Origin of the sequence: Brumimicrobium glaciale, from assembly GCF_004152935.1 — a bacterium.
Classification (GTDB): Bacteria; Bacteroidota; Bacteroidia; order Flavobacteriales_D; family Crocinitomicaceae; genus Brumimicrobium; species Brumimicrobium glaciale.
In genome coordinates, this window is the sequence record NZ_SETE01000001.1 from 57,672 (window position 1) to 115,342 (window position 57,671).

45 protein-coding genes (2 of these 45 cut by a window edge) are annotated in these 57,671 nt (G+C 34.6%); 33 read left to right on the top strand and 12 right to left on the bottom strand.

Going from position 1 to position 57,671, the window contains the following annotated elements:
- The 5 genes from ileS to ERX46_RS00235 form a co-directional block, all read left to right on the top strand.
- A protein-coding gene (gene ileS, locus ERX46_RS00215) for an isoleucine--tRNA ligase (protein WP_130091816.1) crosses the window boundary here: on the top strand, positions 1-2,152 show its 3' portion. 1,259 nt of this gene lie to the left of the window's left edge; the window shows 2,152 of its 3,411 coding nt (coding positions 1,260-3,411); the start codon falls outside the window, past its left edge; it ends in the stop codon at positions 2,150-2,152.
- Positions 2,153-2,207: 55 nt separating this feature from the next.
- Complete coding sequence (locus ERX46_RS00220; protein ID WP_130091817.1) at positions 2,208-2,603, top strand: hypothetical protein; 396 nt, start codon at positions 2,208-2,210, stop codon at positions 2,601-2,603.
- Between the two features lie 184 nt (positions 2,604-2,787).
- Positions 2,788-3,327 (top strand): hypothetical protein, encoded by a 540-nt coding sequence (locus ERX46_RS00225; protein WP_130091818.1) that lies wholly within the window; start codon positions 2,788-2,790, stop codon positions 3,325-3,327.
- A gap of 267 nt (positions 3,328-3,594) precedes the next feature.
- A complete protein-coding gene (locus tag ERX46_RS00230) occupies positions 3,595-5,997 on the top strand; it encodes a TonB-dependent receptor (protein WP_130091819.1) in 2,403 nt (800 codons plus the stop codon).
- 372 nt (positions 5,998-6,369) lie between these two features.
- Positions 6,370-7,557 carry a 1-deoxy-D-xylulose-5-phosphate reductoisomerase gene (locus tag ERX46_RS00235; protein ID WP_130091820.1) on the top strand — a complete coding sequence of 396 codons (1,188 nt, stop codon included), beginning with the start codon at positions 6,370-6,372 and terminating at the stop codon, positions 7,555-7,557.
- Between the two features lie 195 nt (positions 7,558-7,752).
- Here ERX46_RS00235 and ERX46_RS00240 read toward each other — a convergent pair whose 3' ends face one another.
- Positions 7,753-8,067: a DUF3817 domain-containing protein gene (locus ERX46_RS00240; RefSeq protein WP_130091821.1), complete on the bottom strand. Its 315-nt coding sequence runs from the start codon at positions 8,065-8,067 to the stop codon at positions 7,753-7,755.
- Positions 8,068-8,236: 169 nt separating this feature from the next.
- Between ERX46_RS00240 and ERX46_RS00245 the strand changes: the two genes are divergently transcribed.
- Positions 8,237-8,536 (top strand): cupin domain-containing protein, encoded by a 300-nt coding sequence (locus tag ERX46_RS00245; protein ID WP_130091822.1) that lies wholly within the window; start codon positions 8,237-8,239, stop codon positions 8,534-8,536.
- A 428-nt stretch (positions 8,537-8,964) separates the two neighbouring features.
- Positions 8,965-10,764 carry a T9SS type B sorting domain-containing protein gene (locus tag ERX46_RS00250; protein ID WP_130091823.1) on the top strand — a complete coding sequence of 600 codons (1,800 nt, stop codon included), beginning with the start codon at positions 8,965-8,967 and terminating at the stop codon, positions 10,762-10,764.
- 209 nt (positions 10,765-10,973) lie between these two features.
- Here the strand turns inward: ERX46_RS00250 and ERX46_RS00255 are convergent, their stop codons facing one another.
- Entirely contained in the window at positions 10,974-11,279 is a 306-nt protein-coding gene (locus ERX46_RS00255; RefSeq protein WP_130091824.1) for a hypothetical protein, read from the bottom strand.
- 224 nt (positions 11,280-11,503) lie between these two features.
- On the opposite strand from ERX46_RS00255, the gene ERX46_RS00260 reads away from it, so the two are divergent.
- Positions 11,504-14,482, top strand: coding sequence for a leucine--tRNA ligase (locus ERX46_RS00260; RefSeq protein WP_130091825.1), 2,979 nt, complete (start codon positions 11,504-11,506; stop codon positions 14,480-14,482).
- A gap of 228 nt (positions 14,483-14,710) precedes the next feature.
- Here the strand turns inward: ERX46_RS00260 and ERX46_RS00265 are convergent, their stop codons facing one another.
- Positions 14,711-15,229 carry a biotin transporter BioY gene (locus ERX46_RS00265; protein WP_165366100.1) on the bottom strand — a complete coding sequence of 173 codons (519 nt, stop codon included), beginning with the start codon at positions 15,227-15,229 and terminating at the stop codon, positions 14,711-14,713.
- A gap of 160 nt (positions 15,230-15,389) precedes the next feature.
- Between ERX46_RS00265 and ERX46_RS00270 the strand changes: the two genes are divergently transcribed.
- On the top strand, positions 15,390-17,381 hold the full coding sequence (locus ERX46_RS00270; protein WP_130091827.1) for a glycosyltransferase family 39 protein: 1,992 nt from the start codon (positions 15,390-15,392) through the stop codon (positions 17,379-17,381).
- Between the two features lie 314 nt (positions 17,382-17,695).
- Here ERX46_RS00270 and ERX46_RS00275 read toward each other — a convergent pair whose 3' ends face one another.
- The 3 genes from ERX46_RS00275 to ERX46_RS00285 form a co-directional block, all read right to left on the bottom strand.
- A complete protein-coding gene (locus ERX46_RS00275) occupies positions 17,696-18,325 on the bottom strand; it encodes a DsbA family oxidoreductase (protein WP_130091828.1) in 630 nt (209 codons plus the stop codon).
- A gap of 279 nt (positions 18,326-18,604) precedes the next feature.
- Positions 18,605-19,351, bottom strand: a complete 747-nt coding sequence (locus tag ERX46_RS00280; protein WP_130091829.1) for a LytR/AlgR family response regulator transcription factor — start codon at positions 19,349-19,351, stop codon at positions 18,605-18,607.
- Between the two features lie 14 nt (positions 19,352-19,365).
- Positions 19,366-21,516, bottom strand: coding sequence for a tetratricopeptide repeat-containing sensor histidine kinase (locus ERX46_RS00285; protein ID WP_130091830.1), 2,151 nt, complete (start codon positions 21,514-21,516; stop codon positions 19,366-19,368).
- Between the two features lie 192 nt (positions 21,517-21,708).
- On the opposite strand from ERX46_RS00285, the gene ERX46_RS00290 reads away from it, so the two are divergent.
- Positions 21,709-22,710 carry an aspartate-semialdehyde dehydrogenase gene (locus tag ERX46_RS00290; protein WP_130091831.1) on the top strand — a complete coding sequence of 334 codons (1,002 nt, stop codon included), beginning with the start codon at positions 21,709-21,711 and terminating at the stop codon, positions 22,708-22,710.
- A gap of 87 nt (positions 22,711-22,797) precedes the next feature.
- The gene (locus tag ERX46_RS00295; protein ID WP_130091832.1) at positions 22,798-25,653 is read left to right on the top strand and encodes a PD-(D/E)XK nuclease family protein; all 2,856 of its coding nucleotides are present in this window, start codon (positions 22,798-22,800) and stop codon (positions 25,651-25,653) included.
- 118 nt (positions 25,654-25,771) lie between these two features.
- Here ERX46_RS00295 and ERX46_RS00300 read toward each other — a convergent pair whose 3' ends face one another.
- Both ERX46_RS00300 and ERX46_RS00305 read right to left on the bottom strand, forming a co-directional pair.
- Entirely contained in the window at positions 25,772-26,569 is a 798-nt protein-coding gene (locus ERX46_RS00300; RefSeq protein WP_130091833.1) for an arylamine N-acetyltransferase family protein, read from the bottom strand.
- A 435-nt stretch (positions 26,570-27,004) separates the two neighbouring features.
- Positions 27,005-27,496 (bottom strand): GNAT family N-acetyltransferase, encoded by a 492-nt coding sequence (locus tag ERX46_RS00305; RefSeq protein WP_242494512.1) that lies wholly within the window; start codon positions 27,494-27,496, stop codon positions 27,005-27,007.
- A gap of 238 nt (positions 27,497-27,734) precedes the next feature.
- On the opposite strand from ERX46_RS00305, the gene ERX46_RS00310 reads away from it, so the two are divergent.
- The 9 genes from ERX46_RS00310 to ERX46_RS00350 all read left to right on the top strand — a co-directional run bounded on the left by ERX46_RS00310 (position 27,735) and on the right by ERX46_RS00350 (position 38,293).
- The gene (locus ERX46_RS00310; protein WP_130091834.1) at positions 27,735-28,511 is read left to right on the top strand and encodes an enoyl-CoA hydratase/isomerase family protein; all 777 of its coding nucleotides are present in this window, start codon (positions 27,735-27,737) and stop codon (positions 28,509-28,511) included.
- Positions 28,512-28,793: 282 nt separating this feature from the next.
- On the top strand, positions 28,794-30,278 hold the full coding sequence (locus tag ERX46_RS00315) for an oligosaccharide flippase family protein (RefSeq protein ID WP_130091835.1): 1,485 nt from the start codon (positions 28,794-28,796) through the stop codon (positions 30,276-30,278).
- A gap of 54 nt (positions 30,279-30,332) precedes the next feature.
- Positions 30,333-31,682 carry a heparan-alpha-glucosaminide N-acetyltransferase domain-containing protein gene (locus ERX46_RS00320; protein WP_130091836.1) on the top strand — a complete coding sequence of 450 codons (1,350 nt, stop codon included), beginning with the start codon at positions 30,333-30,335 and terminating at the stop codon, positions 31,680-31,682.
- A 250-nt stretch (positions 31,683-31,932) separates the two neighbouring features.
- On the top strand, positions 31,933-32,787 hold the full coding sequence (locus ERX46_RS00325) for a hypothetical protein (RefSeq protein WP_130091837.1): 855 nt from the start codon (positions 31,933-31,935) through the stop codon (positions 32,785-32,787).
- 207 nt (positions 32,788-32,994) lie between these two features.
- A complete protein-coding gene (gene dut, locus ERX46_RS00330) occupies positions 32,995-33,429 on the top strand; it encodes a dUTP diphosphatase (protein WP_130091838.1) in 435 nt (144 codons plus the stop codon).
- A gap of 3 nt (positions 33,430-33,432) precedes the next feature.
- Positions 33,433-34,443 carry a sugar nucleotidyltransferase gene (locus tag ERX46_RS00335; RefSeq protein WP_130091839.1) on the top strand — a complete coding sequence of 337 codons (1,011 nt, stop codon included), beginning with the start codon at positions 33,433-33,435 and terminating at the stop codon, positions 34,441-34,443.
- Positions 34,443-36,182, top strand: coding sequence for a tetratricopeptide repeat protein (locus ERX46_RS00340; RefSeq protein ID WP_130091840.1), 1,740 nt, complete (start codon positions 34,443-34,445; stop codon positions 36,180-36,182). The genes ERX46_RS00335 and ERX46_RS00340 overlap by 1 nt, the downstream gene beginning before the upstream one ends.
- On the top strand, positions 36,163-36,975 hold the full coding sequence (locus ERX46_RS00345) for a DUF4292 domain-containing protein (RefSeq protein ID WP_130091841.1): 813 nt from the start codon (positions 36,163-36,165) through the stop codon (positions 36,973-36,975). Before ERX46_RS00340 ends, ERX46_RS00345 begins: the two co-directional genes overlap by 20 nt.
- Entirely contained in the window at positions 36,968-38,293 is a 1,326-nt protein-coding gene (locus tag ERX46_RS00350; RefSeq protein WP_207214094.1) for a murein hydrolase activator EnvC family protein, read from the top strand. The genes ERX46_RS00345 and ERX46_RS00350 overlap by 8 nt, the downstream gene beginning before the upstream one ends.
- Positions 38,294-38,633: 340 nt before the next feature.
- On the opposite strand, the gene ERX46_RS17410 is transcribed toward ERX46_RS00350, so the two are convergent.
- Complete coding sequence (locus tag ERX46_RS17410; protein ID WP_165366102.1) at positions 38,634-38,795, bottom strand: hypothetical protein; 162 nt, start codon at positions 38,793-38,795, stop codon at positions 38,634-38,636.
- A gap of 81 nt (positions 38,796-38,876) precedes the next feature.
- Between ERX46_RS17410 and fumC the strand changes: the two genes are divergently transcribed.
- The 10 genes from fumC (at position 38,877) to ERX46_RS00400 (ending at position 51,306) form a co-directional block, all read left to right on the top strand.
- Entirely contained in the window at positions 38,877-40,268 is a 1,392-nt protein-coding gene (gene fumC, locus ERX46_RS00355; RefSeq protein WP_130091843.1) for a class II fumarate hydratase, read from the top strand.
- Positions 40,269-40,921: 653 nt separating this feature from the next.
- Positions 40,922-43,033, top strand: a complete 2,112-nt coding sequence (locus ERX46_RS00360) for a M43 family zinc metalloprotease (RefSeq protein WP_165366103.1) — start codon at positions 40,922-40,924, stop codon at positions 43,031-43,033.
- A gap of 240 nt (positions 43,034-43,273) precedes the next feature.
- Positions 43,274-44,989, top strand: a complete 1,716-nt coding sequence (gene lysS, locus ERX46_RS00365) for a lysine--tRNA ligase (protein WP_130091845.1) — start codon at positions 43,274-43,276, stop codon at positions 44,987-44,989.
- A gap of 84 nt (positions 44,990-45,073) precedes the next feature.
- Positions 45,074-45,418, top strand: a complete 345-nt coding sequence (locus tag ERX46_RS00370; RefSeq protein WP_130091846.1) for a hypothetical protein — start codon at positions 45,074-45,076, stop codon at positions 45,416-45,418.
- Between the two features lie 169 nt (positions 45,419-45,587).
- Entirely contained in the window at positions 45,588-45,977 is a 390-nt protein-coding gene (locus tag ERX46_RS00375; RefSeq protein WP_130091847.1) for a hypothetical protein, read from the top strand.
- 55 nt (positions 45,978-46,032) lie between these two features.
- Positions 46,033-47,478 carry a lipase family protein gene (locus tag ERX46_RS00380; protein ID WP_130091848.1) on the top strand — a complete coding sequence of 482 codons (1,446 nt, stop codon included), beginning with the start codon at positions 46,033-46,035 and terminating at the stop codon, positions 47,476-47,478.
- 102 nt (positions 47,479-47,580) lie between these two features.
- The gene (locus ERX46_RS00385) at positions 47,581-47,934 is read left to right on the top strand and encodes a hypothetical protein (RefSeq protein ID WP_130091849.1); all 354 of its coding nucleotides are present in this window, start codon (positions 47,581-47,583) and stop codon (positions 47,932-47,934) included.
- A gap of 205 nt (positions 47,935-48,139) precedes the next feature.
- Positions 48,140-48,715, top strand: a complete 576-nt coding sequence (locus tag ERX46_RS00390; RefSeq protein ID WP_130091850.1) for a thymidine kinase — start codon at positions 48,140-48,142, stop codon at positions 48,713-48,715.
- Positions 48,712-50,994, top strand: a complete 2,283-nt coding sequence (gene alr, locus ERX46_RS00395) for an alanine racemase (protein WP_130091851.1) — start codon at positions 48,712-48,714, stop codon at positions 50,992-50,994. The genes ERX46_RS00390 and alr overlap by 4 nt, the downstream gene beginning before the upstream one ends.
- Before the next feature lie 123 nt (positions 50,995-51,117).
- On the top strand, positions 51,118-51,306 hold the full coding sequence (locus ERX46_RS00400; RefSeq protein WP_130091852.1) for a hypothetical protein: 189 nt from the start codon (positions 51,118-51,120) through the stop codon (positions 51,304-51,306).
- A gap of 234 nt (positions 51,307-51,540) precedes the next feature.
- Here the strand turns inward: ERX46_RS00400 and asnB are convergent, their stop codons facing one another.
- Positions 51,541-53,373 carry an asparagine synthase (glutamine-hydrolyzing) gene (gene asnB, locus ERX46_RS00405; protein WP_130091853.1) on the bottom strand — a complete coding sequence of 611 codons (1,833 nt, stop codon included), beginning with the start codon at positions 53,371-53,373 and terminating at the stop codon, positions 51,541-51,543.
- Between the two features lie 59 nt (positions 53,374-53,432).
- On the bottom strand, positions 53,433-54,062 hold the full coding sequence (locus ERX46_RS00410) for a hypothetical protein (RefSeq protein WP_130091854.1): 630 nt from the start codon (positions 54,060-54,062) through the stop codon (positions 53,433-53,435).
- 148 nt (positions 54,063-54,210) lie between these two features.
- Between ERX46_RS00410 and dusB the strand changes: the two genes are divergently transcribed.
- The 3 genes from dusB (at position 54,211) to ERX46_RS00425 (ending at position 56,941) form a co-directional block, all read left to right on the top strand.
- Positions 54,211-55,206, top strand: coding sequence for a tRNA dihydrouridine synthase DusB (gene dusB / locus ERX46_RS00415; protein WP_130091855.1), 996 nt, complete (start codon positions 54,211-54,213; stop codon positions 55,204-55,206).
- 319 nt (positions 55,207-55,525) lie between these two features.
- Positions 55,526-56,599, top strand: a complete 1,074-nt coding sequence (locus tag ERX46_RS00420) for an AOC03_06830 family ribosome hibernation factor (protein WP_130091856.1) — start codon at positions 55,526-55,528, stop codon at positions 56,597-56,599.
- 150 nt (positions 56,600-56,749) lie between these two features.
- Positions 56,750-56,941, top strand: coding sequence for a YwbE family protein (locus ERX46_RS00425; protein WP_130091857.1), 192 nt, complete (start codon positions 56,750-56,752; stop codon positions 56,939-56,941).
- 69 nt (positions 56,942-57,010) lie between these two features.
- On the opposite strand, the gene ERX46_RS00430 is transcribed toward ERX46_RS00425, so the two are convergent.
- A protein-coding gene (locus ERX46_RS00430; RefSeq protein ID WP_130091858.1) for a hypothetical protein crosses the window boundary here: on the bottom strand, positions 57,011-57,671 show its 3' portion. 56 nt of this gene lie beyond the right edge of the window; 661 of the gene's 717 nt are visible here — the last part of the coding sequence; the start codon falls outside the window, past its right edge — the gene reads right to left on this strand; the stop codon is at positions 57,011-57,013.

Sequence of the window (57,671 nt, forward strand, 5' to 3'; positions counted from 1 at the left end):
TGATGGAAAAGCACCAGAGAAATCTGCTGATGTTTTGATTTCCATTAAATTAAAAGAAGAAAATAAAGCTTTCCGTGTTGAGAAATACGAACACAGTTACCCACACTGTTGGAGAACGGATAAGCCAATTTTATATTATCCATTGGATTCTTGGTTCGTTAAAGTGACGGACAAAAAGGACCGAATGATCGAATTGAACAAAACCATTAACTGGCAACCAGAATCTACTGGAACTGGTCGTTTCGGGAAATGGTTGGAGAATTTGAACGACTGGAATTTATCGCGTTCACGTTATTGGGGTATTCCAATTCCAATTTGGAGAACAGATGAAGGTGAAGAATCAATTTGTATTTCTTCAATCGCACAATTGAAAAGCGAATGTGAGAAAGCAGTAGCTGCTGGAATTATGGAAAGTAATCCACTCGCTGACTTCGATCCGACAGATATGTCGAAAGAAAACTACGATAAAGTAGATTTACATAAGAATTACGTAGACGAAATTACGTTGGTTTCTGATTCAGGAAAACCAATGAAAAGAGAGTCAGACCTGATTGATGTTTGGTTTGATTCTGGCTCTATGCCTTATGCACAATGGCATTATCCTTTTGAAAATAAAGAATTGATAGACGAAGGGAAAGCTTTCCCTGGAGACTTTATCGCAGAAGGAGTAGACCAAACAAGAGGTTGGTTCTATACATTGCATGCAATTGCAACAAGTGTATTTGATTCTGTAGCTTACAAAAACGTTATTTCAAACGGTCTTGTTTTAGATAAAAACGGACAGAAAATGTCAAAACGTTTAGGAAACAGTGTTGATCCATTTGAGACTTTAGAAAAGTATGGTCCAGATGCAACACGTTGGTACATGGTTACAAATGCGTCTCCATGGGATAACTTGAAATTCGATACAGCTGGAATTAAAGAAACGCAACGTAAATTCTTCGGTACACTTTACAACACGTATTCATTCTTTACTTTGTATGCAAACATTGATGGTTTCTCTTATGCTGAAGACAGAATTGCAACCAAGGAAAGACCAGAAATTGACCGTTGGATTATTTCAAAATTGAATTCATTAATTGAAGATGTAGATACTGCATTCGAAACTTATGAACCAACAAAAGCTGGACGATTAATTCAGTCATTTGTAAACGATCAATTATCGAACTGGTATGTACGTTTGTGTAGAAGACGTTTCTGGAAAGGTGATTATTCAACTGATAAAATTTCAGCTTACCAAACTTTATATGAATGTTTGGAAGCAGTAGCAATATTAAGTGCTCCGATTGCTCCGTTCTATTCAGACGAATTGTTCTGTGATTTGAATGGTATTTCAGGAAGACATACTGCAACTTCAGTTCACTTGGCAGATTTCCCAACGGTAGACGCTGGAGATATAGACAAAGAATTGGAAGCACAAATGGAAATCGCACAACAGGTTTCTTCTATGGCATTGAGTTTACGTAAAAAGGAGAAAATCCGTGTACGTCAGCCGTTACAGAAAATAATGGTTCCTATTTTAGATCCAAGTTTTAAATCACGCATCGAGCATGTGAAAGATTTAATTCTTTCTGAAATCAACGTGAAGGAATTGGTCTTGTTAGAAGATACAACAGGCGTTTTAACGAAGAAAATCAAGCCGAACTTTAAAACAATTGGACCGAAATACGGTAAACAAATGAAAGCAATCGCCGGAATGGTCAATGCTTGGGGTGCTTCAGATATTGCTTCAGTAGAATCGAATAATGGTTGGTCAGGTGATTTAAACGGCGAGACAATTGAATTAGATAGCAACGATTTCGAAATTGTAACAGATGATATTCCAGGTTGGTTAGTGACTTCGGAAGGAGGAATTACTGTAGCAATGGACATCACAATTAGTCCGGAGTTGAAACAAGAAGGAATCGCAAGAGAATTGGTGAACCGTATTCAGAATTTCAGAAAAGAAGCTGGATTTGAAGTGACGGATAAGATTATAGTAACGATTGAAACTACTGAGAAAATCAGTGCTGCAATTGAAGAAAATAAAACATATATCGCTGATGAAGTATTGGCTAAGGACATCATAATTGGAGACCCAAAAGGAAATGTCTACCCTGCCGATATTGAAGAGGAAGGCGATGCAAAAATTGGTTTAGAAAAGGTAGGATAATTTATAAAGCTCTCGGAGAGGGATTCAGCCTCACCGAGAGTTATTTAATTGATTTATGACTGGAATTATTTTGGCTTTTGTTTTTCTTATTTGCTGGCTTATCGGAATGGTAACTATGTTGAGAATAGCACTTATTAAGAAAAAAATAAATTCTGAATTAGTATCAATTCCTCCTCGATACACATATACACCGAACACGAATCCTTTGGCTCAGTCTTCCGACAAAGTTGGAAGCAGCGCTACTCATTTTTTGAGGATGATCATTAACTTTGGTTCAATTAAATTCACCCGTTACTATGTCAATAGCTTAATAAATCTTTCAGAAATTGAGCGCTTAAACCATCAAGGTATCTCAATAAAAACAGAAAAGCTTATAAAATTATTTTCACTTTTTTCAAGAGTTTGGGTCATTGGAATAGTAGCTGTTTTTCTTGCATTTATTTTATCGTAACACTTTTTTTAGGCCTTGGCTAGCCGATTATAAAGGTTAGGTAAGCGTGATATCATGTCCTTCCGTCAAAATTTAATTAAGGATTAATCTCTCATCAATGGCGCTAATCATCGAAAAGCCACCAATCAATCATCAATAAGCCGCAAATGTATTTTTTTCGCAAGTAATGTTTACTTTTGTATAGATGAGAAACCGAATTCCAATATTATTTATTCTGGCACTTATACTGCCATTTATTGGAATATATGGTTGGTTGAAGTTTGAGAAAGCTGCGGTTCGTAGAACTGTAAAGCATAAGTTGATGGAAGGAATTCCAAAAGATGAATTGGTGCAATTTACTTTTGCTCATGAAGATACTTTAATCGTATTGGACTGGAAACACAGTATGGAGTTCGAGTTTCAAGACGAAATGTATGACATTGTTACCCGTTATTATACTGCCGATTCTGTGAAGTATGACTTATGGTGGGACCATGAAGAAACCGCTTTAAATCGGAAACTCGCTTCATTAACAAATGCCTTAATAAACCAAAATCCAAACGAACAATCCAGATCAGGATATGTGAATTTTGTTATTCGTTCCATGTATTGTTTTGATGGACAAATCGTATTAGAAATTCCTTTTCAACAAGAAAAATATTCCTCTCCTTATGTTAATGATAAATCTACTTTATTAGATAGAGGAACTCAACCGTTGTCACCACCACCCCGGTTTATCGTTTAAAATAATTCAATTTTAAGTAGTCTTTGCAAGAAAATTCCAAATACTGCGTTATGCTTGTTTTAAATTGCAGTCATTTATAAAAATAAACTCCTGACAATTAAAATTCCGATAGCTATCGGAATCACAAGCCTTGTCTTTGAAATTTTCTTATCAAAGACTTGATAATATCTAGTTTTCTTGCGGAGACTGTGTACAAAATTTCTACATTTTATATGGAGAGAAATAGCTGTGCAATGGAATCATATTTTTTAAATTAAACCAAAATAAATGAGATTTAAAATACTCATGGGAATGCTATTTAGTGTTTCCATATCGATGGCCCAACAGATTACCGTCATTGATAAAACATCAAAAGAACCAATAGAATTTGCTCAAGTAGGAAGCAAAGGTTCTACAACATTGTTAATCACCAATTCACAAGGTCAAGTTGATATAACTCCTTTTATAGGATTAAATGATATCATTTTCAGGCTTTATGGATATGAACCAAGAGAGTTTGATTACACTGAAATTGAAAACAATAATTTCAAAATTGAATTGGCTTCTAGCGTTTTCATGATGAATGAAGTTGTGATATCAGCGAATAAATGGAGTCAAATTTCTTCTGACGTTCCATATAAAGTGAGTCGATTAACAGCGAAAGATATTGCGCTTCAAAATCCACAGACTGCTGCAGATTTATTGAGCGTTTCTGGAGATGTCTTTGTTCAAAAGAGTCAACAAGGCGGCGGAAGTCCAATGATTCGTGGGTTTTCGACTAATCGATTATTGTACACAATTGACGGAGTTAGAATGAACACAGCAATTTTTAGAGGAGGAAATCTTCAAAACGTAATTTCTTTGGATCCATTAGCAATGGAAAGCGCTGAGGTTTTGTTTGGATCGAGTTCTACAATCTACGGAAGTGATGCGATTGGAGGAGTAATGAGTTTTCAAACTTTGAAACCAACTTTTTCATTAAACGATAAACCTTATGTGAAAGGAAAAGCGTTGATGCGTTATTCTTCTGCAAACAATGAAAATACAGGTCACTTTGATATCAACGTAGGTTGGAAAAAATGGGCAATTGTAACGAGTGTTTCGGCTAACAAATTTGACCATTTGCGTCAAGGAAGTAATGGTCCAGACGATTATTTGAAGCCTTTTCATGTTCAGCGAATTGACAGTGTAGATGTTGTCATTGCGCAGGAAGACGAATTGTTGCAAGTGCCAAGTGCATACAGTCAAATGAATTTGATGCAAAAAGTGCGTTATGCTCCAAATGAAAAATGGGATATCGAATATGCTTTTCATTATTCAGAAACAAGTTCTTATGGACGTTATGATAGACATCATGAGATGAAAGGCATTGCTCCAAAATATGCAGAGTGGGGATACGGTCCACAAAAATGGATGATGAATCAACTGTCTATCAATAACTATTCTAAGAATGTGATGTATGACCAAATGAGTATAAAAATTGCTCATCAAAATTTCGTTGAAAGTAGAATTGACAGAAAATTCAACAATAACAACCGCAGAACCAGAGAAGAAAATGTAACTGCGTACTCTGCAAACGTTGATTTCTCAAAGCGGTTCAGTGCTAAGAACAATTTGTTCTATGGAGTTGAGTATGTAATTAATGATGTTACATCAACTGGAATTGTTGAAAATATCAATACAGGTATTTCAGCACCAGCTGCGGCTCGTTATCCTCAGTCTCAATGGCAATCGCTGGGCGTTTATTTGAATGATGAACACAAAATCACAGATAAGCTAACTGTTCAAGCAGGTTTGCGCTACACACATTATTTGTTAGATGCTAAATTCGACAGTACTTTCTATTCTTTCCCATTTCAAGAAGCAAATCTTAACAATGGTGCATTGACGGGAGGACTTGGAGCAGTTTACAGCTTTGATGCGAAAACAGTTTTGAGATTCAATGCTTCAACAGCTTTCCGTTCACCAAACGTGGATGACATCGGAAAAGTTTTTGATTCAGAGCCAGGAGCAGTTGTAATTCCAAATCCAGAGTTAAGTGCAGAATATGCATATAACGTAGATTTGGGAGTGACAAGAGTTTTTGGAAACGTGTTGAAATTAGATTTAACAGGTTACTATACTTTACTTGAAAATGCTTTAGTGCGCCGTGATTTCCAATTAAATGGAATGGACAGTATCATGTATGATGGCTCATTGAGTAAAGTTGAAGCACTTCAAAATGCGGCAAAAGCCAACGTTTATGGAGTCCAAGCGGGTGTTGACATCAACTTAACGAATGGATTTATCTTGAGTTCAAAATTCAACTACCAAATGGGAGAAGAAGAAATGGATGATGGTTCATTAAGTGCGTCTCGTCATGCTGCGCCATGGTTTGGTGTAACGCGTTTGAGCTATACTTACCGTAAATTGCGTTTAGAAGTTAATGCGCAATATCAAGGTGAAAGAGTTCATGAAGACTTAGCAGTGACTGAGCAAGGTAAAAGTGATATTTATGCACTTGATGAAAATGGAAATACATATTCACCAAGTTGGTACACTGTTAATTTAAAAGCAATGTATCAATTCCACGATAATTTTACAATGAGTGGAGGATTAGAAAACATCACAGACCAAAGATATCGTACATACAGTTCTGGACTTTCCGGAGCAGGAAGAAACTTTGTTTTGTCGTTGATTGCTAATTTTTAAAGGGGAAGAAAGGTTTATTTTAGAAGAGGACTGTCGATTGGCAGTCCTTTTTTTTGGTTAAGGATGGAGAGCTCTGGCGTTGTAATGGAACGCGGATGACACGGATCTCCGATCGTGGATTTTCACGGACTTTGTTTGTAGAGATTTTGTTCACCTGTGGTGAGTTTTTTTACGCAGAGCTGCACAGAGGGTTTTCACAGAGTTTCACAGAGAAAATTTACCACAGCAGAATTGAACCTCTGCGTTCTTTGCGCTAAACCTCTTTGTCCTTTGCGGTTAACCCCTCAATCCTCCACAATTCGTAATTCTCCCATTCGTAATTCGTAATTGTTTCCCAATTGTTTCCTATTTTTACATTTAAAATACAACATCGTGGATACAGGAGTTCAAGAAGAAGAAAAAAAGACGAAAGGAATTGCCATTTTAGGTTGTACCGGATCTATTGGTACACAGGCTTTGGAAGTTATTGAAGCTTATCCTGATTTATTTGATTTGGAAGTGATCACAGCAAATAACAATGCTGATTTATTGATTGAACAAGCAATAAAATTTCAACCCAATACGGTTGTTATTGTCAACACTGATTTGCTTGAGAAAGTAAAAACAGCTCTTGAAGACCACGATATTCACGTTTACGGAGGAAAAGATTCGCTTTGTCAAGTAGTAGAATTTAAGGAAGTTGATATTGTATTGACCGCTTTGGTAGGTTATGCAGGATTAAAACCAACTATGCATGCCATTGAAGCGAAAAAAGCCATTGCTTTAGCGAACAAGGAAACTTTGGTTGTTGCAGGTGAAATGATCACCAAAATGGCCAGAGAAAATGCTGTAAATATTTATCCAGTAGACTCAGAACATTCAGCAATTTTCCAATGTTTAGTTGGTGAATTCCATAATAAAATTGAGAAGATTTATTTGACTGCTTCTGGAGGACCATTTAGAGGTTGGACAACAGAACAATTGAAAGATGTAAAACCAGAACAAGCATTAAAACATCCGAATTGGGAAATGGGTGCAAAAATCACAATTGATTCTGCGACTTTGATGAATAAAGGATTAGAAGTAATTGAAGCGAAATGGCTTTTTGCTTTAAAACCAGATCAAATTGATGTAATTGTTCATCCACAATCGATTGTCCATTCCTTGGTGCAATTTGAAGATGGAAGTATGAAGGCACAAATGGGATTGCCAGATATGAAATTACCAATTCAATATGCTTTGACTTATCCTGAAAGATTGAAAACAGATTATCCAAGATTCAATTTCATGGATTACCCAAATCTAACTTTCGAACAACCGAACAGAGAAGTTTTTAGAAATCTAGATCTTGCTTATTTAGCAATGGATATGGAAGGAACAGCGGCTTGTGCTTTAAATGCAGCGAATGAAATTACTGTTCAAGCATTTTTAGATAAGAAAATTGGATTCTTAGATATTGCAATCATCAACGAGAAAACAATGTTGGGAGTGGAGCATATTGCTAAACCAAAATATGAAGATTATGTTTCTGTGGATAGTGCAGCAAGAAAATTTGCTGAGCAGTTGATAAAAGGCAATTGATAATTAACAATTGATAATTGAAAAATCGTGATCGTGTAAACTGGATTTGAAAAACATTAGCCAAAAAAAAACGCTATGTTATTCAACACAGCGCCTTTTTGAGTAGTAAGTCAAATGGTTTAGGGTGTGGTGAATAAATGCTTTTAAAGATAATCCTACTATCTTGATAGAGTAAAGTTAAACTCTTTTATTTAATTATTTGAACTTTAGACTTTTTTCTTGTTCTTTTTTGAAAATTTTAGCATCAGCCACGAAAGTTCCAAAGGGAATTAGGGAAGATAAATATGCCCAGACATTTGTCATAAATGACCATTTTTTGTCAAGGTTTACAACAAAAACCATGATACAATAAGCGATAAATAAAAAACCATGTGCCATTCCTACAATTTTATTTGCTGTTGGCATATCTAAGGCATATTTCATATACATCGTTAAACCTAAAGCAAGGTAAGAAATCCCTTCTACCAAAGCCAAAACTCTGAGTATTCCTAAACTAGTTGAAAAATTCATTTTTTTTTGTGCAAAGATAGCAATTATAGAGGGTGATTTGGGTTAGGGAATTGTTAAATGATGAGGTGATGTTTGGAGCTAATTATTTAATACGAAGAAGATTTACTGTTCAACAATAGTTTTTTGTAATTTCTTGAATTAGTAATAAACATTTTTAAACTTAGAAATTATGAAAGAAGTAAAAATGCCAAAAACGATACTTTTAGAGAAAGGAAAAGTTTTTAAAAATCTTAAAATGATTGCAGAAGGTAATTCAATTGGTCCAAAGCATTTGTCTGTAGAAGAGTCCATTTTAACCATGATTAAAGGGAAAGCTATTTTAAAAATGGAAGGTAAAGAGCATCAATTAAACGTTGGTGATGCGATAATAATTCCTGGAGGAATAGAACATTATTTAGAAATTATTGAAGATACCGAAGCAATTCACACAATGTCTGTAGTTAATAAGATAAAGATGTTGAAGGAATAGAAATCATTCTTACTGCGCTACTTTATCGTTACCGCTTTTAATCTTTACTTGCTCAAATGAACTTAAAAAAAATTATCTTTTTCTTTTCACAGACTTAATAACAACAAGCATAGAATATGATTTTAACGCAATCGAAAAAAGTTATAGCGAGAAAACAGAAGTAAAATCGCTTAATAAATTTATCCTCTTATCATACCCACTAAGTTCCATCTACATTTAAAACAATATTAATAAAGCATCGGGTTTTGAAATTCAACAAGGATTAATTATTAAAAACATTGAAATTTTATTAGCAACTCTTGATATTTAGATGAATAGTTACAAGTATTTCATTAAGAGTATATAATTTACTAACTTAGATGACATAATACTACATAAGTTAGCTAAGTTATATCAAAAACGTTGTGAAACTTGACAAAAAAAAGAATATGAAATCAACATTATCAGCATTTTCCTCATTAATCATTATCATAGGATTACTTTTTGGAACAAATTCCATTGCGAATGCACAACAAGGTGACATTATAGTTACTGCATGTGCTACTGCTACTTACACCTTGAGTTCAGGTACATCCATTCATTTTTATGACGATGGCGGGCCGGGAGGAGACTGTGCAAACGGAGGAAGTGTTGCAAATGGTAACTATGCAAACTCTGGCTGTGAAACAATAACAACTATATGTCCTGCTCCTGGTGAAACCTTAAATGTTGATTTTATAGTTCTTTCCATGTTTGCAACACCAAGCGGTTTTGATTGGATGGTTATATACGAAGGTCCAACTACAACTGGTAATATTTTATTTGATAATCGCAGTGGAGGGCCTGACAACCCGAATGCAACAAGTTGTACTTATGATAACAGCGCTCAATTCTGTATTACTGATAACTGCTTCACTTTCCGATTCTATGCTTCCAGTGTAGTTAATAAGGAAGGTTGGGATGCACTGGTCTCTTCTACTCCGACTTTAGGGCCAGGATCAATAGATATTGATGTTACAGATCCTACTTGTACAACTGACGGTTCTGCTGAGCTTTTGAATTATGATAACACTTTAACTTATGTTTTTACACCAGCTGGACCTACGATAGGGCCTTTAGGAGAAATTATAGGGGCTAATTTTGGACAAAACTATTCTATTGAAATACTTAATGGGGCTTGTGGTGTTGAAGCTTCTTTTCAAATTAAAGCGCAATTCATTACCCCAGATGCACCAGATTTTGTTATTACAGCGCCTACTTGTTTAGCTGATGGTTCTGCTGAGATAAATAATTATCTTGTTGGAGCAACTTACACATTTACACCTGCTGGGCCTTCCGTTGGGGGTGCTGGTGTAGTCACTGGGGCAACCTTCGGACAAAATTATTCTGTTGAAGTTGATAATGGCAATTGTACTGCCACAGCTACTTTCCAAGTTGAAGAGCAATTCGATACACCAATACCTGATTTCTTTGGTGATCTACTTGAAGGATGTAGTCCTCATACCGTTACTTTTATTGATACATCCGGATTTGCGAATGCAACTTGTACATGGGATTTTGGTGATGGTAATACTAGTAATTTATGTGACACTGTCTCGCATATCTTTACAGGAGGAGGAATTTATGATGTAACATTAACTATGGAAAGTGAGTTTGGGTGTATTGGAGATACGACCTTAATAAATTATATTGAGGTAGCAGATGATCCAATTGCTGATTTTACAGCAGATCCGATGATGTCCGATTATACTGATACCGAAGTGAATTTCACGAATGAATCTACTAATGCAACAAGTTATATTTGGGATTTTGGTGATTTATCTCCTCAAGTGAATGATGTTGATCCCGTTCATGAATTTCCAAATGGTGTTGCTAATAACTATACTGTAACGCTCTATGCTATGGGTGACTTAGGATGTGTTGATACAGCAACTTTAGTGATAATCATTAAAAATCCAGATCTTGATTTTTCTATTCCAAATGTATTTACACCAAATGGAGACAATGAAAATGACTTCTTTCAAATGGTTAACGTTGAAAATATTCCTGAATTAGAGATTGTTATTTTAAACCGTTGGGGAAATCTTGTCTTTGAAAGTGGAGAAGTAAACTTTAAATGGAACGGATTAATACAAAATAATGGGGCAGAATGTTCTGATGGAACCTACTTCTATAAAGTTATATTAAAAGACCTTAATGGAAAAGAAATTACTGAACATGGTTTTGTTCAATTGTCGAGAGGCAAATAATAGTACCTTCAAGTTTGTTTGTTTTAGCGTTTAAAAGGGTTGAAAAAGTAAGAAAAAACACCTAATTTATTGATGGCCTTCAATAAGAATTAGCTAAACTTCAACCGATGATACCGCTGTTTGAACGTTTAAGTTTATTGTGAATAATAAGTGAACGTCCAGTTAATACAGTAATCTATTAAGCAGGCTTTTTAATAGCAGTCGTTTTTTTATTCTTCGATATTTTGTTCATCTTCTCTTTTAGAGGTGATTTTAAACTCTTTAATTGTGTAGCCAGTAGCTGCTGCAATTTCTTTAAAATTTTCTTCGGTGTAGACGATTTTAGATTCAAAAAAGAATACCCCATCTTCAATGTGTTTATCGTATTCCTCTAAATGTTGAGAAAAATCATCAAAAACTTCTTTAGGTTGCTTGTCGTTTAACGATTCTACCTCGAAAGCATATTTATGCTGTGAAAATGATAAAAATGAGAACCCTATGAAGAAAGATGTTATAACGTAGTTTTTTAAGTACATAATTGAAATAGTTAATGATTGTTCCTACGAATCTAATAAATAATTGGTTAAGTAACACTATTGTCCGATGAGTATATGTCTGTGAGTTTTACTGATGGGGAATTTTATTCCTTTACTTATAAAAATGTTGCTGCTCCTTATAAATAGTATTCAGAAACTTTACTTGCTCAAATGAACCTAAAAAAAATTATCTTTGCCCTTTCAAAAACGAAACAGCAACAAGCATGGAATACGATTTTAACGCGATAGAGAAAAAGTGGAGAAAGTACTGGCGAGAAAACAATACTTACGAAACGAAAATAGATGCTACTAAACCTAAATATTATGGTTTAACGATGTTCCCTTATCCTTCTGGTGCCGGACTTCATGTCGGACATCCGCTGGGTTATATCGCTTCTGATATTTATGCGCGTTACAAAAGATTGAAAGGATTTAATGTATTGCATCCAATGGGATATGATTCATTTGGTTTGCCAGCTGAGCAATATGCTATTCAAACGGGTCAACATCCTGCTGTTACGACTGAAGAAAATTTGAAACGTTACCGTTCACAATTGGATAAAATTGGTTTTTCATTCGATTGGTCAAGAGAAGTAAGAACGTCAGATCCGCAATATTACAAATGGACGCAATGGATTTTTAAACAATTATTTGCTGCTTATTATTGTAAAGATGCCGATAAAGCTATGCCAATTGAAAACCTAATTTCTGTTTTTGAAAAGGAAGGAAATGCAAAGGTAAATGCTGTTACTGCTTGTGAAACTGAATTCTCTGCTGAAGAATGGAATGGTTTCGATACTGAAAAGCAAGCTGCAGTTTTGATGGAATACCGATTAACGTATTTAGCGGATTCATGGGTAAACTGGTGTCCTGCATTGGGAACTGTTTTGGCCAATGATGAAATCGTAAACGGTGTTTCAGAACGTGGTGGACATCCTGTTGAGCAAAAATTAATGCGTCAATGGTCCATGCGAATTACAGCTTATGCCGAACGTTTGTTGAAAGGATTAGACAAATTAGATTGGTCTGATGCCGTAAAGGATATTCAACGCAATTGGATTGGAAAATCTGTTGGTGCATCTGTTAACTTCGATGTTGCAGATCACGATGAAATAATCTCCGTTTTCACAACACGTCCAGATACAATTTACGGAGTTTCATTCATGGTTTTAGCACCAGAACATGAATTGGTTGCTAAAATTACAACAGTAGAATATAAAGAAGATATAAAAAGCTACAAGCAAAAAGCTGGATTGAAATCAGAGCGTGACCGTATGGCGGACACAAAAACGATTTCTGGACAATTCACAGGAGCTTATGCTGTTCACCCTTTAAGTGGAGAAAAAATTCAAATTTGGATTGGAGATTACGTTTTGGCTTCTTACGGAACAGGTGCTGTAATGGCAGTTCCATGTGGAGATCAGCGTGATTGGGATTTCGCAAAACACTTTGATATTCCAATTAAAAATATTTTTGCTGATGTTTCAATTGAGGAAGAAGCGTACACTGAGAAAAAAGGAACAATCGCTAATTCTGAATTCTTAAACGGATTAGAAGTTGGGGAAGCGATTCAAAAAGCAATTGCTGTTTTAGAAGAGAAGAAAATTGGAAAAGCGAAAACGAATTACCGTTTGCGTGATGCTGTTTTCTCTCGTCAGCGATACTGGGGAGAACCATTTCCAGTCTATTATGACAATGGAATTCCAAAGACAATTGAAGACCAATATTTACCAATCGAATTACCAGAAGTAGATAAGTATTTGCCCACTCCAGATGGAAAACCACCATTAGGAAATGCTGATAATTGGTTTTGGGATGCAAAAAACAATGAATTAGTAGGAAAAGATAAAGCAGAAGAAGAGCATGTTCATCCAATGGAATTGAACACAATGCCAGGTTGGGCGGGAAGTTCTTGGTATTTCTTGCGCTACATGGATCCACATAACGATAAAGCATTTGTTGCCAAAGATAAAGTAGATTACTGGAGCAATGTAGATTTATACATCGGAGGAGCAGAGCACGCTACCGGACATTTATTGTACGCTCGTTTTTGGTCAATGTTCTTGCATGATTTAGACTTTATTCCTTTCGAAGAGCCGTTTAAAAAGATGATTAATCAAGGAATGATCTTGGGGAGAAGTAGTTTTGTTTATAGAGTTAATCCTATGTATACTATTTTAGGAGGAAGTATTCCAACAGATGAAGCTAAAAGTATACTGAATGCTAAAAGCATATTTATAAGTTTAGATCAACTAGATACGGTTCGAAAGTCAGAAAGTCCAGAATGGAAATTAAATGAGTTAGTAGGTAATCACTTAAGTGATGCTCATCCTGGGATTTCATTTGATGGGATTTCGTATGATTTGTCAAAAACCACTCAAATTCACGTTGACATCAACATCGTAGACAATGATAAATTAGATGTTGAAGCTTTCAAAGCATCTCGTGAAGAATATGCAAACGCGGAATTTATTTTAGAAGATGATGGAACTTACATCTGTGGAAATGAAGTTGAAAAGATGTCAAAATCTAAATTCAACGTTCAAAATCCAGATGATTTAGTTGAGAAATATGGTGCGGATACTTTAAGAATGTACGAAATGTTCTTGGGTCCAATCGAGCAAGCAAAACCATGGGATATTAAGGGAATCAACGGAGTAAATAACTTCTTGCGAAAATTATGGAGACTTTTCCATGACCAAGAAGGAAATGTTGTTGTTTCTGATGGAAAAGCAGATGCTCAAGCATTGAAAACGATGCACAAAACCATCAAGAAAGCGCAAGACGATATGGACAGATATGTGTTCAATACGACGGTTTCTGCAATGATGATTTGTGTGAACGAATTAACAGAACAAAAATGCCATAATAAAACTGTTTTACAGGATTTAGCTGTGTTGTTAGCACCTTATGCGCCTCATATTGCTGAAGAATTGTGGGTTGTTTTAGGAAATGAAGCAGGAACAATTTCAGATGCTAAATACCCAATTTGCAACGAAGAATACTTGGTTGAAGATGCATTCGAATATCCAGTTAGTTTCAACGGAAAAATGCGTTTCAAAGTTGAATTGCCAAACAATTTATCGAAAGACGAAATAGAAAAGGAGATTCTAGCAATGGAGAAATCACAACATTATTTGGAAGGGAAAGTTCCGAAAAAAGTGATTGTTGTTCCTGGGAGAATTGTGAATATTGTGGTTTAAATAATTACGAATTTCCCACCCGTAGAGGCGCAATGCATTGCGCCTCCACGGGTGGGAAATCCACGGGTGGGAAATCCACGGTTGGGAAATCCACGGGTGAAAAAATGGTATATAAAAAATCCGTGAAAATCCGCGTTCGAAGATCCGCTATATTTGCGGTGACTGCGATGCACTGAGCCTGCCGAATGTGAGCATTGTCGAAGGCCCGCGTTCCATTACAGCGCCTAATCAACCTTTCGAAGTCAACCCTTTTTTAATCAACCAACCCAATAATCCACCAAGTAATATCTTAATCAGTCCACCCAAAACAAAAGGATTAAAACCATAAAGTAGGGCATCCGAGATTCCTAAATTAAAAGCCAATCTGGTTACACCAAATAGTAAAATAACCAGCGTTCCAAATAGAGCAGCCAACAAAGAATTCATAAATGTGTTTTTTAATCTCTCCGAAAGAAACCCACTCAAAATTCCACCAAATAGAAAGCCAATAAGGTATCCACCACTATTTCCTGTAAAAGCAGAAACTCCATTCCCGCCATCGGCAAAAATTGGAACACCCAGTAATCCAATGATGAGGTAAAGCAAAATCGAAATGGTTCCTTCCTTCAAACCTAAAACATAAGCCACCAACAAAACCGCCAAACTTTGTCCAGTGACGGGAATGTTTACCTCCAAAAGATTTAATTCAATTTGAAACTGGGTGAAAAGGATCACTACAAACAATCCTATAAAAATACGTAAGCTCATTGTCATAGTGTAAAATTATAAAATAAACGTTTTAAAATCTGTTTTAACCTCTATTCATCGCAAGTGAAAAAACTTAGCGAATTTAGCGTAAACCTCTGCGACACTTTGCAATTAATTTTTACTAATATTGTACTTTACTCAAAACTGTAACTTGCTTCTCATGAAACAACTTTCAAATCAATGGATTCTGTTCATCATAATAGTGATTTCTGTAATTTTAAGAATATTTAATTTTGCAGAAATTCCATTTGTTCATGACGAATTTAGTGTACTAAGACGATTAGATTATAATAGTTTTTCTGATATAATTACGCACGGAGTAATGGTCGACGGTCATCCCGCTGGAATACAAGTTTTTTTAGTTTATTGGTCTAGGATTTTTGGAGTTTCAGAAGTCGCAATTAAATTTCCATTCATCGTTTTCGGAGTTCTTGCCGTCTATTTTACTTATTTGATAGGAAAAAGTTGGTTCAATGAAACAGTTGGTTTATTGACTGCCGCCCTGGTTTCTAGTTTACAATATACAGTAATGTTTAGTCAGATTGCCCGACCTTACATTAGCGGATTACTCTTTTCATTAATGCTGGTTTATTATCTCTCCAAATTAATTCAAAAGCCTGAGAAAAACTTTTTATTAAATGGAATATTATTTATCATTTCAGCATCATTATGTGCCTATAATCATCATTTTAGTCTGTTATTTGCCGCAATTGTTGGAATAAGTGGTGCTTTCTTCATAAAAAAGCAATTTCTCCTAAAGTATATTTTATTAGGTGTTGGGATTTTTGTTTTATACATTCCTCATTTAGGAATATTCTTTCATCAATTAGGATTGGGTGGAGTAGAACAGTGGTTAGCCAAACCAAAACCAGATTTTATTCTAGATTTTCTCAAATTTGTTTTCAATCATTCATACATCTTAATGCTTGCCGTTTTTGTAATCGCTTTATGGTTTTTAATCGTGAAGAGATCATCCGATGATTTCCGTGCGAAAGTGAACTATAAATACTATATTTTATTTTTCATTTGGTTCTTTCTCCCTTTGGCAATCGGATATTTTTATTCAGTGAAATTTAGTTCTGTTTTACAATTTTCAGTGTTAATTTTTAGTTTCACATTTATTCTGTATTTGTTTTTTGCTCACCTTCCCAATTGCAAACCAAAAACGAATCTAATTCTAGTCATAATTATACTTGGTGCAGGAACTTATTCTTTGGTTTTTGAAAGACAACATTACAAATATTTTTATCAATCCTCCTACATTAAAGTGTTGAGAGATTACGAGGAAATCACAGGGGAAGAAGAAAGTATTTTCGCCATTATTCAATCTGTAAAAACAACGAATGATTACTATACTAAAACGCTCGGAGTTGACACAAATTATAAATGGTTTGATGATTTCGAATCGATGAAGGAGTTTAAGCTATTTATTATAGAAAACGCACCTCAATTTGACAAGCTTTATTTGGGAAGTTTATATGATCTCCATCCTACTGCGATTCCAATAATTCTTGAATTCTATCCTTACATAGAAATAGAAAACAATTACTTTGGAGGAGCAACTTATCTTTTTTCTAAAAAGAAATCTATAGAGAATTCTACAACAAGTTCTCAAAATAATAAGCAAATATCGTTGATTACTGATCTGAATTTTGAAGAGTCGAATCTTTCAAAACAGATGACTTCCGGATGGAATTTTAATCCTGAATCAATAATAGATTCAATTGCTTTTTCAGGAGCAAATTCTTACTTGATGGATAAAAATCAAGAATGGGGACCACTGTTTGAAATGCCATTGGATGAAATAACTAAAAATAAAACAGATTTCATTGATTTTTCAGTTAGGGCAAAACCGATCAACTCTTTCAATGGAGCAACATTGGTTGTTTCTTTGGAAGTGGATGGAGAATCTATTTATTGGATCGGAACAACACTCGAAGAATTAGAAATTTCAGACAGTTTAAATCCTGATTGGAGTAGCTTCTATGCGTCATTAAAATTACCAGATATCTATTTGAACTACAATGATATTCAAGTAAAAACCTTGATTTGGAATAAAGGAAAAAGTGAATTTCTAATTGATGATTTTAAGGTAGAATTGAGAGTAGGGAATGGCGTTGTTTATGGAGTTTATAACGATTTGGTTGATTGAGACAGAGGTTTTTTGATAATGAATTAAAAAATCTTGAAATTGGCAATTTTCGTAAGTTCTCTAACGTGAAATAATACGCCAATTCAGGAAATTACTTTTCTTATGTAAAATGTTTAGCAGAAATCATGATCGCTCCAGAGATTCTAGAGCTGATCAATGAAGATAACGCAAGAAGAGTTTTCAATCCAGTTTTGGAGAAGTATATGGGGAGAGATTGAATAAGCTATAATCATTTATACAAATCCCCATCCTCAAACGAAATCCCCAAACTCGAAGCCTGCCAAAAGCATACAGCCAAAAGCCTACAACCCTAATTACTCAGCCCCAGCCTTTTCTAAAGCTCCTTTAAAAACTTCAACACCTTGTGCTCCAGAAATAGCATATTTCCCATTCAACACAAAAAATGGCACTCCTTGAACTCCAATATCTTTTGCTCTTTGAATATCTGCTTTAATATCCTCAGAAAAAGCGTCACTATTTAAAACCGCGTTACACTTGTCTTTTGAAATTCCAGCCATTTCTGCTAAAGCTTGCAATGTTGGTGAATCGTCAATGTTTTTTCCTTCTTCGAAGTGTGCTTTCAGTAATAACTCTTTTACTTCAGCTTGTTTTCCTTCTTGCTTTGCTAAATGTAAAATTCGGTGAGCATTTATTGAATTCGCAACAATTGATTTGTCAAAATCGAAGTTTAAACCCTCTCCTTTTGCCATGTCTGTAACTTGTTCATACATTTTCTCAACCTCTTCCAAAGACATTCCCTTGGCATTTGCTAAATGTTGTTTTGAACTTATATTCGGATCCGTTTTTAATGACGCATCCAATAAAAAACTTTTGTATTCTATTTCTATATTATCAAGATTCAATGCTTTTACTGCCTTTTCAAATCGGCGTTTTCCGATATAACAAAACGGACACATTACATCACTCCAAATTTCTACTTTCATAACTTTTATCTATCTTTTTATTCTAACAATAATGATATGGGTTTGTTTTTGAATAAGATGTTCATATTAGAAGTTTCCAATAATCTTATCACCTCCTTGCTCCCTACTCAATACTCCCTACTCAAAACAGTAAAACTGCTTCACTCCAAATTTGCTACTTTCATAACTATTGTTTTCCTTACAAATCTAACAATTATGAATTGAATTTGTTTCTAATTTATTGCAGTGGATTACTGTAACTGATAAGCAAGGCGGCTGAGCGGAGCCGAAGCCCAATCGTTAAAGCGAATCCAAAATCTCCAAAAACCTTTCTCTACTCAATCTAGATAAAGGAATTTCTGTTCCATCCTTCATCACAATTGTGCCGCCATCACCGCGATCATAACGTTCCAAATAATTGATATTAATGATGTGTGATCGGTGACAACGAATAAAATCGGGTAAACATAAAGTGTCTTCGTAGTCTTTTAATGTACGCGATGTAAATACTTTTCTGCCATCGTTTAAATAAAAATAGGTGTAATTTCTGTCCGATTGGCAGTGAACAATATCTTTGACATCGAAAACATACATTGAACTCTTGGTTCGAATCACAATGCGCTTATTATTGTTCTTCAAATTAGTAACCAACGTGTCATATCTTATAGATAAATCCGACTTAGTTTGTATGGCGTCAATAGCGTTTTCAAGAGCGCTTTCGAGTTCTTCAATTTCAACTGGTTTTAGGATGTAATCCAGGGCAGAAAACTTAATTGCTCGAATAGCGAATTCTTGGTGCGCAGTAATGAAAATGATCTGGAAACTTTTGTCTTTTATTTGGTCCAAAAGATCGAATCCTGAACCATCGGGCATCTGAATATCCAATAAAATGATATCAGGTTTATGTTTTTGAATTGCAATTAAACCAGACTCAACACCGTCAGCTTCATCAACAACTTCTAGTGGGAAATTTGTCTGAGAGACCATTTTATTTAACATTGAGCGTGTGCGTCTTTCGTCATCTATAATGATTACTTTATATTCCATAAGCGAGTAGTCTTTTAGTTCATTTTAAATGGCGTTGAAATGGTAATGCTTGTTCCCGTTTCATTCTCTTTGTCCAAATCTTCAATTTTCAGAGATCCCTTAATTTTGTATTTCTCATTAAGTAAAGAGATTCTTCCTTTCGTTAATTCGATAGCCATACTGCGGTGATTTTCTGAATCAGCAGATTTCTTCTTTTTAATGGCCGCCTTTCTTCCAACACCATTGTCTTCTATGATAAATATAAATAAATTTCCGACAATTTCACATTTTATTCGGATGAGTCCATTTTCCACATTATCTAAATCTCCATGTTCAATTGCATTTTCAATAAATGGTTGAACCATCATTGGTGGAATAGCAATTCTTGAATGATCTTCATTTATATTGTCTTCAATTATGAATTCAAATCGGTCTTCAAAACGCATCTTTTGAATCACTAAATAACGATTGATGATTTCTAATTCTTTGTCTAAGCTAATGAATTCTTTGGCGTTGTTTTCAAGGATTAATCGCATCAATTTTGAGAAATGGATCAAGAATTTTGAAGAGTTAACAATATCTTCGTCATAGATATAGCTTTGAATTACAGACATTGCGTTGAAGATGAAATGTGGATTCATTTGCGAACGTAAAAGTGTCTGTTGAAGCTCAATTTCCTTTTGTTTTTTCTTAAGTTGTTCTTGTCTATTTCTGTTTCTAATATTGATGTAAATTGCTACGAAAAGACCTAATGAAATCAAAAGTATTATAATTATTAAGCGATTTTGCTGCTTTGAATTCTCCAGTTTATTCTGAACTAACAAGCGCTGAGAAAGCTCTTCTTCAAGGGCTTTTTCTTGTTCTATAATTTTACGTTCCTTTTGTTCAGATTTAAAAAGTTCACTTAATTCAGCAACTTTTTGCGCTGTTTCTTGCTTGTGAATACTATCACTAAAATTAATATACCTTTTGAAATATTCATTCGCTTGGCTATAATTACCTTGTTCAACTTTTATATGAGCAAATTGTAAATATGCTTTGTTCAATGGGATTACATGGTTTTTTGCTTCCCAATAAGCTATGGCTTTCTTTATGTTTACTTCGGCTTGATATAATTCATTTTTCTTGAGAAATAGCTGAGATATTAAATAGAAAAGCTCACCTTTTTCAACTCTGCCATCGTTTTCTTTTGAAAATTCAAGGCTTAATTCATAATTTTTCTCCGCTAATTCTGTATCGCCATTATCAAAATAAGCCTTTCCAATATTTTTGTGGACATTCGCAAGACCTTCGCTGTTGTTGATGTTATAGAACTTAATCAATGATTTTTGGTAATATTGAATACTCTTATTTAATTTGTTTTGTGTATTGTATAGTTCCCCTAAATAATTAAAAAGTTGACCTGAAATAAAATCAATATTTAATCCTGTAGCAAGTTCCTGGGCTTCCAAAAATGATTCTTCTGCTTTTTTGAAGTCACTCAATTTATATTGGATATTCCCAATGTTTATCAAGTGACTAATTATGTTGGCTGTAAGATTGTTTTCCTTGGAAAAAGAAATTCCTTTCTGGTGATTAATAATGGCCTCTTCAAAGTCCTCTTTGTCTAAATGAATTAAAGAATTGATATCGTAAATAAAAGAAGCTACTGTTTTTAGCGGACTTAGTTTGGCATATTTAATTGAAGAATTATAGTATTTTGATTGCGAATTTCTATCTATTCCTTCAACACAAGTTGATATGGCGTAGAATAAACTTTTACGCATTGGATCATCATAATCTTTTAAATTCCTTTTGATTTCTTCGTAATCTTCTTTGGAAATACTTTCTTTTTTTGCGCATTTCAACATCCCTTTTACTAAAAGAAGATCTGCTTTATTTAATTGATATTTAGAAAAATCTGGGGATCTCAATGAACCACTCAATCGGGAATTGTTGAAATAGGTAATTAATAAAGCAATTTTCCCGTTGTCAGACAAACTAGAAATGTATTTGTTCCTCTTATTAATAACCGAATCGCAAGCCAGTGTGTTGATTTGACTTAAATGCCTAACCCATTCTAAATAATGTTTTTCTTTTTCTTCATTCGATGCTGAATTTTCGATTTTTTGGACATAATTAATTTCATTCTCTGAATAAACAGAGAATGATACCAAAACCATGAGAAACGAAAGAATAAGCTTCATAAACTTAGTATATTTCCAATAAAACGAAATTTAGGAAAATATTTTCATACACTTTATCATTTTGGATATTATTTAAGTGCTATATCACACTTCTATTAAATTAGGAGCTTGTTTTTGTAATTCTTTCACATCACCAAATGTAAATTCCAATCTTCCAATTGAAAAATAATTACTTTTGTAAAAACAGAAAATATGAAGCTTGCAATTGTTGGGGTAACAGGAATGGTGGGACAAGAAATGCTAAAAGTATTGGCAGAAATGAGTCTTCCGATTACAGAATTAATTCCAGTAGCATCTAAAAATTCGGCTGGAACGAAAATCCTTTTTGGAGGTCAGGAACATACAGTTGTTGATCTGGAAGAAGCCTTAAACATGAAGCCTGATGTTGCATTATTTTCTGCAGGTGGAGATATTTCCTTAGAATGGGCACCAAAATTTGCAGCAAATGGCTGTCGCGTAATCGATAATTCTTCTGCTTTTAGAATGGATGACGACAAGAAGTTAATTATTCCAGAGATCAATGGAGATGATTTAACGGAAAATGATTTCATTATTGCTAATCCAAACTGTTCAACAGTTCAAATGTTGATTGCCTTAGCGCCATTGCATAAATTATATACCATAAAAAGAGTTGTAGTTTCGACTTATCAATCCATTTCTGGAACGGGTGCGAAAGCCGTTAAACAAATGGAAAATGAGCGCCTAGGAATAAAAGGAGAAATGGTTTATCCTTATGCTATTGATCAAAACGTATTGCCGCATTGCGATGATTTCCTAGAAAATGGTTACACCAAAGAAGAAATGAAATTGGTGAACGAAACCCATAAAATATTAGACCCAAATATTGGCGTTACAGCAACTGCAGTAAGAGTTCCAGTTCAAGGTGGACACTCAGAAGCTATCAACGTGAGTTTCGAAAGAGATTTTGATTTGGCTTTTATTCGTAAAGCTTACCACAATAATCCAGCGATTCATTTACAAGACAATCCGGAAACAAATACATATCCAATGCCTCTTTTTGCAAAAGGTAGAAATGAAGTTTTCATTGGTCGATTACGAAGAGATGAAAGTCAAGAAAATACACTGAACATGTGGGTTGTTGCCGATAATTTGAGAAAAGGAGCAGCTACGAATTCAGTTCAGATTGTACAAAAAATGATTGAGAAGAAGATAATTAAGATTGGGACGTTTTAGTAGGGGCGGTTGTAAGGGCGGTTTGCAACCGCCCCCAACCCGCTCCTACAACCGCCTCTACAAAACATACAACAACACCAAAAAACCATGACATATTTCATCGATCGCATTGCACAATATATTTTCGAAGAACAAATTCCATTAGAACACCTAACAATCGTTCTTCCTTCTCAACGAGCGAAAAAATATTTGCAACGGTCTTTGTTTAAAGCTTATGGAAAGCCGATTTTTTCTCCGAAGATCATTACGATGAACCGATGGGTGCAGGAATTATCACCTTTGCCGATTATTGAACCAACTAGAGCGCTTTTTAAGTTGTATGATGTGCATTTGAAAGTCGATAAAGAAGAACCTCAAACTTTGGATGAGTTTTTTAAATGGGGAAAAACTTTATTGAGCGATTTCGATGAAATGGATCGCTATCTCATCGACAGTAAAGATTTATTTAGGAATTTAGCGGACATAAAAGACATAGAAAACTGGAGTTTTGATAGCGAAGAACAGCTGACAGAAGGTCAATTGCGTTTTATGCGTTTCTGGGATTTATTGGCAGATTATCACAAACATTTCAACGAAAGACTGAAAAAAGATGGCGAGTGCTACATGGGAATGGCGTACAGAAATTTAGCCACAAACATTGACCTAGCTTTTGAAGAAGACAAAGAAACCCGATTCATTTTTGCTGGATTTAATGCGCTTTCTCCTGCTGAGATTTCAATTATGAAACAATTGAAAAACATGGGAAGAGCAGATGTTTTTGTTGATGCAGATGAATATTATCTCAACGATAAAAACCATGAAGCCGGACGATTTATCCGTGATTTATTCAGCGAATTAAAGGTCAAAGAATTGGATTTCGTTGTGGATAAAATTGGAACAGAAAAGAAGGTTTTCAATATTATCAATTGTGCGCAACCGACTGGACAAGCAAAAGTGAGCGCGACGATTTTAAATGATCAAATTCCACACGACGAATTATCGGACACATTACTTTTATTAGCAGATGAAAAGTTAGTTGTTCCAGTAATGAAAAACATTCCAAAAAACGTAGAACAAACCAACATCACTTTAGGATTGCCATTGAAAAACACTGCGATTAAATCTTGGGTGGACATGTTGTTTACTGTTCAGGAACATTTTCAGCAGTTTAATTCAAAACAGATTTACCACAAAGATTTCGTTCGATTTATCAAACATCCATTCATCACAGGATTTTGTAATAAAGCAGAAATGCAAGCCATTACGAAGGTAGAACAAAAGATTTTGAGCAATAACTGGACATTTATTTATCCAAAACAATTAGAATTAGGTGAACGTATTTCCAAATTGATTGCACTGTTTTTCACGCCTTGGAAAAGTTCAGATAAGGAATATTCACTTGAACAAATTAGAACATTAAATCAAACGATATATCAAGGACTCGATAATGACGAAAATGCGATAGAAAGATCAATTTTGTATCATTTTGACCGTTCTTTGGTCAAATTAGAGTCGGTTTTGGCAGAATTTAAGCCAGATTTACGTTTGGGGACTTTCAAATCTTTGTTTAATCAACATTGGATCAATGAAAGCATTGCTTATTACGGAAATCCACTTGATGGACTACAGGTGATGGGGTTGTTGGAAACCCGATTGATTGATTTCAAAAACATGATTGTCGTAGGATTAAATGACGGAAGTATGCCGCCAACGAATCCAGTTCAGACAATTATTCCAATGGATTTAAGGAAATACCACAATTTACCAACGCCTAGGGAGAAACAAGGTCTTTTTGCACATCACTTTTATCGTTTGTTACACCAAGTAGAAAACTGCTGGATTACTTTCTCATCGGCGGATAGAGACATGGGAGGTGTGGATGAACCTTCACGTTACATCATGCAATTGCAGTTAGAACTTTCACGTGTAAATCCGTTGATTGAGTTCAATACTTCTGATTATACAATTTCCAACGAAGAGGAAGAAAGCGAAGGATTAACTGTGCCGAAAACAGATGCTGTTCTCAAGCGTTTAGATGAATATTTCGGTCGACGTACTTCAGCGTCTGCAATGAAAACAGCTTTGAGTTGTCCATTAGATTTCTATTACAAATACCTACTTGGTTTTGGGGAGGAAGATAAAGTTGAAGAAGAGATCGAAGCGAGCACTTTTGGGAATTTCATTCACAATACATTAGAGGCATTGTATGGTGATTTCGCTCAATTGGACAAGGAAGGAAACAAAAGAGAACACCACAAATCATTATCGGTTGTTGATATAGATAACATGATTAAGAAGCAAGGTGCGGTAATGAAACAGCACTTTTATGAGTTTTTTAATCTGGAAGCAGATCAAAACTTAGAAGGAAAGAATTACCTAAGTTTAGAAATTGCCCAACATTTAACGGAACGCTTTTTACAGAAAGAGAAGAAGAGTTTAAAAGACCACAAAGGACATATGTTTATTGTGAGTTTAGAGATGGAATTGACCAAAACTTTAAAACTCAACATTCACGGAAAAGAAAAAGAAGTCAATTTTATCGGATTTATTGATAGGGTCGATGATTTTGAAGGTAAAAAACGAATTATTGATTATAAATCGGGGAAATGTACCGAAAACGATGTGAGATTGACAAAAGCTTCCTCAAAAGCCAAAGCCGAAGAAGATGTCGTATTTGAATTCATCAAAAAACTAAAAAGCAGTAAATATGTTTTCCAAATGTTGGTCTACAATATGTTATTCCATGAGAAATTCGGTGAATATCCAGATAAAGTTGGAATTATCTCCATGGTGAACTTGAATGATGGTCCGTTTTATTTGGATAATCAATTGACTGAAACAACTGAAGAATTGATGGATTTATTCGAGAAGGCGTTGACGCAAATTGTGAGTGATTTGTATGATGGAGCGGTAGATTTTGAGCATGATGTGAAGAGTTTGTATTGTGATTATTGTGAAGGGTAAAAGTTTGGAGGGAGAGATTTCTAGGAAGAGGATTTAAGGAGAGGGAAGGATGAAAGGAGTGAAATGAAATCAAGATTCACTTAAAGTGGAACTATTTGTTTTTGTTGAAGAGGCCCATTCACCTTAACCCCTTCAAATCCCCATACTCCGCATCAAGCTCAATCCCAAATTCTTTCCTAATAACATCCAAACATGAGGAATCATCTTTCAGTGTGATAAGTTCTTCCTTTCCATTAATTACCTTTTTCAACTTGTTGTGATACAAACTAATCATACCATTTTCTATTGGAAGAGCGGCAATTCTTGCATTGGTGAAAAATGAATCTGGATGGGTTGAGGTATAGTGATTACCTAATTTAATGTCGATATCAAAAACAGGGTTTAAGTCAAAACTATATAGGTTTTTCCAGTGTCCATTTGGATTGTTCTGAAGGATGTAAGCAAATACTTCATCTTTTATTAATCTGTAGGTTTGCTTTTGGAATGAAATGGGTTCATTGTATATAAGTGGTATGGGAATAAGTGGCGCTTCAGCTCCGAATCCTAAATCTACTATCCAACTTTTGCCATCAATAGTTACCAAAGTCGTTTGATGTGTTCTACCGGTTACCTCTCTAGAAAGATGGACCCTTCCCAATAGTGGACGCGCATCAAATCCGAACGCTTTGAGTGCCATTAAAAGCAGTCCGTTTAATTCAAAACAATATCCTCCTCGCTTATGCTTGACCAGTTTTTGAAATATCGATTTTGGATCAATACGAATGTTTCTTCCCAAACAAATATCAAAGTTTTCAAAAGGAATTGATAAATGTTGAGCACGGTGAATTGACTTCAAACTTTCGAAGTCGACAGAAACTTCCCCATCGAAATTTATACGCTTTAAATACTCTTCCCTATTAAAAGTAAAATCACTCATTTTAAGCTTTGATTAATTGCAATAACAATTTGATTTACAAAATGATTTATATTCTGCTAAATAGCTATCCAAATATAAGGCTTTCCGCCGAAGAAGAAACTTTTGAAAGTCAGTCTTTGTCGCCAAAAAACACTTCAAACTTTCGAAGTCGACAGAAACTTCCCCATCGAAATTTATACGCTTTAAATACTCTTCCCTATTAAAAGTAAAATCACTCATTTTAAGCATTGATTAATTGCAATAACATTTTGATTTACAAAATGATTTATATTCTGCTAAATAGCTATCCAAATATAAGGCTTTCAGCCGAAGAAGAAACTTTTGAAAGTCAGTCTTTGTCGCCAAAAAACACTTCAAACACCGCTACTATAATAGCATTATTAACAATTTAAAGCCAATATCGCCACCCTGATAGCGATTGATCAATCCAAACTCCTAAATTTTAAGCACCATCCAAACATCACAAGCAAAATGTCCAGAATCTCCCAAGGGTTTTTCTACTCTTTCAAATCCTATTTTTTCGTATAAAACTATCGCTTCTTTTAGACTAGGAAATGACTCAAGATATAAATGTGTATAGCCTTGCTCCTTTGCATAAGCGATACTTTTGTCCATGAGTTGTTTGCCAATCCCTTTTCCACGGTATTCACTTTTGAGATAAATCTTCACTAATTCGGCATAGCCTTCAGGTAGATTCTTAGTTGGATAAATCCCACATCCTCCGATTGATTTCCCTTCTAATTCAGCGATAAAATATCCGCTTTTTGGAGCTCTAGAAAAGGTTTCGTAGAGTTCATCTGTTGTTGGGTCGGTGTAAACTGTTCCTGGTTTTGCTTCGTTGTATTCTTCCAAGGCCGTGCGAATGATTTTCGCGATAAGTGGATTGTCTTGAGGTTGGATTGGACGGATGAGCATGTTGTTTTTCATTATTGGATGTTTGGAGATGTAAAGTTAGTTTAATTGAATGAAGATAGAAAAAGAAAAATGACGCAAAGTTTCGCAGAGGGGCAGAGATTCGCAGAGGTAAGAAGCAAAAAGAGGAAAAGAAGAATTATGTAAAGTTCCGCGTTCCATCATCCCTATCGCGCATCCTATCAATTCGTAATTCGTAATTGATTATTCGTAATTTGATTACGATTTCTTATTTTAGCACAAAACAAAAGAAATGAGTTACGAAAATATAACGACAGAACAAAAAGAGCGTGTTCACTACATTACGGTGAATCGCCCGAAGCAAATGAATGCATTGAACAAAGCCACAATTCAGGAATTGCACGAAGCTTTTAAAGCAGCAAATGAAGATGAAGGAACGCGTGCAATTATCTTGACTGGAAGTGGTGAAAAAGCTTTCGTTGCAGGTGCTGACATTAAAGAATTTGCTGATTTTGGAACTTCTGATGGTAAAGCATTAGCTGCACAAGGTCAAAAGAAATTATTTGATTTTATTGAGAATCTTTCTAAGCCAGTTATTGCAGCTATAAACGGTTTCGCGCTAGGTGGTGGATTAGAATTAGCAATGGCTTCTCATATTCGCATCGCATCTCATAATGCAAAATTAGGCTTGCCAGAAGTTTCTTTGGGTGTAATTCCAGGATATGGTGGAACGCAGCGTTTGTCACAATTGGTTGGTCGTGGAAAAGCAATGGAAATGATTACAACCGCGGGAATGATTTCTGCGGACGATGCATACGAATCTGGATTAGTGAATCATGTTGTAGCGCAAGATGAATTGATGGCTTTGGCCGAGAAAATTGCAAGTAAAATTTGTAACAACTCTGGAAATGCGATTAAATCGGCAATGAAAGCTGTGAATGCAAATTATACAGATGGTGTTGATGGTTTTGCAGTTGAGATTGCAGAATTTGGAAATTGCTTTGGAACGGAAGAGTTTGTTGAAGGAACTACTGCATTTGTTGAAAAGAGAAAACCATCGTTTAAATAGTTTTTGTTTATAAAGCCAATAACGGCGTTACACTTCATTAAAAATAAATCTTCAAAATGCCAGCGTTTTACGTTGGCATTTTTTGTTCTATAATTAAAACTTAAATTTGATTAAAATTAATGCCTTTTCCTTATTGCTCAACCAAAACAGCAATATCTTAACAAAACTGCTTTCTTAATAAAGCAAAAGTCATATTTCATAACTCACAAAAAACACAAATCAACCTCCACATAATCTCATTTTCAAAGAATCCATTTAACTTAGCGCTCTGATTAAGAATAAATGAGCAATCCATTAAAGAAATTAGCAGGACAAACAGCGGTTTACGGCTTATCAAGCATCGTGGGACGTTTGTTGAATTACCTGCTTGTTCCTTTATATGTCAGTGTTTTTATAAAGACTTCAGATTATGGAGTAATTTCTGAACTCTATGCCTGGATTGCTTTTTTGATGGTTTTATTGACTTTTGGAATGGAAACTGCATTTTTTAAGTTTCTATCTGATAATCCAGAGAATAAAGACAAAATCTTCCGGAATTCTATGTTGAGCATTGTTATCATCAATGCAATTTTTCTCTTGCTGATTTTAATTTTTAATGGTGTAATCGCAGACGCATTGCTGTTCCCCGATAATCCCGAATACATAATTTTACTGAGTGTAATTGTAGTGATTGATGCCACTTCAGCGCTTCCTCTCGCTAAATTACGAGCAGAAGACAGAGCTAAAAAATTCGTAGTTGTTCAGCTTACTGGAATCGGTATAAACATTGGATTGAACTTGATTTTGATGTTGTTTGTTTTTCAACCAGAAGCGGAAAATGCAGCTGTTGGAATTCGCTTTATTCTAATTGCCAACTTGATTGCTTCTTTGGTGAAACCAGCTATTCTTTATAAAGATTTTATATCGTTGAAATGGATTTGGGATACACAATTATTGCGTTCTATGTTCAAATATAGCTTTCCCTTGGCTTTGGCAGGATTCGCTTTTATAATCAATGAAACTGTAGACAGAATTTTATTGAAGCACCTTACTTATCAAAATTCAATTGGAGAATTTACAACAGAAGCTGCTTTAACTTTTGCGGAATCTCAGGTAGGAATTTACAGTGCGAGTTATAAATTAGCCATGTTGGTCACGATATTTTTACAAGCTTACCGTTATGCTGCTGAGCCGTTTTTCTTTGCGCAATCTAAAAGTAAAGACAGAAACAAAACCTACGTGAAAGTCATGAATTACTTCGTAGGAGCTGTATTCTTAAGTTTTTTAGGAGTTTCATTGAATCTAGATATTTTCAAATATTTTATTCCAAATCCAGCGTATTGGGAAGGGTTGAGAATTGTTCCTATCCTTTTGTTGGCGAACGTTTTTTCAGGAATTTACATCAATCAAAGTATTTGGTATAAATTGAGTGGTCAAACAAAATTTGGAGCTTATATTGCCATGGGCGGCGCGGCTTTAACATTGACTTTAAACTTTATTTTTATTCCAATTTATGGATACATGGCTTGTGCTTGGGCAACTTTTATAGTTTACGGCGCACAAATGGTCGTTTCCTATTGGCTAGGACAAAAGCATTACCCGATTCCTTACAACTTGAGAAAATTTAGTTTGTACAGTATCGTTGCAATTTCAATCTATTTTATATTCACTTGGATTGATTTAGAAGCTGGTATTTTACAATTCGTAATCCATAATCTTTTCATTCTTTTATATGTAGGACTGGTGTTTTGGATGGAAAAACCGAAAGCAGTTGCAAAATCCAGTTAATTCAGTTTATCTTCGCATTTTATAAAAACAAATACACAAAGAAATTTGCCTTAAATGTTATTAGCAAAGAGCAATCTTACAAATCGGTTAGTATTTATTGATATCGCAAGATCTATTGCCATATTGATGATGCTGGAGGGGCATTTTATTGTGATGGCTTTGACTGAAAACCACCGAGGAAATGACCTATTTCTTTACGATATCTGGCGTTTTACACGTGGACTAACCGCTCCATTATTCTTTACCGTTTCTGGCTTGGTTTTTACCTATCTTTTGGTGCGTAACAAAGAGCCTTTCCTCAAAAATAAACGTGTTAAAAAAGGATTGAGTAGAGGTTTTAGATTAATCCTTTGGGGTTATGCTTTGCAACTCAATCTGTACTTTATTTTTAAAGGTTTAATAGAAAATGGTTCCTATACTTTTAGTGGATATATGTATATTTTCCACGTTTTACAGTGCATCGGAGCGTCATTAATTACGGTTATTTTACTTTACGGATTAAATCGATTAATTAAAGTCGTTCCGTTAACTTGGTGGTTTGGATTTTTTGGAACCCTTGCTTTTATAATGCGTCCCACTATTTATGCCTTAGATTTTTCATCTTTTCATCCGCTCATTGAAAATATCTTTATTACTTCTCCAGGTGACAGTGCATTTAAGTCAATTTTCCCATTATTCCCATGGGTTGGATTTGTGATTTTCGGTGCAATGATTGGCGCTTATGTGAGTAAGAATCCAGCTAAAGTTTACACGAATAAATTTCCATTGATATTATTTATCTCAGGATTAATTCTAAACTTATTTACAGACAATATTCTAAAAATTATTCAACCAGCGTTTCTTAGCATTTCGGGAATAAAACCTTTCTACGGATTAGGGTATTTATTCGCAAGATTTGGACAAGTAATTTGGGTTTTGGCGATCATTATTTTCATTGGAAAACACAAACGTTATCTAAGAGTTGTTTACCGCAGAAAACTGGGCTTTTTAAAAAGTTGGATTATTCCAATAGCTTTTGGTGTTTCAGGTTTAACAATTATCATTTATACTTTACTTTCTGGAAATGAATTCACAATTTTCCCAACATTTTCTTTGTATGCTTTAGGTCATTTATTGTTGTTTATTTCTGTAATAATAATCACTGCCAAACTCATCAATTGGAATTATGAGTTATTCATAAAAATCGGTCAAAACACGCTGTCCATATACATTGTACACGTAATTATTTTGTATAGCGGCTTGTTCGGATTTGGATTAAGTAGTTATTTAGATAAAAATCTTTCACCGTGGTTCGCCATTGTTGGAGCAATAGGATTTATTATGGTTTTCACGTATTTCGTGAAGTATATTGAAGTTTTTCAGAAGTATTATAACAAGTTGTTTTTTTGGAAAAAAGGGAAATAATTGTTAATGGTTAATTTTTAATGGTTAACGCGTGGTTGAATGGATAATTCACGATTGATAATTGATAATTGAAATTTACCTCAAACGCTTTCTATTAAACTTGCTCTCATTCAGTAAACTAATTTTTATATCGGTTTGAATTCATATTTTTTTTAGCGCAAACCACGTTAACAATTAACCATTGATAATTAACCATTAACCCTGTAACCTATTCGAAAATATAACGTTATAAATAAAAAAAAGCCACATCATGAAGACATTAATTTTATTTTCCTCCGTATTATTTCTGTTTTCTTTCAGCAAAAATAGCATGCAAAATGTGAATGTTTTTGATGCTATTAAAAACAATCAAATTCATTTAACAGCCACTTCTAATGGTGCCCATACCGGAAAGTCTATTGTTGTTGAAATTGAGAATATTAAAAACCTAAAAAGCATTCTAATTCCATCTGGTACACGATTTAAGAGTGAATTTGAAGGTGATCAAGATTTAATTACTGTTGATGACGAAATGATTGCATTAAATTCCAGTTCAACTCAACATAAAGTGAATGGTTTTTGTGTTCAACCACACAACAGTTCTCCAACAAATGAAAGTCAATTTACAATTGCTAAGGAGACAAATCAAAACCTTATTAAAATTGCTAAATATTTAGATAATAAAGGATTTAATGATGACCTTAAACAGACCGCCCTTTGGTGTGTTGTTGAAGATGATGATGTTTCAGGCATCTATGAAGATGGAAATAACGAAGTAACGAAATTGAGAGAATTTATTTGTTCGTTGACCGGAAAGGAGAATGTTTGGTACAATTCAGATCCAACATATTCTATTGATGAAAACCGAAATATAATTCAAGAAACAACAAAAGTTGAAGGACTTTTGGCTTATACCGTTACAAAAACTGGGAACATGAGAATGCAAGTTTTAAAAGAAAATGGTGAAGTCATTAGAGATTATGATGGTGAAATGCCAATTTCTCACTTAGGAAATTATAATTTCAATTTCAGTTTGAAAGTTAGCGGCTGGGAAAGCGGAAAATATAGTGTTCAATTGAAAATTGGTAACGATGTAATTCACACGGAAGCATTTGTTATATCGTAATCGATAACGCTTTTACCAAATCAACCCACCGCAAAACACGTTAACATTTAACCAATGATAATTAACATTAAAATAGCTCCTTAAATCAATAAAACAGCGATTTTTAAAGGTATTTCAGGAAAAAAAGTTATTTTTGAACACTGTAAAAAAATGGGTGCAATTTCATTTGATTACAGCAAGTCTTTAAAAAATAACTGAAAAGGGAAAATGAAAGTAAAAATCATTAATCGTTCGAAACACGATTTGCCAAAATATGAAACGAAAGCATCTGCTGGCGTGGATTTACGTGCAAATATAGAGGAGCCTTTTACACTTCAATCTTTGGAGCGTACACTTATAAAAACAGGATTATTTTTAGAAATTCCTGAGAAATATGAGGGACAAGTTCGCCCAAGAAGTGGTTTGGCAATTAAACACGGAATTACTGTGTTGAATAGTCCAGGTACTATCGATGCGGATTACCGTGGAGAAGTGGGTGTTGTTTTGGTAAACCTTTCAAACGAACCTTTTGTTATTGAAGACGGAGACAGAATCGCACAACTTGTGTTCTCGAAAGTGAAACAAGCAGAATGGATAATAACTGAAGAATTAACAGAAACCGACCGCGGCGAAGGCGGATTTGGAAGCACCGGAAAAAACTAAATCATGAAAATAATCGTACCAATGGCGGGAAGAGGTTCTCGCTTAAGACCCCACACATTAACAGTTCCCAAACCACTTGTGCCAGTTGGTGGAAAGCCAATTGTTCACCGACTTGTTGAAGATATCGCAGGTGTTTGTAGTGATCCAATCGAAGAAATCGCGTTTGTAATTGGTGATTTTGGAGCTGAAGCAGAAAAAGAATTAATCGCAGTGGCTGAGAGTCTTGGCGCTAAAGGAAGTATCCATTATCAAACAGAACCCTTAGGAACAGCGCATGCCGTTTTATGTGCTCAAGAATTGTTAGATGGTCCTGTAGTAGTCGCTTTTGCTGACACTTTATTTAAAGCTGACTTTAAAATAGATCCAAAAGACGACGGAATTTTATGGGTGAAGCAAATCGATGACCCAAGTGCTTTTGGAGTAATAAAAATGAATGAAAGAGATGAAATTATTGATTTTGTGGAAAAACCGCAAACTTTCGTTTCAGACCTTGCAATGATTGGAATTTATTATTTCAAAGAAGGTGCCGATTTAAGAAAAGAATTAAATTATTTAATCGATAATGATGTAATCAAAGGTGGTGAATACCAATTGCCAGATGCATTGAGAAGATTAACTGAGAAAGGGAAAATATTTAAGCCTGGAAAAGTTACAGAATGGTTGGATTGCGGAAACAAAATTGTAACTGTAAATGCAAATCAACGTGTATTGGAATTTGACAGAGAAAAACACATTGAGTTGGTTGACGCTTCGGCAAAAATCAATAACAGTGTAGTTATTCCACCTTGTTTTATTGGCAAGGATGTTGTTTTGAATGACAGCGTTGTTGGTCCGCATGTTTCAATTGGAGCAGGTTCGAAAGTGAATGGAAGTGTAATTAAAAACACAATTATTCAAGCGAATACTACCTTAGAAAATGTTACTTTAAAGGATTCAATGATTGGTAATCATGCGAATGTTAGAAAAACTCCTCACAATTTAAGTGTTGGAGATTATACCACGATGGATATTTAATGAGAAAAATAATCTTCATATCATCTTTAATGCTTCTTCCTTTGGCGCCTCTTTTTGGTCAAAAAGGAAAGGAAAAGTCTATGCAGGAACAAGCATTGGATGATGTTGAGGCGCTTTCATCTTTGGACTATCCTTACATGGAACAATTTCACCAGGCTGTTCGTGAGAAAATGTCTGGAAATTATAGCGAAGCCAAAAAACTTTTTCAAGCTTGTTTAGCAATAAAGCAAGATGATGATGCCGTTTATTTTGGTTTAGCTGAAATTGCTAAAGCTGAAAACAATATTTCTGTAGCTTTAGAAAACTTTCAAAAAGCTTACAATATCGACAAAGAAAACAATGCCTATTTACAAGAATTGGCTTACATGCATTTTGAAAGAGCAAATTTCGAACAAGCAGAAATCTTGTTTAAAGAAATGTGTGAACGCGAGCCAAGAAATGTAGATTTCCGTTACGGATACAGCAAAGTTTTGATTTATAATAAGGCTTATCAATTGGCAATTGACGAATTGAATTTCCTTCAAGGTCAAACAGGAGTTGTTCCTGAAATAATGATCATGAAAGCTGATTTATATACTGAATTGAAGAAATTTGATAAAACGGAAGAAACATTATTACTTTTAAAGAATGAATATCCGAATGATAAAGAAGTTCTGGTAAATATCATTGCTTTCTATGAGCAACAAGGAGAAAAAGAAAAGGCAGTAAAATTAATTGAGGAATTAGCGAAAAGTGATCCTGACAATGGAATGGCTCAATTTGTTTTGGCGAACAACTTTCTAGAACAAAAAGAGTTTGATAAATTCATTGAAATTGCTCCTGGAATTTTAAAAAATAGTGAAGTAGCGGTTGAAGATAAATTGTTTATATTTAATAAAATTCAAGAAATAGAAGGAAATAAAGGTCCTTTGGTTTTTGAATCAGCAGAAATTCTTTACAAAGCTTATCCTGAGGATTTACAAATTTCTTCAAAATATGTTAAGGAATTAATGTTTGCTTTTCAAAGTAAAAAGGCCCTTTCCGTAGCTAGAAAATCAACAGTTGATAACCCAAATAATTTTGAAGCTTGGCGATTGGCTTTTGCAGTTGAATCTAATTACATGGATTATTCTGAGCTTTACGCAGATGGAAACAAAGCCTTGGAGCTCTTTCCAACCTTACCCGTTATTTATTTTGCTGCAGCAGAAGGAGCTTTGTACACGAACAAACCAGATGAAGCAATTCAACTTTTGGCAGCTGGAGAAATCTACCTTTTAGACGATAAAAAGAAAGAGTCCTTATTCTCTATGCGAAAAGGTCAAATTTATTTTTACAATAAAGAATACAAGAAAGGAATTGTCGCTTTTGAAAAAGCAATGATTAATAATCCAGACGATCAAAGTATTCAAGTGACTTATGCTTTGGCATTAAGCAAAGCCAATATTGCCACAGATATTGCTCAAGAATTATTAGGTAAAATAACAGAAATCAACTTCAGCCGCGATTACTATTTAGCGAAAGCCAATATTGCTTCGAATGCTAATAACTTCGCAGAAGGAATTAGAATTTTAGAGAATGGAATTGAAAAAGAATTTTACAATGCAGAATTAATGGATTTATTAGGTGATCTTCACTTTAAAAATCAATCTTTAACCAAAGCAAAAGAAGCTTGGCAAAAAGCTTTAGCATCTGAATCACGAAATAAAAATTTGACTAAAAAGATTAACGAAGAAAAATTATATGCTCCAAAATATTACTAAATATATTTTCTCAATTCTACTGTTAACATCACTTGTTGCTTGTGGAAGTAAAAGAAATGCTGATTTGGAAAACGTTGAAAAACTTCCTAGAGTGAAAGATGAAGTACTCATCGATCGTTTGGATAGTCTTTCAAAACAACGTCCAGAACATTTCTATACGAAATTGAGTTCAAAATATACGGACAGTAAAATAAACGTTTCATTTAAAACTTCAATTCGCATGCGTGCCGATAGCGCTTTTCATGCATTGATAACTTTTGCGCGAATTCCAATTTATAATGTAATGGTTACGCCAGATACGTTAACAATGGTTGACAAGCGAAATAACTGTTATATGAAGGAGAATATGAATTACCTTAAAAAAACATTTGGAGTTGATTTTAAGCACAAAAACATTGAAGAATTGATATTAGGAATGCCAATCGCATGGGATAAGAATATTGAATATCAACAAATAAAAGATCCTTATAATTATGTTGTTTCCTCAATTTCAAAACGAAAAATAAGAAGACAAGACAGTGATGATGAAGTGATCATTCGCTATTTCCTGAGTGAAGATACAAGGTCACTTAAAAAGTTGATTATCGACAGTCCAAAAGATTCGACATCCATTACCGTTAATTATTTTGGTAGAGAAATGGTAGAAGGTTATAGTATTCCACTTGAAGGTGATATCACTGTTGAAACGCCAAAAGATAAACTTTACATTAACTTTGAATACAATAAAATAAGTGTGAATGATCCAAGAGTATTATATTTATCAATTCCGAATAAATATGAAAAGTGTGAGTAAGTTCCTTGTATTTACTTTTGTGATATTATTTTCTGCTTCTGCTCCTTTGTGGTCTCAGCCTGGTTCACAACGTTTGAAAAACGAGCAAAAAGCATTGGAGCAACAAATTTCGACTACCAAAACTTTACTCGAAAAATCACAAAAAAACACACGACTTTCCCTTGAGGAAGTTAATCTTATTGAGCGTCAAGTTGAATACCGTGAGAAATTATTACGCAACATTGACAATCAAATTCGTTCATCAGAATTAAAAATAGAACAGAAAGAAGGAAGAATTCAAGAGTTAAATGCTGAAATTGAAAGATTAAAAAAACAATATGCACAGCTTTTACTTTACGCTTATAAGAAGCGAAATAAGTACGGAGATTTAATGTTTATTTTCAGTGCTAACACCGTTGAAGAAGCTTTAAAAAGAAAGTTATATCTTGAAAAATTAGCGGAAATTCAACAAAAACAAATGCGTTTGATTCAACAAAATGCTGTTTTATTGACAGATGAAATTAAAGATCTAGACGACGAGAAAAAGCAACAAGTTGAATTGTCTGGTCAAAAAAGAATCGAACGCGCTGAAATCATTAAAACGAAAAAAGCAAAAGAAGAAATCTACAAACGTTTTAAGGAACAAGAAGACGAATTACTGAAAGAATTAAGGAAACAAGAAGAAGACAAAGAGCGTTTGAAACAAGAGATTGCTGCTGCGATTCAAAAAGAAATTGCGGAAGAGCAAGCAAGAATAGCTAAAGCGAAAAGAAAAGAAGAAGCACGCCGAATAGCAGAAGCAAAACGCAAAGCAGCGGAAGCTCCAAAAGACATAAAAACGCCAACTGTAGAAAAAGAAGTTCCGAAGAAAGTGGAGAGAGAGTTCTCATTAACTGCTGAAAGTGCATTGATTGGAGAGAATTTCGCGTCCAACAAAGGTAAATTACCTTGGCCAGTTGAAAAAGGAACAATCACCCAAAATTACGGTAAGAATAGTCACCCTACATTACCGGGAGTATATACCCAAAATAACGGAGTAGATATAAGTACACCAAGAAATGCAAATGTGCTAGCCGTCTTTAAAGGCGAAGTTACGAGTGTAATCAATATTCCAGGAGCAGGAAAAGTAGTCATCATCAAACACGGTGATTATAGAACTGTTTATTCCAACCTTCAAGATGTTTATGTAACAAAAGGAAGTGTTGTAAATACAAAAACTGCAATTGGATCATTATTGCCAAATTCAGCAGGAGATATTTCAGTGGCCCATTTCGAAGTGCACCACGTAAGCGGAAGTTCAGTGAGCCAGTTGAACCCAAATTTATGGATTGCAAAATGATTTTTCACCGGTAGAGGCGCAATGCATTGCGCCTCCACGATTAAAATACATTGCACATCCACGGTTAAAAAACAAAATCCACGGGTTAAAAAATACATTGCACATCAAAGGATGAAAATCCCAATCCAACCCAAAAAATCTGCGAAATCTGCGAGAGAAAAAATAGAGTGAGAAAGAGAATGAGAGCGGAGAAAAACCATTCCAAAAACCAACACAAACCAACCCAAAAAATCTGCGAAATCTGCGAAAATCTGCGGGAACCCATGCCCAACAACCCAACCACAAACAAAAAAAGGGAACTCTTTCGAATTCCCAATACTATTACATTAAAAAGCAGAAATTAAGCCGCTTCTTCCTCGTCGTCGAAAACTTTCTTTGGACGCATTTGTTCTATTGCACCTAGTGTGATCCAATATGGAACAACGAATGCCATTAAGAATAGTAATAGCCAAAAAGCCATTCCTGCAATTAAAAGAAACATAACAATACCGAAAATACTCATGATATATTATTTTTGTAAACTATTATTGTGATGTAATCACGCGGTAAAAATAAAAAATAATTTAATACAAAACGATATAATATGGAATATAGAGTAGAAAAAGACACAATGGGTGAGGTTAAAGTACCTGCCGACAAGTATTGGGGAGCTCAAACTGAACGTTCTAGAAACAATTTCAAGATCGGTCCATCGGCGTCAATGCCATTAGAAATTATTCATGGTTTTGCTTATTTAAAGAAAGCAGCAGCTTATACCAACTGTGAATTGGGTGTTTTAGAAGAATCAAAGAGAGATTTGATCGCTAAAGTATGTGATGAAATCATCGCTGGTCAACATGATGATCAATTTCCTTTGGTGATTTGGCAAACTGGATCTGGTACGCAATCTAACATGAACACAAACGAAGTGATTGCGAACCGTGCACATGTGATTGCTGGAAAGAAAATGGGAGAAGGAGAAAAAACTTTACAACCGAATGACGATGTAAACAAATCTCAATCTTCAAATGATACTTTCCCAACAGGAATGCACATTGCAATTTACAAGTTAATTGTTGAAACGACAGTTCCTGGAGTAAAACATTTACGTGATATTCTTGACGACAAAGCAAAAGCATTTAAAGACATCGTGAAAATTGGTCGTACGCATTTAATGGACGCAACTCCATTAACATTAGGTCAAGAGTTTTCAGGTTATGTTGCGCAATTAGACCATGGCTTAAAAGCTTTAGACAACACAATGCCACATCTTTCTGAAATCGCTTTAGGAGGAACAGCAGTTGGAACAGGAATCAACACACCAAAAGGATATTCTGAATTGGTAGCGAAGAAAATTTCTGAATTCACTGGATTGCCTTTTATTACAGCGGCAAATAAATTTGAAGCATTAGCAGCGCACGATGCATTGGTGGAAACACACGGAGCATTGAAACAATTGGCTGTTTCTATTAATAAAATAGCAAACGACATTCGCATGATGGCTTCTGGTCCACGTTCAGGAATTGGTGAAATCATCATTCCAGCAAACGAACCAGGATCTTCAATTATGCCCGGAAAAGTAAACCCAACGCAAGCAGAAGCAATCACTATGGTTGCAGCGCAAGTTATGGGGAACGATGTTGCAGTAACAATTGGTGGAATGCAAGGTCATTACGAATTAAACGTTTATAAACCAATGATGGCAGCAAACGTTTTACAATCTGCTCGTTTAATTGGAGAGTCTTGTGTTTCTTTCGCTGACAACTGTGCAGTAGGAATCGAGCCAAACCTTAAACGTATTGATGAATTGGTAAACAATTCTTTGATGTTAGTTACGGCTTTGAATCCAAAAATCGGTTACTATAAAGCAGCTGAGATTGCTGGAAATGCACATGACAAAGGAATAACTTTGAAGGAGTCTGCTTTATCACTCGGACATTTAACGTCTGAGGAGTATGATGAGTGGGTTGACCCAAAGAAAATGACCGGCGAATAGTAATTTTTGTCTATTAATTCCGTTAGCTGCGTTTCACTATTTTTTGAAAATAGTGCGCCTAACTAACAAAATTAGTAGTTCAGAAATTTAAGATGATACATAAAGTAAAGACTGTTACCGCGAGATTTCAACCTCTTGGTAGCAGTCTTTTTTGGTTATAGCGGTATTTATTGGTCTCATAAATAGTTGAAAATATGCTCCCGATAAGCCATCGGGATTAGTGTATCTAGTTTTAGCTTCTAAAAACCTTTATATCAAGCATTAGATCTTAGATCTTAGAAAGCAAAAACTCTAATCTCTAAGATCTAAATATTTTTCTAGCTATAGAATTTTATTCTCAAATGAACCTGTGACACTTTTAGGCCATGGTGGTTCAGTTTTACCTAAACGACGCTACAGCAAGATTTCAATTTCGTGGTTGTAATAATTATTTTAAATTCTTAGGATTCAAACAATAGCCTTGTTTTAGTGTTTAATAGATGTAATCGGTAAGCATAATAATCCATTGAAAAGTATTAATTTTATGGATTACGCATCAAAAAAAGAGGAAGTCACCCATTTAATCAACGATTAAGACCGTTCAAAGAATGTTTTGTGATTCTTCCTCTCAAAGTTGGTATATTACTAACGCTAAAACATATTTAAAAATAATTATGAGAAAAATAATACTGTCTGTTGCCATCGCCTTTGGAGCTTTTACTTCAACTTTTGCGCAAGAAGCGTATCCTTGTCACACAGATGAAAAAACAACTGAATTAATTGAATCTTTAACACCACAACAAAGAATTCAATATGAAAATGACCAACAATCATATGATTCTGAAATCCAGAATTTCATTGCAAATAACCCAGAGTTATTAGTGCAGTCTGATGGTAATCAAAGGGCTATTACTTATACAGTTCCTGTTGTTTTTCATATTATTCATGAAGGTGGATCAGAAAATATTTCTGAGGATCAAATTATGAATGCACTTCAGCATTTAAATGATGATTATCAAAAATCAAATACACAATGGTCTAATGTAAATGCTAATTTTCTTCCTATCGTTGCAGACGTAGAAATCGAATTCAAGTTAGCTAAACTAGATGGCTCTGGAAATTGTACAAATGGAATTACAAGAACTTATTCTAGCGTAACTAATGGTGCTTCTGGTAGTGATCGTATTGCTGTTGTTCAAGCACAACACGGAAACTGGCCTGGAGATAAATACATTAATTTTTATATTGCCAAAGACATAGATGGTGCAGCTGGATATACTTACCGTCCTAATACTTGGATTGGAGCGAGTATGGAAAATGGAATTCATGTATTGCATAACTATGTTGGAAGTATTGGAACTGCTGGTTCTTCAGGAGCACATACTTTATCGCACGAAGTTGGACACTGGTTAGATTTACCACACCTTTGGGGAACAACAAATACTCCTGGATTAGCTTCTAACTGTGGCGATGACGATGGTATTTCTGATACACCAAACACAATTGGTTGGTCTAATTGTAATGTTAATGGTACTTCTTGTGGTTCTTTGGATAACGTAGAAAACTTTATGGAGTACTCTTACTGTTCAAAAATGTTTACAAACGGACAAAAAGTGCGTATGCATGGAGCTTTAAGTAGCAATGTTGGTGGAAGAGATAATATTACTAAAGCAGCTAATTTAGTAGCGACTGGTGTTAATTTACCAGACATAATGTGTGAGGCTTCTTTCAAGGCGGATAAACAAGAGATTTGTCCTGGACAATCTGTTTCATTTGAAGATTTATCTTTCAGCGGACCAACAGGATGGACATGGAATTTCCCTGGTGGAAGTCCTTCTTCTTCAACAAGTCAAAATCCAACAGTAACTTACAATACGCCTGGTACTTATGCCGTTACTTTAACTGCTACAGATGGTTCAACATCGAAATCAGTAACTGAAAATTCTTTCATAAAAGTTTTACCTCTTAATACTTCTCTACCAATTGTTGAGAGCTTTGAAGGTCTTTCTAATTTTAACGGTTCTTTTTGGACAGTAGGAAATCACAACAACAACGCAAAATTTGATATTACGACAACAGCTGCATATACAGGTTCAAAATCAGTAGTACTGAAAAACTTCGGTCAATCTGCGGGGAATATTGATGATATGGCATCAAGCCCCATTGATTTATCTACTGTAACAACAGAAACAACTTTAAGCTTCCGTTACGCTTACAGAAAAAGATCAGCTTCAAATGATGAGTGGTTACGTATATTCATAACTAACAATTGTGGTGAGAACTGGACGCAACGTAAAACAATTAGAGGTAATGCACTAGGATCTATAACATCAGGTAGTAGCTGGAAACCGACTTCTCAGAGTGATTGGACAACTGTTCACATGACAAATATTACAGCATCTTACTGGACGACAGACTTCAGATTCAAATTCGAATTTGAGTCAGATGGAGGGAATAATCTTTATTTAGATGATGTTAATATTTATGAAGGTTCATCTTCCGAAGATCCTTTGAGTGTTAGTAATGAAGATTTAATTAAGTCTTTCAGCGTATATCCAAATCCTGCTGATCACATGGCAAATGTTACTTTCTCTATTGAAAACAACCAAAATGTAAATGTGAGTTTGGTAAACATGATGGGACAAACAATTCAATCAAATACTATCCAAGCACAAACAGGAAGTAACTTGGTTATGTTGGATACTGAAAAAATTCAAGCAGGAATTTATCTTGTGAAAGTGAACATCGGTGGAGCTCAACAAGTGAAAAGATTGATTATAAAATAATCTTTGCACGTAAAAGTCAAAGATTTGAAAATATTTTGCCTGTTATCAATAACTAAATAACAGTATGAAAAGTTAAATTAAAGCGGACAGTTCACTGTCCGCTTTTTTTAGTGTTCAGATTCTTGAACAATTTCCTAACTTCAATAGAGAATAATTGGTATAAAACTTATCTTTGCACATTAATTCCGATTCCGATAATTCAGAATACGGAAGAATTTTAAAACGGTTAAATAAACAGTTATGAGCAATTTAGAATTGTCTGATCAAGAATTACAACGTAGAGAAACGTTGACGAAATTACGCGAACATGGAATAGATCCATATCCTGCAGCATTATTTCCAGTTACGGATAAGGCCAAACAGATTAAGGATAATTTCGAAGAAGATAAGGAAGTTGTTATTGCTGGACGTTTAATGCGCCGTAAAATTCAAGGGAAAGCCTCTTTCGGGGACATTCAAGACGATACCGGAAGAATTCAAGTGTACTTTAACCGCGACGAAATCTGTCAAGGTGAAGATAAAACAATGTACAATGAGGTTTTTAAGAAGTTACTTGATTTAGGTGACTTCATCGGAATTAAAGGAAAACTTTTTAAAACGCAAGTAGGAGAAATCTCTGTAAAGGTTATAGAATTCACAATGCTTTCTAAAGCACTTAGACCATTGCCTTTGCCAAAAACAGATGCAGAAGGAAGGGTGCACGATGCATTTACAGATCCTGAAATGCGTTACCGTCAGCGTTATGTTGATTTGGTAGTGAATCCACAAGTGAAAGAAGTATTCGTTAAGCGCAGTAAATTGTATTCTGCAATGCGAAATTACTTTAACGAAGCTGGATATATGGAAGTTGAAACACCAGTTTTACAACCTATTCCTGGTGGAGCAGCGGCACGTCCTTTCGTAACGCACCACAATGCTTTGGATATTCCTTTATATATGCGAATTGCTAACGAATTGTACCTTAAAAGATTAATCGTTGGTGGATTTGATGGGGTTTATGAATTCTCAAAAAACTTCAGAAATGAAGGAATGGACAGAACGCATAATCCAGAGTTTACAGCAATGGAAATCTATGTTGCCTATAAGGATTACAACTGGATGATGGAATTTACCGAGAACTTATTGGAGCATTGTGCCATGAAAGTAAACGGTTCTACGACATCAACATTCGCTGGGAAAGAAATAAACTTTAAAGCACCCTATAAACGCATTACAATGCGTGATTCAATTATAGAATTCACTGGTTTTGACATCAAAGGAAAATCGGAAGATGAACTAAGAGCGACAGCTAAAGGTTTGGGAATCGAAGTGGATGAAACAATGGGGAAAGGAAAATTGATAGATGAAATCTTTGGTGAAAAATGTGAAGGAAATTACATTCAGCCCACATTTATTATTGACTATCCTAAAGAAATGTCGCCATTGTGTAAATCTCACAGAGATGATCCAGAATTAACAGAGCGTTTTGAATTGATGGTTTGTGGTAAAGAAATTGCCAATGCTTATTCTGAGTTGAATGATCCAATTGACCAAAGAGAACGTTTTGAAGAACAAGTTCGTTTGGCACAAAAAGGAGATGACGAAGCAACAGAAATGATTGACCAAGATTTCTTACGTGCATTAGAATACGGAATGCCACCAACTTCAGGATTAGGAATTGGAATGGACCGTTTGATTATGTATTTAACAGACAACGAAGCAATTCAAGAAGTACTTTTCTTCCCTCAAATGAAACCTGAGAATTTCGGAGCGAAGAAAGGGCCTGAATTAAATGAAAACGAACAAATTATCTTTGACTTATTGGCCAAAGAAAATTCTATGGAATTGAATGCATTGAAAGACAAGACAGGATTGAGCAACAAACAATGGGACAAAGGAGTTAAAGGATTAGCGAAGCACGGAATAACGAAAGTTACGAAAGCAGACGATGTTTTGACGATTGAGTTGGTTGTATAAGCTTACTGCATTTTAAAATAGAATACTAGGAAAGGGCGGGATTCATTTGAAGTTTCGCCCTTTTTAACTCAAAAAAATAAGATTATGAAAAATCTAAAATTGATCTTCACCATCACATTACTGGCAATTTTCACTTTAAGTGGTTGTGCGAATGAGAGTGACCAAGAAAAAGGTAACACGATAGAAAGCAGTTCTGCTGACAACAGTTCTATAAAAAGCGATGCAAAAAGGCTAGTTGATCTGCAATGTCAGGTCATGAAATTAATAGGCGAAGCAAAAAACGGTGATGCAACCGCTTTAATGAAAAGTGAAGAAATCAATAAGCAAGCAGAAAAAGTTTCAAGAGAATTGAAAGAAAAATATCCAACAAAAGAAGATCAAGAAAGATTTGCTGAAGCTTATCAGGAGGCTTTGGGCGAGTGTGAATAAATTAATTACACATACGTTTATATTGACTATACATGATTTGCACACCTTTACTCTGATAATCAAACAAATAAAATAACTCAAGTTTTATCATCTTTTTTATCAATTTTGTCCCAGAATTCGTAATTTCACCTAAATCATCTGATATCTATCGGATTAAAACCATTCTCTAATGAAAATTCTCCTAACAATTTCAATGTTTCTCTTTTCTTATTTAACGTTTAGTCAATCTATTGCTTATAAGCAGATAAACATTATCGAAGTAGATGAAAAAACAGATGAGGTTATTAAGGAATACAACACTGGATATTACATGGAATTTATAGTAGGCGACACTTTAGTAAAATATCAATTGCAAGATCATACTGGAGGAATTATTGAAAAAATCGATTACAAAATCACACAGAAAGAAACAATAGATGAAACTTATGTTATCAGCATGAAGTTCGAGGATGAAATTTATGAATTACTTATCCCGTTTGATAAAAAAGAGAAAATTTCATTGAACTCAAATGGAGTAACTAAAATTATATACGGTAAGTCACAGAAAATCAAAGATTAGGTAACACTTTTGATGCTAGTCAAGTTATAAAATTAATAACTTTATATTTACACTTATGAAAAATATAAATCTTCTTATCACTTTAGTAGCAGTTAGTTATTCTGTTTTTTCACAGCAATTGGTAAGCATTACACCAATGGCTAGTCATTCGTTAGCGAATGTGCAAGCTTACACGAATAGTTGGAATCCGAATGCTTCTGAGCTTAATCCTGTTGAGAGTTATAAGGTGACTTATAATACAACTGATGCGCATGGAAACCCTACGATTGCTTCAGGAGCCGTTTATATTCCAACGCTCACAAACTGTGAATATGTTCCTATTTTAGCTTATAATCATGGAACTGAGTTTCTAAAAACTAACGTGCCTTCTAATAATCAATATAAAGCAAGAGCAATCTATTTTTCTACAACAGGATACATTACAGTTTTACCAGATTATTTAGGATTGGGTGATAATCCTGGGATTCACTTATATCAGCATTCTGAAACTGAAGCCACGGCAACATTAGATTTAGTAAGAGCAGTTAGACAATATTTAGATACCGCTACGAATCAATTGAAAGACAACGGTCAGTTCTTCATTACAGGATATTCTCATGGCGGACACGCTGCTATGGCTACCAATAAATATATTGAAGACAACGCATTATCAAATGAATTTAACGTGGTTGCTTGTGCACCACTTTCAGGAGCATTTGACCAAACAGGAGCACAATTTGATTTAATTTTTGATGGAGACTCTAATTATTATGCTTCACCATTTCTTCCTTATATTCTGGCTTCATATCAAGAAGCTTACGGAAACTTATATCAAAGTTATGATGAAATTTATGATGCTACTCATGCTTCTCAAATTGAAACTTACATAAATGCTGGAACTTATTCTTTTAATCAATGGATTTCTCTTCTTGGAACAAATTACTATGATTTTATGCAGGATTCAGTCCTTCAAAATATAATGACAGATGTGAACCGTAACACTCACCCAATAAATAAAGCATTAAGAGCAAATAACTTGTATGATTGGACACCTCAGAATCCGATTACAATGTTGTATTGTGGAAATGACTCAATGGTTGCTCCAAGTAATTCAACCAATACGTTAGATACAATGTTACTTCTTGGTGCTACTGATATTGAAGCGGTTAATGTTTTCGCTACTGGAGATCATAATTCATGTTTTATTCCTGCAACTAAAGATGCTTTAACATGGTTCAATACTTTGGCTTTAAAATGCACAAATACTAATTCACTAGGTGATGTAGAATTTGATTCCGTTAATTTATTTCCTAATCCAACTTCTAAAAACTTAATGGTTGGAGGAATTGATTTGTCTAATTATAAAATTAAAGTTCACTCATCTATTGGTCAATTATTTGAGGTGAAGCCTGCCATTAATAATCAAATAGATGTGAGTCAGCTTCCAAATGGAATATACTTTATTTCAATAATGAGTAAGGATGAAAGTACTGTAAAGCGTTTTAAATTTGTTAAGGAGTAGAAGGGATTAATGACAAAACTCATCTTTTTAACATGGTTTTATCATTTTCAAATAACTATACACTTCTTACATTTGTGATTCATATTGTAAGAATAGTAAAGAATGAAAAATCAGATATTGTTAATTACCCTTTCACTTTTAGTTTTGTTTGTTTTTTCGAATTGTTCTAACGAAAGTTCAATAAACAGTGAAAAGACTGTTATAAAAAGCTCTATTATCAACATCAATTTAAAAAGCGAAGTTGAAAACCTTGTCGACCTGCATTGTAAGGCAATAAATGTTTTGAGAAAAGTTGATAAAGGCGACAGAACCGCTTTGAGTAGAAGTAATGCTTACAGAAAGGAAGCCGATAAAATAGCACGAGATTTGCAAAATAAATATTCATCACCCGATGAGCAAGAAGAATACACAAAAGCTTACCAGAATGCATTGGTGAATTGCCCTTCTGTTAAATAATCTCTCCCCTCTCCCTCTGACTTCCGCTCTCATTCTCTTTCTCACTCTTTTCTCCTCATTATCCTCCCTCTCCCTGCGGCAACCAAGCGTAGCCGAAGTCCCACTCTCTCAAAACTCCAACCGTTCATAACTTTTTATTTATTCTCCTTTAAAAACTGGCAAACCTTTCTCGACTTAGTATTTTTGTAGAAATCAAAAATAGCGTATGTTTTTAGAGCAATTTCCTGAGGATGGTAAGTTTCACGGCTGGGTAGAAGTGATCTGCGGATCAATGTTTTCCGGTAAAACAGAAGAATTAATTCGTAGGTTGAGACGTATAAATTTCGCAGGACAAGAGTTGCTATTGTTTAAACCGAAAATTGACAAACGCTACAGTGAAGAAAATGTCGTGAGTCATAACGGAGCTAGTTTCCAAGCTATTCAAGTTGAATCTGCAAAGGAAATTCTTGAACATTGGAAAAAGGAACGCATTGTTGCCATTGATGAAGCACAGTTTTTTGATGATGGAATAGTTGAAGTCGTAAATCACTTGGCGGCAAATGGAGTAAGGGTTATTTGTGCCGGATTAGACATGGATTTCCAAGCAAAACCTTTTGGACCCATGCCGTTTTTAATGGCTTCTGCTGAATATGTTACAAAAGTTCATGCAATTTGTATGTCTTGTGGTAACTTAGCACAGTTTTCTCACCGTAAAACACAAGAGAAAGAACAAGTACTCGTTGGCGCAGTTGATGAATATGAACCGCTGTGCAGATCGTGTTATAATAAAATCAAACATTGAATTTAAATCTTACGCATAAAAAGCTAGTCGATATTGTTTCAGGAAATGCCGAAATGCTTCCTGAACAAAAAATTGATATCATATATTACGATTCCCGATTAATCAATACAAGCCGAAATGGTGTGTTTTTCGCTTTAAACGGACGAAGAAACGGACATGATTTCTTACAAAAAGCTTACGACAAAGGAATTCGTAGTTTTGTAGTGAGTCAGCAGGTAGATTTACCAAACGACGCTATAATTATTGCTGTAGACGATACTTTGCGTGCTTTACAGGCAGTTGCAAGGAACCATAGAAATCATTTTTCTTATCCCGTTTTGGCCATTACAGGAAGTTTAGGGAAAACGACAATCAAAGAATGGTTGTACTTTTTGCTGGCAGATGAATTCAATATAATTCGCAGTCCAAAAAGTTTTAATTCTCAAATTGGAGTCGCTATTTCCTTGTTACAAATGACGGATGAACATAATTTCGCTATTATCGAAGCAGATATTTCTCATCCTGATGAAATGGAATTTATCGAAGACATGGTCTCTCCTACTTTAGGAATATACACTGGAGTGGGTCATTTCTATGCTGATAATTTTGAATCTCAAAAAGTGCATGCAGCTGAACATTTAAAATTGTTTAAGCATGCAAATATCACTTTTGCTTTAAGCGAACACAAAAATGAATTGCGTAAGAGTAAAATCAATGCAGACATTGTAGATTTCGATAGCTGGAAAAATGTAGACTTTTCTCAATTGTCCTATTCTAATAATCGTGTCATTGCTTTGCATGTCGCAGAGTTTTTAGGAATAGAAAAAGAAAGCTTAATTAAAAAGGCGTCTCAATTGCCTGTACTTTCTAATAGAATGGAAGTTTTTGAAGGACAAGACGACAACCTTATCATTAATGATTCTTACAACATTGATGTTGATGCATTGGAACAGGCACTTTCATACCAATTTTCTTCTGATGAACGCAAGGATAAAATCGTCGTGCTTGATTTATCTTTTGTTGAAGAAAACAGAAAACAAGTTATTTTGGATGTCGTAAATAGCTACAAGCCTACACAATTATTCATTCTTGAAAACAATAAAGTTCCTCAAGAATTGTTGGATGTAAAAAATTCAAGCATCTTATTTAAAGGGTCTTACCGCTCACGTTTAAAAGAGACTGTTCAGTTATTTAAGAACCGCAAACATGAAACTTGGGTTGAATTTGATTTAAAATCTGTAGAACATAACATTTCAGTATTTCAAAATAAACTGCCTGAAGGAACAAAGACTTTGGTGATGGTGAAAGCTTCTTCCTACGGAACAGGTGATGTCAACATTCCTCACTTTTTACAACAATTGGGAATCGATTATTTGGGTGTTGCCTATACTGATGAAGGAACAACATTGCGTGAAAACGGAATTACTTTACCAATTCTGATCATGAATACGGAGATTAATGCATTTGATGATATTATTCGATTTCGATTAGAACCTTCCATCTTTTCAATTCCACAGTTAGAAGCTTTTTGTAATCGATTGAGACAAGATAATATCACAGATTTTCCAATTCATATAACAGTTGAAACTGGAATGAATCGCTTAGGCTTCTATCCTGAGGATATCACAGAATTGATTGAAAAACTAAATTCACACAACGAAATTAAGGTCAAAACAATCTATTCTCATTTGGCAGATGCTGATAATCCAGATCCTGCTTACAGTTTTCAGCAAATAGAGAAATTCAAGATGATGAAAAGTCAATTTGAAAATGAATTGAATGATTCTTCTGTTTTATTTCATATTTTAAACAGTGAAGGAACCAGTAAATTTGGAAAAATCGCTGCTTTCGATATGGTGAGATTGGGAATTGGTGTTTTTGGATATACTTCAACAGCAGAAGAAGACGAACTCTTGCCTTCAATCAAATGGAAAACGACCATTTCTCAAATCAAAACCATTGAAGCTGGAGAAACGGTTGGTTACAGCAGGACATTTAAAGCGGAGAAGTCAATGCAAATTGCAACACTTCGAATTGGTTATGCCGACGGATTTAGACGTGGTTTAAGTAACGGAGTTGGAGCAGTTTTTATCAATGGAACAAGTTGTCCTGTCGTTGGAAATGTATGTATGGACATGACAATGGTTGATGTCAGCAATGCGAATTGCGAACCAGGTGATGAAGTCGAAATTATAGGTGAAAACATAACGATTAAAACGTTTTCAAATCGATTAAACACGATTCCTTATGAGGTGATGACGAGTATAAACAAAAGAGTATCACGTATATATCTTAAATAATTGATAATTCACAATTGATAATTGATAATTTTGAAAAATCAATCTTAATTATAGCTTTAATATCTTGGTTTAATTGTTTTTTTGATTTGATTTTTGAAGTAATTTTTCTTAATTTGAACATTTATGAAATTATTATTGTATAGTGTTTCTCTATTTTTAAGTGCTATCTTTTTCGCTAATCTCATTTATTTTATTGATTTATCAACAAAAGGAGCGGATGCCGAAACAGCGATAATGAGAAGTGCAGTTGGAATGGTAATTTGCTTACTAATTGTTTTCCTTATGAAGAAAATGAAACTGACTGGGAAATAAGGCATAAATTTCAGCAGGGCATAAATTTATAAGTGAATTGGCTCTTTCACTTTCGATGAGGAGATTTTTACCGCAAAGTTGCTAAAGATTCTCGCTAAGGTCGCTTAGAAGAGTTAAGCCTAGGTGAATGTAGACAACCGAGAAAAATGCAAATATAAAATTCATCATTAAACATTCTTTCGCTCCGAGCGAACATAACTCTATACAAAATTATCAATTGTTAATTATCAATTGTCACCTTTCCCCCCACATATTAAACATAATAATCAACCACAATTGATTGTAGAGAAAAGTCTTTCCTCCTAAGTATTGCTTTTTTAATTCTAGAACTTCATCTACTTTGTAGAAATCGTATTTCTCTAAAACTTCTTGGTTTACATATTTATCTAAAAGTGGTTTTAATTCATTACTCAACCAAAGATTTAGTGGAATTCCGAATCCCCATTTAGGTCTATCAAATAATTCTTTGGGTACATAGTCATAAAGTACTTGCTTCAACAAATATTTACTGTCTCCGTTTTTACGTTTGAGTTTCTCATCCAAATTAAGTGAAAACTCGACTAATCGGTGATCTAACAATGGAACTCTGGCTTCCAGACTATTTTGCATTGTTGCTCTGTCCACTTTTGTGAGTAAATCTCCTGGTAAATAGAACTTCAAATCATGGAAAGATTGACTTTCACTGACCAATAATCTTCTGTTTGTTTTCCCCAGTAATAAAGGGGAATAATCTTCAGTGAAAGTAAAGTGCTTTTTTAAGCTTCTGGCAGAATACATACCTTGATCGACAGAGAAAATATGAGACGGTAAATGTTCATCTTCTTTAAAATCAAAATACTGACTCGCTCTTTGGTTATTTACCTTTGAAGAAAGCGAAAGTCCTGTTTTAAGGAACCAACGTAAAGTTTTCAAAGTCGTCAATCGGTCTGCCCATGTGTACATTCCGTAACCCATAAACTGTTCATCACCTCCATCTCCTGTGAGTACCATTGTGACTTTCTCACTTGCCATTTTAGAAACTAAATAGGTCGGTAATGCTGAAGCATCGGCAAATGGTTCGTCGTACCATTTTGGAATTTCAGGAATTAAATCTTGAATATCTTTGTGAGACAAAACAAACTCGTGGTGTTTAGTTCCTAAATGATCAGCTACTTTTCTAGCATATTCACTTTCATTAAAAGAAGCTTCTTCAAAACCAATAGAAAAAGTAGAAATCGGCTGATCAGAAATGGATTGCGCTACTGCAGCGACAGTGGACGAATCTATTCCTCCACTCAAAAAAACACCGAAAGGAACATCAGATTGTAAACGGTATTCAACACTTGATTTTAATAAATCATGATATTGCGTTTTCGCTTCATTTTCATCAGAAAGCGTTACTTTTTGAACCTTTTCCTCTAATTTCCAATAGTTTTTGATCAAAAAGTCAGATTTATTCAATTGAATATAGGAGCCTTCCTCTAATTTTCTGACAGCTTTATAAATAGAATGTGGAGCAGGAATGTATCCTAATCTAAAATAATGTTGAATTGCGGCTTCGTCCCAATTTTTCTGGTCAATAAACGGAGCAATTGCTTTTAGTTCTGAAGAAAAATAAAGTGTTTCTTCATCCCAAGAATAGTAAAGTGGCTTAATTCCTAATCGATCACGGAATATGAATAATTCTTCCTCTTTTTCATTCCAAACGGCAAAAGCGAACATTCCATTGAAACGGTCAACACATTTTGGTCCCCAAGCAATAAATGATTCTAAAATTACTTCTGTATCGGAGGAAGTAGAAAATTCAACTCCTTCGCTTTTAAGTATTTCTCTAATTTCTTTAAAATTGTAAAGTTCACCATTGTAAACAAGAGAATAATTTCCGCATTTTGAATGCATTGGTTGATTTGCCGCGTCTGATAAATCTAGAATACTTAATCTTCTGTGTCCTAATCCACAAGTCTTGTTTTGATTTACAAAAATCCCTTCTGCATCTGGACCACGATGAGCAATTTTATCCGTCATTTTGGAGAGTTGACTGATCTCAACTTTCGCTCTTCTATTTATTATTCCGGTGATTCCGCACATAAGGGCAGTTTTGAGTATTGATTTTTGAGCACTGGGTACTTAGTACTCTATACTGATTATTATTGTGTTTGACCTGCTTTTATGTTCAATTGAAAAGTTCGGTTAAAAGCATGTTCTAAAATTGCGAACCTAAAAGCTCCTCTGTCGTGATAAACTTTTATCCAACCTACTGTATTGGAAGCGAGTTTAACTCCTAAATATTTATTCCCTGTTTCAAGAATCACATCTTCTGAAATTGATGCGTCATCAAGGAAAATAGTTGCATTAACAGCTATTGAACTAGAGATTTTAATTTCATCATCAACGGCAAAAACTCTCACATTTTCAGCATTATCTTCATCAACAATGACTCTGTTTTCAGAACCAATTGCTTCTACTACAATTTGTGAATTATGATTTTCACAAGAATCTATTGAACTAACGAAATTATAACTTGTAGAATAAGTGAATTTGAAGTCATTGAAACCATCCTTATCTACATCAATGAGAACGGACTGAGTTGAGTCTGTTGGAAAAGGAATAGATTCTGAACAAGTTGGCGAATAAATAGTAGCTACACTATCAGCAGGGCTCAGAACTAAATGTGGAATATATTTACGGGAAGAGATATCATCTTTCAGTTTCTTAACTTTATGACAAGAGAAAGTAATCATACCGATGATGCCAAGAATAAATAAATATCGTTTCATAAAATTGATTTAAAGCATTTAAACGACTAAAGCACATAGTAAAATTCCACATTCAAAGCTTTAGAATAATTTCAAAATTAATCATTTCTAGTTGTTAATTCAAAAAGTATTTTGCTGTTGTTAAACTTAGATGTAATTTTGCAACGCTATGGTAAAAATTCGTGATATAGAATTAGGAGATTTTCCTTTGTTGCTTGCTCCAATGGAAGATGTAAGTGATCCACCTTTTCGTGCATTGTGCAAGGAAAACGGTGCTGATTTAATGTACACAGAATTTATTTCCTCAGAAGGTTTAATTCGCGATGCAGTAAAAAGTGTTGAAAAGCTCGATATTTTCGAATATGAACGTCCCGTTGGAATTCAAATTTTCGGAAATGATATCGAAAGCATGAAATTAGCTACTGAAATTACAGCTAAAACCAATCCTGATATAATAGATATCAACTATGGTTGTCCAGTAAAAAAAGTCGCTTGTAAAGGATCCGGCGCCGGAATTCTTCAGGACATTCCAAAAATGGTTCGCATGACAGCTGAGATAGTGAAAAGTACATCATTACCAGTTACCGTAAAAACCAGACTAGGTTGGGATGAAGACACAAAATACATAGTTGAAGTTGCAGAACGTTTGCAAGATGTCGGAATTGAAGGGATTTCGATTCACGGTAGAACCCGTAAACAGATGTATAAAGGAGAAGCGGATTGGGATTTGATTGCTGCGGTGAAAAACAATCCACGTATGCATATTCCTGTTTTCGGAAATGGAGATATTGATTCTCCTGAGAAAGCAGTTTTATATAAAGAAAAATACGGTGTAGATGGAATCATGATTGGACGTGCTTCAATTGGTTATCCATGGATTTTCAATGAAATAAAGCATTTCAGAAATACGGGTGAACATTTACCTGGACCTACTTTGGAACAACGAGTTGATGTTGCCCGTCGACATTTAGAAATGAGTGTGAAATGGAAGGGCGAAAAACTGGCTATTGTAGAAATGAAACGCCATTATTCAAATTATTTCAGAGGTGTTCCTCACTTTAAAGCTTTCCGAACTAAGTTGGTTACCACTTTCGATTTGAATGAGGTGTATGACACTTTGGATGAAGTAGCTGAGAAGTTTAGAGGAGTTGAGTTGTTGGTTTAAATGGCTTTAGGCTGTATGCTTTAAGCTTTAGGCGGTTGGTTCACGCTGAAGTCGTGGTTTAAATAGCTGTTAGCTTTAGGTCGTTTATTTTCATGTAATTATACTATCATCAATCGAAGCAATATTCTTTGCAAATCGAAAGATAAAAGAGCGGTGCAATATGACATAAGTCATCTTTGGCTGTTAAGATAAGCTAAATTTGAAATCGGACATCTTTAATGGTTATCTTGTTATAAATGAGGTTTTTATTTAGTTTAGACTTTACGCATTGTCTCAATTTTATAAGTTCTCAAATTATTAACAAGTTAAAATATATACCATGAAAAGTAAATTGAATGAGTTGAAGAGTGTTGTAGCTGAAAATTGCATTACTATAATTCTTAACACGCACAGAACTGCGCCGGATAACCAAAAGGATATAATTGTAATTAAAAATTTGATTACAGAAGCTGAAAATCGTTTAATTGAAAGTACGGATAAAAGAGTTGCAGCTAATCTTATTGAGCGCATCAAGGAATTAGCAGATTCAATTGACCATTCGCAAAATTTAGAGAGTTTAATTCTTTTTGTAAATGAAGATATTTCAGAAATTGTGCGTCTACCAATGAAAGTTGAGGACCGTGTAATTATCGGAGATACTTTTGCAACACGTGATTTAATGCGTGCTATGCATACCAATTCACAATACTACGTTTTGGTGTTGAGCCAAGAAAAGGCAAGATTAATTCAAGCTTTTAATGACGAGGTAGTGAAAGAAGTAAAAGGTGAATTTCCTTTCAAAAACAATCAATTTAACACCTCTAATTGGGTTGATAAATCAAATGCCACTAGAAAAGACAACCTTATTGCAGAATATTTCAATCAAGTAGACAAAGCGGTTAACGAGGTAAGAAAGTCAACGGGTTTACCTGTTTTAATCTGTAGTGAAGAGAGTAATTACAATGATTATTTAAAGATTGCAGATGAGAAAAACACAATTTTCCAAACATTCCTTAGCGGAAATCGTTTAGAAAATAAAGACCATGAAATCGTAAAAGAAGCTTGGGCTATCATGAAAGAATATTTAGTCAATAGAAATGATAACCGAATTTCAGAGCTAGACAAGGCTGTTGGAACGGGGAATTATTTAAGTGACTTAAACGAGATTTGGAAAGCCATTAAGAACGGAAAAGTTCAAACAGTATTTGTTGAACAAGGCTTATTTAAACCTGCACTTCTAAAGGATGATGAAATAGAAATAGTTTCAGAAGATAAGAGTGAAGACAGCAATTATATAGATGACATTCTGGATGAATTATTAGAATTGAATATGAGTTTTGGAGGTGAGAATGTTTTCTTACCAAAAGGTAAACTTGAAAAATTCAATGGTTATGGAGCGATAACGCGTTACTAATCTATATTTCGGTATAAATTACTGGAATTTTGAACAATAAAATTGCAGAAATGCAAACAATAAATTAAATTGTGGAGGTTTTGATTGTGTAAGAGCAGTTGATAGCCTCCACAATTTGTTTATATTAACTGTTTAATAAAAGCTCATAATATGTCAGGAAATAATCGCAACAATGTTCATGTAGGTGCAGAAGTTAGAATAGTATTGAAAAAAGACCAAAGAACAGGAACGTTAACCGAAGGTACTGTCGAAAAAATATTGACCAGTTCACCAATTCATCCACATGGAATAAAAGTAAGATTGAGTTCTGGAGAAGTGGGGAGAGTTAAAGAAATATTATAAAAAAATGGAGCTGCGAATAATTCAGCTCCATTTTTTATTTTACCGTTTATTAAAAGACATTATTTTCAATTACTTAAAATTAAAATTCAATCCAATTGTTAGATGTGAATTGTCTTGACGGAAAGAACTTTGAGTTACATTAATACTATAGCCATACTGAACTTGTAATTTAAATCTTTCAAAACCACCTCTGATGGTAAGTGCTGGTTCGATCATAAAGTTAGATGAATTAGCATTTAAATAATCTTCTTGGTCCATATTTTCAAATATCAGATTACCATCTACCTTGTTGTAACTCACATTTACAAATCGAGAGGAAACGGCCGCACTGAAATATTCAGATTTATAACCAAAACTCGGTTGTATACCAAATCGGTATAAATTTGCTGAAATCTTTCCTGTTGTGCCAGGGTTATTTTCCATTGTAGAAGGGAGGTGATTCTCAAGTTTTCCAAATCCAGCTAAAGCATAAGTTTCAAAGATCCAATTTTCCGTAATTGGTCTAAAATATCCCAAACCTATTTCGCCAAATTCTGCTGATCCACCATCACCATTGTCTATATCTGATGGAATAAACAGACCTCCATTGGCCTGAATTGCAAATCCATCAGTAACGGCATAAGCTCCTTGAAATTCTACTTGATTGCCATTTCCTGAAACACTCAAATTAATTTCTCCTTGCTCGGAAAGTAGTGGAATATTCTGCGTGTTGGGTGAATAATATTTTGGA

Bases quoted from the DNA above. Each gene is read 5' to 3' on its own strand.
- ERX46_RS00220 (WP_130091817.1), top strand. From the start codon at position 2,208: ATGACTGGAATTATTTTGGCTTTTGTTTTTCTTATTTGCTGGCTTATC.
- ERX46_RS00225 (WP_130091818.1), top strand. From the start codon at position 2,788: ATGAGAAACCGAATTCCAATATTATTTATTCTGGCACTTATACTGCCA.
- ERX46_RS00230 (WP_130091819.1), top strand. From the start codon at position 3,595: ATGAGATTTAAAATACTCATGGGAATGCTATTTAGTGTTTCCATATCG.
- ERX46_RS00240 (WP_130091821.1), bottom strand. From the start codon at position 8,067: ATGAATTTTTCAACTAGTTTAGGAATACTCAGAGTTTTGGCTTTGGTA.
- ERX46_RS00245 (WP_130091822.1), top strand. From the start codon at position 8,237: ATGAAAGAAGTAAAAATGCCAAAAACGATACTTTTAGAGAAAGGAAAA.
- ERX46_RS00250 (WP_130091823.1), top strand. From the start codon at position 8,965: ATGAAATCAACATTATCAGCATTTTCCTCATTAATCATTATCATAGGA.
- ERX46_RS00255 (WP_130091824.1), bottom strand. From the start codon at position 11,279: ATGTACTTAAAAAACTACGTTATAACATCTTTCTTCATAGGGTTCTCA.
- ERX46_RS00260 (WP_130091825.1), top strand. From the start codon at position 11,504: ATGGAATACGATTTTAACGCGATAGAGAAAAAGTGGAGAAAGTACTGG.
- ERX46_RS00265 (WP_165366100.1), bottom strand. From the start codon at position 15,229: ATGAGCTTACGTATTTTTATAGGATTGTTTGTAGTGATCCTTTTCACC.
- ERX46_RS00270 (WP_130091827.1), top strand. From the start codon at position 15,390: ATGAAACAACTTTCAAATCAATGGATTCTGTTCATCATAATAGTGATT.
- ERX46_RS00275 (WP_130091828.1), bottom strand. From the start codon at position 18,325: ATGAAAGTAGAAATTTGGAGTGATGTAATGTGTCCGTTTTGTTATATC.
- ERX46_RS00280 (WP_130091829.1), bottom strand. From the start codon at position 19,351: ATGGAATATAAAGTAATCATTATAGATGACGAAAGACGCACACGCTCA.
- ERX46_RS00285 (WP_130091830.1), bottom strand. From the start codon at position 21,516: ATGAAGCTTATTCTTTCGTTTCTCATGGTTTTGGTATCATTCTCTGTT.
- ERX46_RS00290 (WP_130091831.1), top strand. From the start codon at position 21,709: ATGAAGCTTGCAATTGTTGGGGTAACAGGAATGGTGGGACAAGAAATG.
- ERX46_RS00295 (WP_130091832.1), top strand. From the start codon at position 22,798: ATGACATATTTCATCGATCGCATTGCACAATATATTTTCGAAGAACAA.
- ERX46_RS00300 (WP_130091833.1), bottom strand. From the start codon at position 26,569: ATGAGTGATTTTACTTTTAATAGGGAAGAGTATTTAAAGCGTATAAAT.
- ERX46_RS00305 (WP_242494512.1), bottom strand. From the start codon at position 27,496: ATGAAAAACAACATGCTCATCCGTCCAATCCAACCTCAAGACAATCCA.
- ERX46_RS00310 (WP_130091834.1), top strand. From the start codon at position 27,735: ATGAGTTACGAAAATATAACGACAGAACAAAAAGAGCGTGTTCACTAC.
- ERX46_RS00315 (WP_130091835.1), top strand. From the start codon at position 28,794: ATGAGCAATCCATTAAAGAAATTAGCAGGACAAACAGCGGTTTACGGC.
- ERX46_RS00320 (WP_130091836.1), top strand. From the start codon at position 30,333: ATGTTATTAGCAAAGAGCAATCTTACAAATCGGTTAGTATTTATTGAT.
- ERX46_RS00325 (WP_130091837.1), top strand. From the start codon at position 31,933: ATGAAGACATTAATTTTATTTTCCTCCGTATTATTTCTGTTTTCTTTC.
- dut (WP_130091838.1), top strand. From the start codon at position 32,995: ATGAAAGTAAAAATCATTAATCGTTCGAAACACGATTTGCCAAAATAT.
- ERX46_RS00335 (WP_130091839.1), top strand. From the start codon at position 33,433: ATGAAAATAATCGTACCAATGGCGGGAAGAGGTTCTCGCTTAAGACCC.
- ERX46_RS00340 (WP_130091840.1), top strand. From the start codon at position 34,443: ATGAGAAAAATAATCTTCATATCATCTTTAATGCTTCTTCCTTTGGCG.
- ERX46_RS00345 (WP_130091841.1), top strand. From the start codon at position 36,163: ATGCTCCAAAATATTACTAAATATATTTTCTCAATTCTACTGTTAACA.
- ERX46_RS17410 (WP_165366102.1), bottom strand. From the start codon at position 38,795: ATGAGTATTTTCGGTATTGTTATGTTTCTTTTAATTGCAGGAATGGCT.
- fumC (WP_130091843.1), top strand. From the start codon at position 38,877: ATGGAATATAGAGTAGAAAAAGACACAATGGGTGAGGTTAAAGTACCT.
- ERX46_RS00360 (WP_165366103.1), top strand. From the start codon at position 40,922: ATGAGAAAAATAATACTGTCTGTTGCCATCGCCTTTGGAGCTTTTACT.
- lysS (WP_130091845.1), top strand. From the start codon at position 43,274: ATGAGCAATTTAGAATTGTCTGATCAAGAATTACAACGTAGAGAAACG.
- ERX46_RS00370 (WP_130091846.1), top strand. From the start codon at position 45,074: ATGAAAAATCTAAAATTGATCTTCACCATCACATTACTGGCAATTTTC.
- ERX46_RS00375 (WP_130091847.1), top strand. From the start codon at position 45,588: ATGAAAATTCTCCTAACAATTTCAATGTTTCTCTTTTCTTATTTAACG.
- ERX46_RS00380 (WP_130091848.1), top strand. From the start codon at position 46,033: ATGAAAAATATAAATCTTCTTATCACTTTAGTAGCAGTTAGTTATTCT.
- ERX46_RS00385 (WP_130091849.1), top strand. From the start codon at position 47,581: ATGAAAAATCAGATATTGTTAATTACCCTTTCACTTTTAGTTTTGTTT.
- ERX46_RS00390 (WP_130091850.1), top strand. From the start codon at position 48,140: ATGTTTTTAGAGCAATTTCCTGAGGATGGTAAGTTTCACGGCTGGGTA.
- ERX46_RS00400 (WP_130091852.1), top strand. From the start codon at position 51,118: ATGAAATTATTATTGTATAGTGTTTCTCTATTTTTAAGTGCTATCTTT.
- asnB (WP_130091853.1), bottom strand. From the start codon at position 53,373: ATGTGCGGAATCACCGGAATAATAAATAGAAGAGCGAAAGTTGAGATC.
- ERX46_RS00410 (WP_130091854.1), bottom strand. From the start codon at position 54,062: ATGAAACGATATTTATTTATTCTTGGCATCATCGGTATGATTACTTTC.
- dusB (WP_130091855.1), top strand. From the start codon at position 54,211: ATGGTAAAAATTCGTGATATAGAATTAGGAGATTTTCCTTTGTTGCTT.
- ERX46_RS00420 (WP_130091856.1), top strand. From the start codon at position 55,526: ATGAAAAGTAAATTGAATGAGTTGAAGAGTGTTGTAGCTGAAAATTGC.
- ERX46_RS00425 (WP_130091857.1), top strand. From the start codon at position 56,750: ATGTCAGGAAATAATCGCAACAATGTTCATGTAGGTGCAGAAGTTAGA.